This window comes from Pseudomonas sp. BJP69 (assembly GCF_007633355.1).
GTDB classification, from domain to species: Bacteria; Pseudomonadota; Gammaproteobacteria; order Pseudomonadales; family Pseudomonadaceae; genus Aquipseudomonas; species Aquipseudomonas juntendi.
This window is the reverse complement of sequence record NZ_CP041933.1, coordinates 4,103,103-4,160,638: the sequence shown is the minus strand read 5'-3', so window position 1 is coordinate 4,160,638 and position 57,536 is coordinate 4,103,103. Positions and strand designations below refer to the sequence as shown.

Here is a 57,536-nt window from a genome sequence, read left to right as displayed (position 1 = left end):
ATCCGGTGGTTCTGTATGGAAGGGCCATCGCTCAACGGATAAAAGGTACTCCGGGGATAACAGGCTGATACCGCCCAAGAGTTCATATCGACGGCGGTGTTTGGCACCTCGATGTCGGCTCATCACATCCTGGGGCTGAAGCCGGTCCCAAGGGTATGGCTGTTCGCCATTTAAAGTGGTACGCGAGCTGGGTTTAGAACGTCGTGAGACAGTTCGGTCCCTATCTGCCGTGGACGTTTGAGATTTGAGAGGGGCTGCTCCTAGTACGAGAGGACCGGAGTGGACGAACCTCTGGTGTTCCGGTTGTCACGCCAGTGGCATTGCCGGGTAGCTATGTTCGGAAGAGATAACCGCTGAAAGCATCTAAGCGGGAAACTTGCCTCAAGATGAGATCTCACTGGGATCTTGAATCCCCTAAAGGGCCGTCGAAGACTACGACGTTGATAGGTTGGGTGTGTAAGCGCTGTGAGGCGTTGAGCTAACCAATACTAATTGCCCGTGAGGCTTGACCATATAACACCCAAGCAATTTGCTAGCGCAGATTGCGGTGGTGAAGATGACATGAACCGAAAGTTCGCAAGGCATCACAAACATCACATATCCGGATTCGCTGGGCTGTCCATCTGGACATTCTGGCTACAGAATTTCTTGACGACCATAGAGCATTGGAACCACCTGATCCCATCCCGAACTCAGTAGTGAAACGATGCATCGCCGATGGTAGTGTGGGGTTTCCCCATGTGAGAGTAGGTCATCGTCAAGATTCATTTCGCAAAACCCCTATCTGCACATGCAGGTAGGGGTTTTGTCTTTCTCACGCCGTTGTCCCGGGCTGCGACAATATGACCGCCCTCACAACGTGACTTTCCCTCGGCTCCCCTTCGTCAAGGCTTAGGTCCGGGGCATCCCTGCCCCTCGACCTGGCGATGCCAGCGCACCGTGCTGCGCATTTCTGGACTTCCACCGTCCCATCAGTTGAGGTAGCAAGCAAGATGGCCAAGGCCGCCGATGTCGTTGTGCAATGCCTGGAAAACGAAGGTGTCGAGTATGTATTCGGCATTCCTGGTGAGGAAAACCTCGACCTGCTCGAATCCCTGCGCAAGTCGAAGATCAAACTGGTACTGACCCGTCACGAGCAGTCTGCAGGCTTCATGGCGGCTACCTACGGTCGTCTGACCGGCAAGACCGGCGTCAGCCTGTCGACCCTCGGCCCGGGTGCCACCAACCTGGTCACGGCCAGCGCCTATGCCTACCTCGGTGGCATGCCGATGATGATGATCACCGGCCAGAAGCCGATCAAGAAGTCCAAGCAGGGCCGCTTCCAGATCATCGACGTGTGCGGCATGATGGACCCCATCACCAAGTACACCCACCAGTTCGCTTCGGCCGACAACATCCCTTCGCGCATGCGTGAAGCCTTTCGCCTGGCTGAAGAAGAAAAGCCGGGTGCCGTGCACCTGGAACTGCCGGAAGACATCGCCGCCGAGCAGACCGACGCGCTGCCGATCCCGCGCAGCCTGCACCGCCGCCCGCTGGCCGAGCACGTGGCCATCGAAGCTGCGATTGAAAAGCTGCACAAAGCCCGCAGTCCGATTTTGGTTATCGGCGCCGGTGCCAACCGCAAGATGACCGCCAAGGTCCTCAAGCAACTGATCGACAAGACCGGCATCCCGTTCATCACTACCCAGCTGGGTAAAGGTGTGGTCGACGAGCGCCACCCACGCTTCCTGGGTAACGCCGCGCTGTCGTCCGGCGATTTCGTGCACCGTGCGATCGAAGCGGCGGACCTGATCGTCAACATCGGCCACGATGTGATCGAGAAGCCGCCGTTCTTCATGGTGCGTGGCGGCACCGAAGTCATCCATATCAACTTCCGCTCCGCCGAAGTCGATGCCGTGTACTTCCCGCAGGTTGAAGTGATCGGCGACATCGCCAACGCCGTGTGGCAGATCGCTGAAGGCCTGGGCGACACTTCGCACTGGGACTTCACCCGCCTCATGGCGATTCGTGAAGCCAACGAAGCCCAGATCGCCGAAGGCGCCGACGACGACCGCTTCCCGGTCTACCCACAGCGCCTGGTGGCCGACATTCGTCGCGTGCTGCCGTCCGAAGGCATCGTGGCCCTGGACAACGGCATCTACAAGATCTGGTTCGCCCGTAACTACAAGGCGCACAAGCCGAACACCGTGCTGCTGGACAACGCCCTGGCGACCATGGGCGCCGGCTTGCCATCGGCCATGGCTGCACACCTGGTCTACCCGGATCGCCCGGTGATTTCGGTGTGCGGTGACGGCGGCTTCATGATGAACAGCCAGGAACTGGAAACCGCTGTGCGCCTGGGCATGCACATCACCGTGGTGATCCTGCGTGACGATGGCTACGGCATGATCCGCTGGAAGCAGGCCAACATGGGCTTCACCGATTTCGGCCTGGACTACGGCAACCCGGACTTCGTCAAGTATGCCGAAGCCTACGGCGCCAATGGCCACCGTGTGGAAAGCGCCGACGGCCTGCTGCCGCTGCTGGAGCACTGCATCAAGACCCCAGGCGTGCACGTGATCGACTGCCCGGTCGACTACAGCGAAAACGACCGCATCCTCAACAGCGAGCTGCGTGAGCGCGCGCTGGCGGTGTAAACAGATCCACAAGCCCTTCATAGGGCCAGCAGGCGCTGGGAGCTTATGCTCCCGCGTCAGCTGGCTGTGGGCAATCACTCCTTCCCGCTCTTTATCCTAGGGCGTTTCCCACTCAATTCTCTCCAAGATCCTTCAACTGCTTGAGAATCGCCCGACTGTCCCTCCAAAACCCAACCCCGCTCTACTGGCGACCTTCCAAAACAACCACAAAAGGAAGTCGCCATGTCCGAACATTGCCCCCCCGTCAGCCCTGTCCGCATCGCTGTCATCCAGTACGACCCACAAGTCGGGCTAGAGTACTGCGATGGCAACCTGAGCAGAGGCCTGGCACTGGCTCAGCGTGCGGTGCGTGAAGGTGCCAATCTGATCGTGCTGCCCGAGCTGGCCAACACCGGGTACACCTTTCACTCCCGTGCCGAGGCCTATGCCCATGCCGAAACGTTGCAGGCGGGCCGCAGCCTGAAAGCCTGGGCTGATTTCGCCAGGGAATATCAGGTGTACCTGGCAGCAGGATTCGCCGAGCGTGAGGGCCTGAAGCTCTACGACAGCGCCGTATTGTTTGGCCCCGACGGCCTGCTTGGCCACTATCGCAAGGCCCACCTGTGGAACCAGGAAAAGCTCTGGTTCACCCCTGGCGACCTCGGCTTCCCTGTATTCGAGACGCCAATCGGCCGTATCGGCCTGCTGATCTGCTGGGACATCTGGTTCCCTGAAGTGCCACGGCTCATGGCAGCGCAAGGGGCAGACATCATATGCAGCTTGAACAATTGGGTGTGGACACCGCCTCCACTGTTTGATGAAACAGGGCGTTGCATGGCGTCGTATCTGACCATGACAGCCGCACATGTGAACAATGTCTACATCGCCGCCGCAAACCGTATCGGCAGTGAGCGAGGAGGGCGCTTTCTCGGTTGTTCGTTGATTGCCGGAACCAACGGTTGGCCCATTGGTGCTGTGGCCAGTGCGGAGGAGGAAAGCATTGTCTACGCCGATGTCGACCTCAGCAGCGCGCGTTCAGCGCCGATCTGGAACAGCCTCAACGACCTGCAGCGTGATCGCCGTACCGACCTCTACGATGCTGCGCTTGGCTACCGCCTGCATGCGCCTATGCCACGCTGAGGATCCGCACATGAAGCCATTACTGCTGCCCAATCGGCAGCACGCCCCCGTGCTGATCTTCACCTGCCTGGCAATGCTGCTGGCAGCCAGTCTTGCGTTAGGCCCGTGGCCAGACTACGGGCAACTGGCGGCGACACTGGACCAACCGCTGAGTCGTTTGCGCTGGATAGTGGGCGATATCAGCGAGGTCGCATTCTACAAGCATGAGCTGCCTGCGCTGGGCTTGCTGCTAGGCGCCAGCCTGGCACATTGGGCCCATCTTCGCGGGTACCGCTGGCAGGGTTTTGCCATCTGCTATGGAAGCGGACTGTGGCCATGGGTGTTCACCAGCTCGCTGATGGGCCTTTTACTTAGCCATGCCTTGTGGGGATGGACCTTGGCCAGTGGTACCTGGCAACCAACGTTCGTGGCCTTCGTGTCGTTGCCGGCAGCCATGGTGCTGTTGTATGGGGCGGGCTGGCGTGTGGCGATAGCAGGCGCATTGCTGGGGGCATTACTGGTAACCCCGGCGAGTCTGCTGCTGGTCAACTACCTGTGCTACCCCCTGCAGTTGCCTGTGGTTATCGGCAACGTGGGTGGAATGGCCGTGGCAAGTGCCGCCGCTTTCCTGCTGTGCAAGCGCTACCCGTCCTGGGTCCGTCAAAGCCACGAACCCGACGTTGTGAAGCCTGTGGCCAGCCAGCCATCCTACGGTGTGATCTGGACTTTGCGGCGTGTACTGGCCGATTTCAGTGAAGCCCCCTTCTTTGGCAATGAGCTGGCCAGTCTGGGTCTCCTACTGGGTTTGTTACTGGCTTACCTGTTGGCCCCGGCAGCACCTGCATACGGTTCAATGTTGGCGTTGCACATACTGGCCGGACAGGTCTTGGCATCCTTGGTCGGGGTCGTATTCTGGCGCGGCCAGTGGCAAGCCCAGGGGTGGTATCCGACTTATATTCCGATTGTCTCGATCGTGCCGGCCGCCGTGCTGACGCATGGCGGTAGTTGGCAAGTCATTGTGGCCAGTGCAGTGCTGGGGGCCCTGGTGGCTCCGCCGCTGGCAGTGGCGATCACGCAGCGGTTGCCGGGTTATGTGCATGGCTACATCGGCAACGTGGTGTCGATGGCGATCAGCACGTTGGGAATCGTACCGCTGATCGGGTTACTGGTGGGGGGAGAAGGATGATTGAGCATTCGGACCTGCCCAAGCTGTCGATCGCCAGTTTGGGCGGGACGGTCAGCATGCAGGCTACAGCGGGTGAGTGTGGCGTAACGCCCACCCTGGATTGTGAGCAGCAACTGCTTCAGGTACCGCAGTTGCGCGAAATGGCGCAGTTGACTGTAACGTCATTGAGCCTGGTCCCCAGTGCATCGCTCAGCTTCAACGCGTTGCTGGAAGTGCTGGCCTGGGCTCGCTGCGAAGTCGAGGGCGGTGCCCGGGCCGTGATACTGACCCAAGGCACCGACAGCCTTGAGGAAACGGCCTATTTCCTTGACCTGCTCTGGCCTTTCGATGCGCCTTTGGTGATGACCGGTGCAATGCGCTCGCCCAGCCAGCCGGGCAACGATGGCCCGGCCAACCTTCTGGCTGCGGCCCAGGTTGCATTGGCACGAGGCAGCGGTGGGCGTGGTGTGCTGGTGGTGATGAATGGTCAGATCCATCGTGCGACAAAGGTTCGCAAGACAGCCAGCCTGGCGATAGCGGCATTCGACTCGCCTGGTTTCGGTCCTGTGGGGGAAGTTGTAGAAGGTGTTGCAACCTACCGCCATCCCCCAGACAGGCGGGAGGTACTCCCGCTACCGGGGCGTACCGACCAGCGCGTCATCCTGCTGGAGGCGTGCCTGGACGCCGACACTGTATTGCTGCAGGCTCTGCCCGCATTGCGCTACGACGGGCTGGTCATCGCCGGGTTCGGCGCCGGCCATGTTTCCGGCAATTGGTCTGATGTTCTGGAGCACATGACGCCAACCCTGCCAGTCATTGTCGCCACTCGTACAGGTGAGGGGGCTACAGCCCGCGCAACATACGGTTTTTCCGGCTCCGAGATCGACTTGCAGAAAAAAGGTGTGCACATGGCCGGGCACCTCTGCCCGCGCAAGTGCCGCATCTTGCTGTGGCTGCTGATTGGCGCCGACCGGCAGCATGAGTTGCCGGGTTGGCTGCCCACCTGAAAATTTGCCCGTGCAGTGCCTTGCACGGGCAACCCTTCAAGCATTGCTGTGCTAGGGTGCACACACTTTTGCTAGCAAGGATTCCCTGCCCGATGCTCCCGCCACTCAGCGAAAAAGAACTGCACCGCCTCGAAGACCTGCTGATCACCTACGGCAACGACTACTCGGTACTCAACCTGGCCGAGCTCAATGGCTTTTTCACCGCGCTGGCTAGCTCGCCGACCACGGTCACCCCCGAGCACTGGCTGCCGGCAGTGGCGGGTGGCAAGGTGCCCAAGTTCAAGAAACCGGCCCATGAAGAAGCCTATGTGGCATTGATGCTGCGGTATGCCGACCAAGTCGCCGGACAGTTGGGCGATCACATCGATCAGTTCGAGCCGCTGTTCGAGGAAACAGAAGACGAGCAGGGCACCGTGGTCGTGATGGAAGAATGGTGCTTCGGCTACATGCGCGCTACCCAGGTCGCCAACTGGGAAGCTTTGCCGCCAGAGCAGGACCAGTTACTCAAAGCCATCTCTTTGCATGGGCTGGAGGATAACTTCGAGCTGCTGGACCAGATGAGCGAAGCGGAGATACAGGCCTGTGTGCCGAAGGTGATCGAAGCCGCGCGTGGTTTGTTCCGCTACTTCAACAAGCCGCACTGAGGCACACGGGCTCGGTTGCTGCGGTACTTGCTGGGGCCGCACTGCGGATCCGTCGGCAAGTACCCGAAAAACGCAGACTATTTTTTGTCATGGGGCGGTTTATTATTCCATCTGGCGAAATTATGGTTTCCCCCGCGCACTGATTCTGCTGCCAGCCGAATCAGTGCAGCATGTGCTCCATCAGCCCAATCCGGTGCTGACCAGGAGCCAAGCCCATGTCGAACCCGATCAAGCTCTACAACTTCCCCAAGTCCGGCCACGCCCACCGCATCGAGCTGATGCTTTCGCTGCTCAACCTGCCTACCGAGCTGGTGTTCGTGGACCTGGCCAAAGGTGCGCACAAGCAGCCGGACTTCCTGGCCCTCAACCCGTTCGGCCAGGTACCGGTCATCGATGACAACGGCACGGTGATCGCAGACTCCAACGCAATCCTCGTTTACCTCGCCAAAAAATATGACAACGGAACCTGGCTACCCGAAGCGCCAGCCGCTGCCGCCCGTGTACAACGCTGGCTGTCGGTCGCTGCAGGCCCGCTGGCCTTTGGCCCGGCCGCTGCACGCCTGGTGACCGTGTTCGGCGCTTCGTTCAACACTGACGAAGTGATTACCCGGGCGCACACCCTGCTCAAGGTGATTGATGCCGAACTGGCCAAGTCGCCGTTCCTGGCAGGCGACACGCCGACCATCGCCGACGTCGCCAACTACTCCTACATCGCCCACGCACCGGAGGGCAACGTGTCGCTGGAGCCGTACGCCAACGTACGTAGCTGGCTGGCGCGGATCGAGGCATTGCCGGGCTTCGTACCGATGCCCCGCACCGTCATCGGGCTGCAGACCAGCGTCTGATGCCCCTGCGAGGAACGCCACCATGCAACAGTCCCCCGATCACCGCCCCTCGCCTTGGCATGCGGGCGAGAAAACCCTGCAGGAAAAGGTCGGTGTAGCAGAGCGCATGGAGGCGTTCGGGCAAAAGGTCATTCGTGACTACATGCCCGACCAGCACCGCACGTTCTACCATCAGTTGCCGTTCATGGTAGCGGCCAGCGTAGACGCTCAGGGGCGGCCCTGGGCGACGCTGCTGGAAGGGCCGGAAGGTTTCGTCAGTTCGCCCGACCCACGCCAGTTGACGATTGACGCCAGGCTAGCGGCCGATGACCCGGCGACCCCGGGGTTGGTCGCCGGGCAGGCAATCGGCCTGCTGGGCATCGAACTGCACACCCGCCGGCGCAACCGCCTCAACGGGCAGATTCGCCAGGCGGTTGCAGGGCAATTGCAGGTGGCGGTAGAGCAGTCGTTCGGCAACTGCCCGCAATACATCCAGTTGCGCGGTTACGCGCGCGTCGCCGAACCGGCTCAGGGGCGCATCGATGCGACATCCTTGGATGCCACGACCGTCAGTATGATCCAGTCTGCCGACACCTTCTTCGTCGCCAGCTATGTCGAGCATGACAACGGCCAGCGTTCGGTGGATGTGTCCCACCGTGGCGGTCGGCCAGGATTCGTCAGGGTCCAAGGCAATACGCTGACCATTCCCGACTACGCCGGTAACCTGCACTTCAACACCTTGGGCAACTTGTTGGTCAACCCGAGGGCAGGTTTGCTGTTCATCGACTTCAGTAGCGGCAACGTGCTGCAGGTGGGCGGGCGTGCCGAGGTGCTGCTGGAAAGCCCGGCCATCCAGGCGTTCGAAGGTGCAGAGCGGCTGTGGACGCTGGAGGTCGACCAGGTGGTGTGGCGGCCGGCTGCGGTTTCCCTGCGCTGGGCGTTCAAGGAGTACGCCCCCACCAGCCTGATGACCGGCACCTGGGCCGAGGCCGATGCGCGTTTGCAGCGACGTCAGCAGCAGCGCCAATGGCAAGCCTGGCGGGTGCTGCGGGTAGAGCAGGAGAGCCGCGATATCCGTTCGTTCTACCTCCAGCCGCCCAGCGATAGTGCTGTGGTGTTTGCACCCGGGCAACATGTTCCGGTGCAGGTCAAGCGCGACGGTGAGGCGCCGCTTATCCGCACCTACAGCTTGTCCAGCGCACCTTCCGACGGCTATTGGCGCATCAGCGTCAAAGCCCAGGGCCCGGTTTCCCGCCACTTGCATGAGCGCATCGCGCCAGGCGATGTGCTTGACGTTCGCCCACCCATGGGCAGTTTCACGCTCGACGTGCAGAGCACGCGGCCGTTGGTGCTGATTGGCGCTGGCGTAGGCATTACGCCGTTGCTGGCCATGCTGCGTGAGCAATTGAGCCAAGGGCAGGCTCGGGCCATCCACGTGTTCCAGGGTGCGCGTAGCCTGGCCGACCTGCCGTTCAGGCAGGAGCTGGCGAGTTTGCAGCAACGGGCCGAGGGCTTGCTGCACATTCATCGCGCCCTGAGCCAGCCGGAAAGCCATGCGCTGCTTGGGCGGGATTACGAGTTTGCCGGGCGCCTGGGCATCGGGCAGGTCAAGGCGACGCTGGCACTGGACGACTACGAGTTCTACCTGTGCGGACCGGGCAGTTTTACCCAGGACTTGTATGAAGGGTTGCGCGGCGTGCATGTGCCGGATGCGCGGATTCACGCAGAAGCGTTCGGGCCGTCGACGTTGCGCCGGCACACGGACGCCGACCAGCCCGCCTTGCAGCAGCCACCCGCTGCCAGCGAGCCAGTACCGGTGTACTTTGCGGCGTCGGCCAAGGAGGCGCGCTGGGCACCCGGCGGCGGTACCTTGCTGGAGCTGGCCGAGGCGCGCGGGCTGGCGCCGGAGTTCAGTTGCCGGGGTGGCTCGTGTGGTACCTGCAAGACCAGACTGGTGAGTGGCCAGGTGCATTACCCGAATCCACCGGCAGAGCTACCGGAGGCGGGGTCGGTGTTGATCTGTTGTGCCGTGCCGGCGCAGGTGCAGGAGGGCGTGCAGGCCCTGGTGCTGGACATCTGATACACCAGCCCCGCCTCTTCGCGGGCAGCAGAAAATATCCAGATGAACAATAATCCCGGCACCTCATGCCCCCAGGAGCTCGCATGGACCAGATCCACCTGATGAAGGTATTCGTCGCCGTAGGTGAGCTGGAAAGCTTCGCCGCTGCTGCCCGCCGCCTGGCCATCTCCCCGGCCGCCGTCACCCGTGCCGTCAGCGCCCTGGAGGAGCAGCTGGGGGTCAAGCTGCTACTGCGCACCACCCGCAGCGTGCGCCTGACCGAGGCAGGCGGTCGCTACCTGGAGGACACCCGGCATATCCTGGCCAGCATTCACGAGGCCAACGAAGCGGCGGCCGGCATCAATGCCACCCCCAAGGGCGACCTGGCGGTGACTGCACCGATCCTGTTCGGCAGGAAGTTCGTCATGCCCAGCATCGTTCGCTACCTGCAGCAGTATCCGCAAGTCGACGTGGCCGCCTACTTTCTCGACCGCGTGGTGAACCTGGTCGAGGAAGGCATGGATGTGGCCGTGCGCATCGGCCCGTTGCCCGACTCCGGTTTGAAGGCCCTGCGGGTCGGTCAGGTCCGGCGCATGTTGTGCGCTGCGCCCGGTTACCTGGCGCGTCACGGTGTGCCCAGGCACCCCTCGGATCTGGCCGGGCATGCGGTGATCGGTACCACCAACCTGTCCCCCCGAGCCGGCTGGCGCTTTGGCGTGACCGATGAGCCGACTTTGGTGCGCATGAAACCGCGGCTGACGGTGACCAGCAATGATGGGGCTATCGCTGCGGCCTGCGGTGGCCTGGGGATTGCCCGTTTATTGTCATACCAGGTGGCTGATGAACTGGCGAGCGGGCAGTTGCAGGTGATTCTGGCCGAGTATGAGGAAGCACCCTGGCCGATTCACATACTGCACCGCGAGAGCAAGTACGGGTCGGCCAAGGTCAGAACCTTCATCGACATGCTGGCGCAGGCGCTGCGGGACCAGCAACTGGAGTGAGCATGTAGCGCCCACAATGCGTTACAACGCTTGGTACTGCATGCTGAACCCCAGGCTCATCGTGTCACCCTGTTGCAACAGCCTCAGCCCCGGCCGGCCGGGCAGGTGATGGGCGTTGACCGGGTGGCTGACCGGCTCGAAGCAGAAGAAGCCTTGCCCCGGCGGGCAGAACAGCAAGAAGTGCTCCGCCCCGCTGGCGCGACAGGCCAGCCGGTAGCCTGCCCCTGGCTGTTCGATCACACAGTGCCCCGGCCAGCCACTGAAGGCGTGGTCGACCAGCGTCTCGGGCAGGTGGCCCAGTGCTTCGAACCGCCACGGCTCGGGCACCGTGGCCTGATACGACGGCAAGCGCCCAGCCTCGGCCAGCCACACCTGGCGCGCGGGCGCAGACAGCCTGGTATCCGGGTAGCGCGGAAAATAAGGGTGCAGGCCTAACCCATACCAGTTGGCCGAATCATCCCGGTGCGTCACATGCAGGTCCAGGGTCAGGCAGCCTTCATGCAGGTGTATATCCAGCGTGGCCTGGTAGGCGAAGGGTACGGCACTGTCCAGCGTCAGCCGTGCGCGCCGGTCGCTGTGATGCGCCACGTGCCAGGCCTGCTGCCAGGCGCTGCCATGAATGGGATACGGGTCGTGCTCGGTATTCTGCGCCAATGCCTGCCAGCCATGCGGCCGGGCATAACCACCCTCGGCAACCCGATTGGACCAAGGCGCCAGTGGGTAGCAAGCCAGCCGCCTGGGCGTGGCGCTGGCCAAGGCAGCCGCGTCGGTATGGCGCAGCAGCGCCTGCCCCGTTGCCTTGACCTGCCAGTTGACCAGGCTGGCACCCAGTTCCGGCGCCAGGCTCAGGCGGGTCAGGCGGTCCTGCAGGTGCAGTGTGGTCACAGCCATGCAATGTTCCTCTGGAGCAGAGCGATCAGTTGGCCCGCCGGTAAGTCAGCAGCACGATGCCACATACCACTACGGCGCCGCCGAGCAATTGCAGCGGGCCCAGTTGCTGGTCGAGCAGGGCCCAACCCAGCAGTAAAGTGGCGATGGGTTCGACGTTCATCACCGGGGCGTTTTGCGCCATGTTCAGCCTGGGTACGCAGACGAACAGCAAGCTGAACGCCAGCCCATACAGCAGTACCAGGCTGGCCAGCGCCACCCAGCCACTGCTGCTGCCCGGCAGCGACAAACCGGCCGGCATCACCCCGCTGGCGCCCGCGAGCAGCATGCTGGAGAACACGATCAGCAGGGTCAGCAGGCTGCGCACTGGGCCCTGCACGCTAGGCAGCTTGTGGTCGGTGATCCACAACGCGCAAGCGAAGGCACAAGCGGCGCCGAAGGCCAGGCTGACCCCCAGCGCCCAGTGCGGGTTGCCCGCACCGCTGTCGGCCAGGCGTGCCGGCACATCCAGCGCCAGCACCAGGCCGCATAGGATCAAGCCCATGAACAGCACGGTGCGGCCAGTGGGGCGCGCACCGCCCAGCGCCCAGGTCAGCAGCGCCAGCAGCATCGGGAAGGTATTGCCCACCAGCAAGGCCAGGGCCACCGGGATGCGCGCCACCGCCGAATACAGGCACAGGCTCTGGGTGGCGATCAGCAGGCCAAGCAGCAGTTGCCAGCGGCGGGTGCCAGCGGGCAGCGCCAGCGCCTGGCGTTGCCACAGCAGCACGCCGGCCAGCACCAGGAAGGTGATGCCGGAACGGCAGAGTATGGCCAGCAGCACACCGGTGCCGTCATCGAAGGCGATGCGTGCGGCGATATGGTTACCGGCGAATGAGCAGGCAAGCAGAGCCAGCAGGGCGATGGCCAGCTGGCGCGGAAACAGCGGGGGAGCAGAGGAGGGGACAGCCATGTGCAGGATCCGTTTGCAGGTAGATTTTCCAGCCCTATCGCAGTCGTTGTAGGAGCGGCCTTGTGTCGCGATGGGCCGCAAGGCGGCCCCAGCAATATTCGCAACAACGCCGAAAACCTGGGGCCGCTTTGCGGCCCATCGCGACACAAGGCCGCTCCTACAGGCTGAGGTGCGGTTACAGCACCACGCTAGGCAGCCACAGCGAAATGGCCGGAATGTAGGTCACCGCCATCAGCACCAGGAACAGTGCCAGGTAGAACGGCAGCAGCGCCTTGACCGTCGATTCGATACTCACCTTGCCCACCGCCGAGCCGACGAACAACACGGCGCCCACCGGCGGTGTGATCAGGCCGATCCCCAGGTTCACCAGCATGATCATGCCGAAATGCACCGGGTCCACGCCGATGCCGGTGATCACCGGCAACAGGATCGGCGTAAGGATCAGGATCAGCGGCGCCATGTCCATCACCGTGCCCAGCAGCAGCAACATGAAGTTGATGCACATCAGGATCACATAGCGGTTGTCCGACAGGGTGAGGAACGCCGTGGTGATCTTCGACGGGATCTGCATCAGCGTCATCACGTAGCCAAAGCTGGCCGCGAAACCGATCAATATCATCACGATCGAGATGGTGCGCACCGTGCGGTGCATCAGCTTGGGCAGGTCGCGCCACTTGTAGTCACGGTAGATGAACATGGTCACGAAGAATGACCAGACGACCGACACGGCTGCCGACTCGGTCGCAGTGAACACGCCCGACAGGATACCGCCCAGGATGATCACCATGGCCATCAGGCCCCACAGTGCCTCACCGGCAATCTTCAGCGCCTGGCGCAGCGGGATGACCTCACCCTTGGGGTAGTTGCGCTTCTTGGCGAACAGCAGGCACAGGCCCATCATCACCGCGCTCAGCAGCAACCCCGGCATTACCCCGGCCATGAACAGCGAGGCGATCGAGACCGTGCCGCCCGCCGCCAGCGAGTACAACACCGAGTTGTGGCTGGGCGGGGTCAGCAGCGCCTGTACCGAGCCGCTCACCGTCACGGCGGTAGAGAACTCGCGCGGGTAGCCTTTGCGCTCCATCTCCGGGATCAGCACCGAGCCCACCGAAGCGGTGTCTGCCACCGACGAGCCTGAAATTGCACCAAAGAACGTCGAGGCCATGATGTTGACCAGCGAAAGGCCGCCGCGCACGAAGCCCACCAGCACCCCGGCAAAAGCCACCAGCCGCCGTGACATGCCGCCTTCGGCCATGATGGCCCCGGCCAGCACGAAGAACGGAATGGCCAGCAGCGAGAATTTGTTAACCCCGCTGGCCACCTGGATCATCATCGCCTGCAGCGGTATGTCGATCCACCAGGCGCCGATCAGCGCCGAAAGGCCCAAGGCATAGGCCACGGGCATGCCCAGCAGGATGAGCGCGATAAAACTGCCCAACAGAATGAACGCATCCATTTACGCCGCTCCTTCGTTTTCTTCCAGTTGGTCGAAGCGCACCACCTTGCGGTGGCTCTGGTCGCCCAGCAGGAGTTTTTCCAGCACAAACACCAAGGTCAGCACGCCACCGACCGGGATCGGCGCATAGGTCATGCCCACCCGCACACTGGGCAGTGAGGCCAGAAACTGGTTCCAGGTGGTGATGCACAGCTGGGTGCCGTACCCGGTCATGAACAGGCACACCAGGACCATCAGCACCTGCACCAGCAGGGCCACCAGCCGGCGCTGCAGCGGCGGCAGGCGGTCGGTGATCATCGCCACCGCCATGTGCGCCCCGGCGCGGTAGCTGGCGGCGGCGCCAACGAAGGTGAACACCACCATCAGCAAGATGGCCACCGGCTCTGGCCAGCTGGCCCCGGTGCCGAGTACATAGCGGGCGAAGATGCCCCAGGGGATGATCAGCGACATGCTCAGGATCGACAGGCCGGCGACCCAGATACAGGCGCGGTACAACGTGTCGTTGGCACGCAGAAAGAGGTTTTTCATGGGCATCACCAAAGCGGCAGGGCGGCTGACGCGGCCCTGCCGAGGTCGGTAGGAAAGGTCGCGCTTACTGCACCGCGTCGATACGTTTCATCAGGTCGGCGTATTGCGCGCCGTATTTTTCCCGCACCGGTGCGGTCGCGTCGTAGAAGGGTTTCTTGTCGACGGTGATGAACTCGACACCGGCGGCCTTGAGCTTCTCTTCGCTGCTGGCCGTTTTCGCATCCCACAGCACCCGCTCTTCCATCTGCGCCTCACGCGCTACCTTTTTCACCAGCGCTTGCTGTTCGGGGGTGAGCTTGTTCCAGGTGGTCTTGGACATCACCACCGGCTCGGGCAGGATCAGGTGGTTGGTCAGGGTGAAGTACTTGGCACTCTGGTAGTGGTTATGTTCGAGCAGGGTCGGCGGGTTGTTTTCGGCGCCGTCGATTACGCCGGTCTGCAGCGCGCTGAAGATCTCCCCGGTGTCCATGGCGATGCCGTTGCCGCCCATGGCGTTCATCATGTCGATGAACAGCGGGTTGCCCTGCACGCGAATCTTCATGCCCTTCAGGTCTTCCAGGCTGCGCACCGGCTTTTTCGTGTAGAGGCTGCGCGAGCCGCCATCCATCCAGGCCAGGGCCACCAGGTTGAAGTCGGAGTTGGTGATCTTGTCGAGGATTTCCTGGCCGATCTCGCCATCGATGACCTTGCGCATGTGGTCGTGGTCGCGGAACACGAACGGCATGTTGAACACGTTCACATCCGGCACCACCGGGCCGACGATCCCCAGGCTGACGCGGGTCATCTGCACGGCGCCGATCTGCGCCTGTTCGATCACTTCCTTCTCCGAGCCCAGCACACCGCCGGCAAACATCTTGAAGGTGATGTCGCCATTGCTGGCCTGTTCCAGTTTCTTGCCCATGTTCTGCTCGGCCACCACCGTGGGGTAGCCGGCGGGGTGAATTTCCGCGAACTTGATGTCCAGCGCCGAAACGGGCATGGCCACGCTGCAGGCGAAGGGGAGTACGGCAAGAAGCAGCTTGCGTTTGAACGTCATGATGAAACTCCGTGGTTTTTATTATCTGGTTTCGGGCGTGCAAAGGGTGTGGTGCGCGTCGCGGGGCTCAGCCCCGCCAGGCTGGCTCCTCCAGGCCCCTGGTGCCTGGGTTGAGGGCAAATACCCCGCCGGCCAGCGGCTGGTCGCCAAGGTCGAGCCCCGCCGGGCGGATCGAGGTGACGTACAGGGTGTCGAAGTTGGCGCCACCGAAGGCGCACATAGCCGGCTTCTTCACCGGTACGCTGAGCGAGCGGTCCAGGCGCCCGTCAGGGGTGAAACGGTGGATCTGCCCGGCGTCATTGCCGCATATCCAATAGCAGCCATCCTGGTCGATGGCGGCACCGTCGGGGCGGCCGGGGTAATTGCGCATATCCACGAACAGCCGCGGGTTGTGGGGGGGGCCCGTGTCGGTGTCGTAGTCGAAGGCCCAGATCTTCTGCACGCTGGGGTGCGAATCGGACAGGTACATGCGCGTGCCGTCGGGGCTGAAAGCCAGGCCGTTGGGCACGATCATGCCCGCTTGCTGCAGGTGCAAATGGCCCTCGCGGTCATGCCGGTACAGTGCCCCTACGTGGGCGCCTTGCTGCATGTCCAGCAGCATGCTGCCGGCCCAGAAACGCCCTTGGCGGTCGCAGCGGCCATCGTTGAAGCGCATGCCCGGCTGCGCATGCGCCACCTCGCTGAGCACACGGCTGGCCAGGCTGCCGTCGGCCTTGGTTTGAATCTGGAAGATGCCGCTTTCCATGCCGGCCACCCAGCCGTCGCCACTGCGGGCGATACAGGCCAGCATCTGGTCGCCCTGCCAGACCTGGTGCGTGTTACCCACCGGCTGCCAGCGGTGCAACTGGCGCGCGGGTATGTCGACCCAGTACAAGGCCTGCTCGCCAGGGTGCCACACGGGGCTTTCCCCGGTGCCGTTGCGGGCGTCGACGATCAGTTCACAGTGCATGGCCGTGCCTCCTGGCGCGTGCGGTCAGTTGAACGGTCCGGCCACGGCAAATGCGCCGCCCTGATAGACCATGCTCGGATCATCGGCGGCAGGCGCCGGCTCGGCTTCCACCGCTGCGCGGAAGGGCTCCGAGCTGTCCTTGGGCACGTAGCCCAGATGTGCGGCATGGCGGTTGTCCCACCATACGGTGCGGTTGGCAGAGGCACCGTAGACAATGGTGTGGCCGACGTTCGGCGTGAACAGGCCGCGCTCAATCAACTGCACCAGATCGTCGTAACTTAGCCACGTGCAGAGCATGCGCGGGTTCTGTGGCCGGGGGAACGAAGAGCCGATGCGGATGCTGACGGTTTCGATGCCGTAACGATCGAAATAGAAGCTGGCGACATCTTCGCCATAGCACTTGGACAGCCCGTAGTAGCTGTCGGGGCGGCGCGGGGCATGCGCGTCGATGCGCTCGTTCTGGCGGTAGAAGCCGATGGTATGGTTGGAGCTGGCGAAGACCACCCGTTGCACCCCATGCTTGCGTGCCGCCTCGTAGACATGGAACACGCCGCAGATATTGGGGCCGAGAATCTCTTCGAACGAATGCTCGGTAGACACCCCGCCGAAGTGCACGATGGCATCGACGCCTTCGACCAGGGCATGCACGGCTGCCTTGTCGGCCAGGTCGCAGGTGACCACTTCTTCGTGTGGGCCAGCGGCTGGGGCCATGGGGTTGATGTCGGAAAGGCGCAGGACCTCGGCGCAGCCTTGCAGGCGTTCGCGAAGGACCTTGCCCAGGCCGCCTGCGGCTCCGGTGAGCAGCAGGCGTTTGAGGGGGGTAGTGGTCATGACCGGCTCTTATTGTTAATTGTTGTAGGTTGTCGTATGACTTCTGTGATTATTGGCGGTGCGATTCAGTGTTGTCAATGACAACGCAATGTCAGTCTGGTGTTATGCGCGTGCTGTAGGAGCGGCCTCGTGTCGCGAAATGAGCGGCGTAAAGCCTTACAGCAATGACAACGGGTAGTTGAAAATCAACCGGTTCTCATCGAACTCGTTATTGCTGTAGTCCCGCCGAATCGACGAATTGCGCCATTTCACACTCAAATCCTTGAACGCTCCGCTCTGGATCACATACGCCAGTTCAGTCTCACGCACCCATTCCTTGCCATCCGTCACCACCCCGCTGTGCACGTCGCGGCCGCTGATGTAGCGGTTCATCAAGGTCAGCCCCGGCACGCCGACGGTGACGAAGTTGAAGTCATGGCGCACCTGCCATGAGCGTTCGTTGGCGTTGTCGAAGCTGGCGTTGTAGCTGTCATTGGCCAGGGTTCCGCCACTGGTGCCATTGACCCGCATCCAGGTATCGCCATCGACCTTCTGCAGCCCGACCCAGAAGGTGCTGCCGCCGTATTTGGCGGAGAACATCCCCGAGTACGTCTTGTTGTCCAGCTCGCCAGCGCGTCTGGAACCGTCGTCATCGCCCTGGAAATAACCCAGGTTGGCGCCCAGGGTCCAGTCGCCGAGCGGCTGGCTGTGGCTCAGCTGCAGGTATTGCTGCTGGTACACGTCCTTGAGCACCGCATTCCACAGCCCCACCAGGGTGCGCTCCTGGTTGAACCTGTACTCGCCCCCGACGAAGTTGAAGCGGTCCGACACCGCGCCGCCGTAGCTCATGTCCTCCATGCTGGCGTCGTTGCGCGGGCTGTTGGCGCGGAACTGGCCGCCGTACACGGTCAGCCCGGCAATCTCGTTGGACGTGACCTGCCCGCCACGCAATGTTTGCGGCAGTGAACGCCCGTCGTCCGCGCGCAGAATAGGCAGTACCGGCATCCATTCGCCGATCTTCAGTTCGGTTTTCGAAATGCGCGCCTTGCCCGCCACGGCAAGCCGGCCAAAGTCATCCGCCGGCCGCCCATCGTCGTGGCGTGGCAGCAGCCCGGTGCCATAGGTGCCGCCCCCGCCATCGAGCTTCACCGACCACAGCCCCAGCACGTCCACGCCAAAACCCACCGGGCCCTCGGTGAAACCGGAACGGGCATCGAGGATCACGCTCTGGGTCCATTCTTCGGCTTTGCCTTGCGGGTTGGCGGGGTTGGTGAAGTTGCGGTTGATATAGAAGTTGCGCAGGCCCAGCACGGCTTTGCTGTCTTCGATGAAACCTTGGGCAAGGCTGGTGCCCGGCAGGCAGCTGAGCAGGCTGGCGCCAAGCAGCGCACAGGGGAGGGTGGTGTGGCAGATTTTCGACATGGGTTGCTTCCGCTGATGTTGTTTTTGTTATGTGTTGTCGTACAACTGCGGCTTTTTTAACAAGTGAAAAACCCGCTGTCAACGGCGTTGGCCGCCAGCATTTAGCCACTTTCAACGGTGAGCGCTCAAGCGCAGGCTCTAGTTCGGGCTCGCAATAACAATTGGTCATACTACGACTGCCCGCGAATTGTTGCATTTGTCGCAACGCACTGCCTCGGGTGCGTCAGTTTGTCGCAGAATTATTTAGTAATACTATTCTTCGTTGCTGAATGTCTTATCGATTCAGACCCATGGAAACGGAGATTTCACCGATGAGCACCACCCGTGCTTCACACCCCTCACGCTTGCTGCCCAGATTGCTAGGCGTGGTTTTTTTGCTGATGGGCATGGCCTTGCTGGCCGGCGGCATCAAACTGGCAACCCTTGGCGGTTCGCTGTATTACCTGCTGGCCGGCATTGGCTTGGCGATTACTGCAGCCTTGTTGCTGGCTGGCCGACGTGAGGCATTGAGCGTTTATGGCGTCGTGCTGTTGCTGAGTTCGCTCTGGTCGTTGGTCGAGGTGGGCCTGGACTGGTGGCAACTGGTCCCCCGGCTGGCCCTCTGGTTCGTCCTTGGCCTGGTGTTGTTATTGCCTTGGCTACGCAGGCCATTGACGCAGGGCCAGCCTTATCCCCTCGGTACAGGGGTATTGAGTGTGGGCGTGGCGGCCGCGGGCCTGATGGCGCTGGCCAGCCAGTTCACCCAGCCCGACACCGTGGTCGGCCGCCTGGACCGTGACACGGCAGGCACCACCAGCACGGCACCGGCAATGCCTGACGGTGACTGGCAGTCCTACGGGCGTACCGAGTTTGGCGACCGTTACTCGCCACTCAAGCAGATCACCCCGCAGAATGTGGGCAAGCTCAAGCTGGCCTGGACCTACCGCACCGGTGATATCCCCGGGCCAAACGACCCGGGCGAGACCACGGCGGAAAACACCCCGCTGAAAGTCAGCGGCAAGCTCTACGTATGCACCCCGCATAGCCAGGTGATTGCCCTGGACCCCGACAGCGGCAAGGAGATCTGGCGTTTCGATCCCAAGCTCAGCACGCAGAATGCGGCCAACTTCAAAGGCTGGGCGCACATGACCTGCCGCGGCGTGGCCTATTACGACACGGCCAGCTCGCAAGCGAGCCCCGCGCAAGGGCAGGCCTGCGCCAAGCGCATTTACGTACCCACCGCCGACACCCGCCTGATCGCGCTGGATGCCGATACCGGCCAACAGTGCGCCGGCTTTGGCGACAACGGCCAGATCGACCTTACCCGCAACATCGGCAGCTTCGCCCCCGGTGGCTATTACTCCACTTCGCCACCCACCGTGGCCGGCGGCCTGGTGATACTTGGCGGTCATGTCACCGATAACGTTTCCACCGACGAGCCGTCCGGCGTCGTCCGCGCCTACGATGCGATCACCGGCCAGCTGGTGTGGAACTGGGACAGCGGCAACCCCGACGCCACCGCGCCGATCAGTGACGGCCAGTTCTACACCCGCAACTCTCCAAACGTGTGGTCGGTGATCAGCGCCGATGAGAAGCTCGGCCTGCTGTACCTGCCCATGGGCAACCAGATGCCCGACCAGTGGGGCGGCAACCGCACGCCAGAGGCGGAGAAATTCAGTGCCGGCCTGGTGGCCCTGGACATCGCCACTGGCAAGGTGCGCTGGAACTACCAGTTCACCCATCACGACTTGTGGGACATGGATGTCGGTGGCCAGCCGAGCCTGGTCGACATCAAGACCGCCGAAGGCATCAAGCCTGCGGTAATGGCATCGACCAAGCAGGGCAGCATCTACGTGCTGGACCGCAGCAACGGTCAGCCGCTGGTGCCCATCCACGAAACCCCGGTACCGCAAGGCGCCGTGGAAGGTGATCACACCGCACCGACCCAGCCGATGTCCGAGCTCAATTTCATGCCGCCCACCCTGCGTGAGCGAGACATGTGGGGCGTAACGCCGTTCGACCAGATGCTGTGCCGCATCGACTTCCGTTCGCTGCGCTATGACGGCATCTACACCCCGCCATCGCTGCAGGGCTCGCTGGTCTACCCAGGCAACTTCGGTGTGTTCGACTGGGGTGGCATTTCGGTCGACCCGGTGCGCCAGATCGCCTTCGTCAACCCCAGCTACATGGCCTTCAAGTCGCAGTTGGTGCCTGCCTCGAAAATCGCCGGGCAGCCGGCGCGCAAGAGTGAAACCGAGGGCATCCAGGCCAACAAGGGCGCGCCTTATGGCGTGATCATGGGCGCTTTCCTGTCGCCGCTGGGGCTGCCTTGCCAGGCACCGGCCTGGGGCTATGTGGCCGCAGTGGACCTGACCACTCACAAGGTGATCTGGAAGCACAAGAACGGCACCGTACGTGACAGCTCGCCCATTCCGATCCCACTGACCATGGGCGTGCCGAGCCTGGGCGGAAGCTTCACCACCGCCAGCGGCCTGGCGTTCCTCAGCGGCACCCTCGACCAGTACCTGCGTGCTTATGACGTGCGCGATGGCAAGGTGCTTTGGGAAGGGCGCCTGCCGGCAGGTGCGCAGACCACGCCTATGACCTACACCGGCAAGGATGGTCGCCAGTACGTGCTGGTGATGGCCGGTGGGCATGGCTCGTTGGGTACCCGGCAAGGGGACTATGTGATGGCGTTTGCCCTGCCGGAGTAAGCGGCGGCAGGTTCAAGGCCTGTGAGATCGAGCACCGCGCGGCCGGCGCTTGGTTTCACGGGCTTTTTTGATGGCGGGCATGTCGCGACCCAGTGACCTCCCACAAGACGAAGTCTACATCCCTATATATGGGATTATGTTTTACATATTGGAATTTTCCTTCGCCCAAGTTTATAGTCGCCTCACTCACTGCCAAAAACAGAACAGGTGAAGCGATGCAGGCGCAATTGATCGCGCTCGACTGGGGAACCACCTCCCTTCGTGCTTACAAACTCGCCGCGCAAGGCCGGGTGCTGGATGTGCGCACCCTGCCCAGCGGCATCATGCACTTGCCAAAAGCCCCGCGCCTGATCAACGGCCAACTTTGCAATGACGGTTTCGAACTGGCATTCGACGAGGCCTGTGGCGATTGGCTCGACGCCCAGCCCGGGCTGCCCGTGATTGCCTGTGGCATGGTCGGCAGCGCCCAGGGCTGGCGCGAGGCCGCGTACCGCGAAACCCCGGCCAACGTCGCCAGCCTCGGTGGCGCGCTGCAAACTGTCGGCAGCCTTCGCGGCGTCGAGGTGCATATCGTGCCCGGCGTGATCCAGCACGCGCGCCTGCCCAATGTCATGCGGGGTGAAGAGACGCAGGTGCTGGGCGCACTGCTTGGGGTGAATACCGATGACCTGCTCATCGGCCTGCCCGGCAGTCATTCGAAATGGGTAGAGGTTGTCGATGGCTGCATCGTCCACTTCGATACCTTCATGACCGGCGAGATTTTCGCCGTGCTCAGCGCGCACAGCATCCTTGGCCGTACCCAGCAGCGCGGCGCCGCGTTCGATGCGCCAGCCTTCGACTTCGGTGTGCAGGCCGCCTGCTCCGCCGAGGGGGAGATAGGCCCGCTGTCCACCCTGTTCAGCGCCCGTACCCTGGGCCTGACCGGTGAGCTGAGCGCCAGCGCCCAGCCCGATTACTTGTCGGGTCTCCTGATCGGCCATGAACTTTCAGCCCTGGCCAAACTGCAGCGCCAGCGGCGCCACAGTGTGCACCTGCCGGAAATCCTGCTGATCGGCAACGGCCCGCTGTGCGCGCGTTACAGCCGGGCCCTGCAGGCATGCGGCTTCACCCATGTGAGTGTCGCCGAGCAGGCCACCGAGCGCGGTCTTTGGCAACTGGCGCTTGCCGCCGGCCTGGTTCATTCATCCTGAAGGGAGCTCGACATGCTCGAACAAGCATTGGCACACAACGGCCTGATTGCGATTCTGCGCGGTTTGCAACTGCATGAAGCGGCTGCGGTTGGCGAAGTGCTCTACAGCGCCGGCTTTCGCATCATCGAAGTACCGCTCAATTCGCCTGACCCGTTCGCCAGTATCCGCCTGCTGCGTCGCACCCTGCCTGCCGATTGCCTGATCGGTGCAGGTACCGTGCTGACGCCGGCCCAGGTCGCGCAGGTGAAAGAGGCGGGCGGCCAGCTGATCGTCATGCCCCACAGCGACCCAGCTGTACTGCGTGCTGCCAAGGCGGCAGGCCTGTACCTGGCACCGGGCGTCGCCACACCGACCGAAGCCTTTGCCGCCCTGGCGCAAGGGGCCGACGTGCTCAAGCTGTTCCCGGCCGAGCAACTGGGCCCGGCGGTGGTCAAGGCCTGGCTGGCCGTGCTGCCCGCCGGCACCGTGCTGGCGCCGGTCGGCGGCATCACCCCCAGCAACCTGCAGCAGTTCCATGCCGCTGGCGCCCGGGGCTTCGGCCTGGGCTCCGGCCTGTACAAGCCAGGCATGACCCCTGAACAGGTCGAGGCCGCTGCCAAGGCTTACGTGAGCGCCTGGCAGAGCCTGCGCTGAGCCGGCCCTGCACTGCATCCAACAAGAGAGACAAGCAGATGAAAATTACCAAGCTGACCACCTTCATCGTTCCGCCGCGCTGGTGCTTCCTCAAGGTCGAAACCGATCAGGGCGTCACCGGCTGGGGCGAGCCTGTTGTCGAGGGCCGGGCCCACACCGTGGCTGCCGCGGTCGAGGAACTGTCCGATTACCTGATCGGCAAGGACCCGCGCAACATCGAGGATATCTGGACCGTGCTCTACCGCGGCGGCTTCTACCGTGGTGGTGCCATCCACATGAGCGCCCTGGCGGGTATCGACCAGGCGTTGTGGGACATCAAGGGCAAGGCGCTGGGTGTGTCGGTCAGCGACCTGCTCGGCGGCCAGGTGCGCGACAAGATCCGCGTGTATTCGTGGATCGGCGGTGATCGACCCGCTGACACCGCGCAAGCGGCAAAAGAGGCCGTGGCACGTGGTTTCACCGCCGTGAAGATGAACGGCACCGAGGAACTGCAGTTCCTCGACACCTTCGACAAGGTCGACCAGGCGTTGGCCAACGTCGCTGCCGTGCGCGATGCGGTAGGGCCGAACGTGGGCATTGGCGTGGACTTCCATGGCCGCGTGCACAAGCCCATGGCCAAGGTGCTGATGAAGGAACTCGACCCTTACAAGCTGATGTTCATCGAAGAACCGGTGCTCAGTGAAAACTACGAGGCGTTGAAAGAACTGGCGCCGCTGACCAGCACGCCGATTGCCCTGGGTGAGCGGCTGTTCTCGCGCTGGGACTTCAAGCGCGTGCTCAGCGAAGGCTACGTCGACATCATCCAGCCCGATGCGTCGCATGCCGGCGGCATCACCGAAACCCGCAAGATCGCCAACATGGCCGAGGCCTACGACGTCGCCCTGGCGCTGCACTGCCCGCTGGGCCCGATCGCCCTGGCGGCCTGCCTGCAGCTCGACGCTGCCTGCTACAACGCTTTCATCCAGGAGCAGAGCCTGGGCATTCATTACAACGAGAGCAACGACCTGCTCGACTATGTGCGCGACCCCGGCGTGTTCGACTACCAGCAGGGCATGGTCAAGATCCCCAACGGCCCTGGCCTGGGCATCGAGATCAACGAGGAGTACGTGATCGAGCGCGCCGCTGTCGGCCACCGCTGGCGCAACCCGGTGTGGCGCCACGCCGATGGCAGCTTTGCCGAGTGGTGACTGCCTGGCCCCAACTGCGTTGAAACGACCTCAATAACCATAACAAGAGGCACTGCTCATGCACCCGCATACCCTTACCCGGCAGGCGACCCTGTCGGCGCCCAGCCGCAAGCGCTTTTTCATCATGGTGCTGCTGTTCATCACGGTGGTGATCAACTACCTGGACCGCAGCAATCTGTCGATTGCAGCACCGGCCTTGACCAGCGAGTTGGGCATCGACCCGATTCACGTCGGCCTGGTGTTCTCGGCGTTCGGCTGGACCTACGCTGCCATGCAAATCCCAGGCGGCTGGCTGGTCGACCGCGTACCGCCGCGCATTCTGTATACCGTGGCGCTGGTGCTGTGGTCGCTGGCCACGGTGATGCTCGGTTTCGCCGCCAGCTTCATCGCGCTGTTCGTGCTGCGCATGGCGGTCGGCGCCTTGGAGGCGCCGGCCTACCCGATCAACAGCCGCGTGGTCACCACGTGGTTCCCCGAGCGGGAGCGGGCCACGGCCATTGGCTTCTACACCTCCGGGCAGTTCGTCGGCCTGGCATTCCTGACCCCGGTGCTGGCCTGGCTGCAGCATGCGTTCGGCTGGCACATGGTGTTCGTCGCCACGGGTGCGGTGGGCATTCTCTGGGGCGTGATCTGGTACGCGGTGTATCGCGAACCGCGCGATTTCAAGGGTGCCAATGAGGCCGAGATCGAACTGATCCGCGAAGGTGGCGGGTTGGTGGATATCCAGCAGGAGCAGGCCAAGACCAAGGCCAGGTTCAGCTGGGCCGACCTGGGCATCGTGCTGACACAGCGCAAGCTCTGGGGCATTTACCTCGGCCAGTTCTGCCTGAATTCGACACTGTGGTTCTTCCTCACCTGGTTCCCCACCTACCTGGTGAAGTACCGCGGCATGGACTTCATCAAGTCCGGCATGTTGGCCTCGCTGCCGTTTCTCGCCGCCTTTGTCGGGGTGCTGTGCTCGGGCTTTTTCTCCGACTGGCTGATCCGCCGTGGGGCCAGCGTGGGCCTTGCGCGCAGGCTGCCGATCATCAGCGGCCTGTTGATTTCCACCGCCATCATTGGCGCCAACTTCGTCGACTCCACCCCGCTGGTGATTGCCTTCCTGGCGCTGGCGTTCTTCGGTAACGGCCTGGCCTCGATCACCTGGTCGCTGGTTTCGACCCTGGCCCCCGCGCGCCTGCTCGGGCTGACCGGCGGGGTGTTCAACTTCATCGGCAACTTGTCGGCGATCGTCACACCCATCGTGATCGGCTTCCTTGCCAGCGGCGCTTCGTTCGCCCCGGCGATCACTTACATCGCCGCGCTGGCCCTGCTTGGCGCGCTGTCGTACATCCTGCTGGTCGGCAAGGTCGAGCGCATCGAGTTGTAGCCGCGCCCTGCGGGTGAACATAATGTCGCCCGCCCATTCGCACTTCGATAAAGGCCGCACATGCAGGAAGACCCTACCAAAACCGCCCCTACCGGCACCCAGACCCTGCTGCGCGGCCTGGCCGTTGTGCAGGCCGTGGCCGCAGGCGCGCGCGACCTCAAGGACATCGCCCAGCACATCGGCACCACCCGCAGCACCACCCACCGCCTGGTCAGTTGCCTGGTTGACGAGCGCTACCTGCGCGTGGTGCCCCAGGTCGGTTACCTGCTTGGACCCAAGCTGATCGAACTCGGCTTCCAGGCCCGAGAAGAGCTGCCGCTGGTGACCCTTGCCGGGCCGTACCTCGACGAGCTGTCGGCGTTGACCGGCGACACCATCCACCTGGCAATCCGCGAAGGCGATGAGGTGCTGTACCTGCACAAGACCCCGGGGCGCAACGGCCCGGAGATGCGCTCCCGGGTCGGCCACCGCATGCCGCTGGCGCGCACGGGTATCGGCAAGGCGCTGATGCTCGACGACACCCCGGCCGAGTGGCAGAGGTTGTATGAAACCAGCCTGCCGACAGGTGGCAAAAACGCGTTCTGGCCGCACCACGCCGAGCAGACCTGGGCGCAGTTCGAGCAGCGCATGGTCGAGTATGTGAAGGGGGGGTATGCCTTCGACCTGGAGGACAACGAGCCGTCGATCCGCTGCGTGGCTGCGCCGGTACGCGATGCCAGCCGGCGGATCGTGGCGGGAATCAGTGTGGCCAGCACAGTGCCCTATATGCCCGAGGAGAAGATGCGCGAGCTGGTACCGGTGGTCAAAGGCGTGACCGCGCGGCTTTCGGCAGAGCTTGGGCTAAAGCACTAGCCTGAACCGTGTTGGCACTGAACTACGCGCAACAATTGGTGTCTGAGCGCCAACAATGACATGACGTCCATTTCCCCAAGCAAGGAGGCTTCACCATGCAACCCACCCCAGTCACGTCCGCCGGCAAGCTGCTCGGCAGTTTTGGTTATGGCAAGGCGCTGATCGTCAGCTTGATCACCCTCGGCATCATCTGTGTGGGCCTCGCGGCTTTTGTCGGCTACCTCAGCACCATCGTCTCGACGGACGTTAGCGGCCCGGTCGAACTGCAAACACGACGTGGCACCACGCTGCATTTCAGCGGCCCGATACAGATCTTCTACTTCACCATTGGTTTGCTGCTGGCCCTTGGGTTGAGCATGTTCGGCCTGGCCCTTTGGCAGAAGAAGCTGCGCGGCGCCCGTTATGAGGTGTATGAAAAAGGGATCTGCCAGGTGATCGGCAGCGAGCGCGATTACTTGCCGTTCAGCGAGATGGAAGACCTGTACCTGTTCGCCTCTGGTCAGACAGCTGCTGCCGGCCTGGTCAACAACCTGGCGTACCGCCGCAACGACAGCGAAGCGTTCCGGCGCGTCAATGCCCACCTCAAGGGCCTGTACAAGTTCATTGACCTGGTGCGCGAGCTGCACCTGAACGAACGCCTGCCCCAAGCCATGGCCACCCTTTCGCAGGGCGGTACAGTGCAATTCAACTACATCGGCACTGGCCAGGTGTGGGGCAAGCGTGTCAGCGGCAACTTCCTCAATGTCACGACCAAACCTCTCCGGGTCACCCGTGATGCCCTGGAAGTCGAAGGCATCAAGGTGCCCATGACCAGCCTGCGCAGCATCGATCTCAGTGCCTGGAGCGAACTGGTGGTGATCAAGGACGAAAGCGGCAGGACCGTGCTGTCCACCGCGGGGAGCGGCATCATGAGCTTCGACCTGTTCCTCAATACCCTGCATAACCTGCTTGAAGCAAAGCAGGCCTCTGCCACCGCCTGACGCCCTGCCAGGATCCCTCTCAGGAGCGGCCTTGCCGGGCGCCGGACCGGTCGAAAAGGGGCGCAGCGCGCCCCCAGCCCGCCGTTGATAATTTCCGTATTTCCATTATCAAGTCGGTTTTTGATTAATGATTGTTTTTTTGGGAGCTACGGACGCTGAGCCCAGCTGGTGAGTCTTCGGCGACTTTTGCAAAGGATTGGTTTTTTCCTGAATCAATCGATACTCAAACCGATCTCGTCCACGACCACTCAGACTGGCAAGTCCAGTCCCGGCACATGGCAACTGAGTGTGCCGTACCCCTCCTGTCGGCGTGGGCGAGGTCTCTTGTCACTCTGCCTTATCTCGGCAGAATCAAGTGCGCAGCTTATCAGCGCCTATGGCAACCAATGCCTGCTCCAGTTCTGCCGGCTGCAAGTACCGCCGATAATGGGCCGCCAATTCAGCTTCCCATCCAGCCACCTCATCAATGATGGATTCCGCCTGAGCGTGAGACAGGCCATAGTGGCCTACCTGGCTGAGCAGATTGCGCCGCGACAGTTCCTTTCCGAAACTCCCGATGCCCATGGCCAGGCTGGAGGGCGCAGCCCCTTCGGTCGTTGGCAGCACGTCATACATGGGTGACAGCCGCCAACTGCCATTCAAGAAAAGCACAGCTACATTCTTGGGGTGGTCATCATCATTGCCGACCAGAATGTTGAAGCAGATGCGTTTGAAAAGCTCCTGAAGGTCACTGTGAGGCACGCCGCGCCGGCTCATTTCGTCTGCCAGCAAGCCATAGTGCCATTCCTGTGCCCAGCTCATCTGGTTGTTCCAGTCACTGTCGAGTAACGTCAAACCGCTCAACATGGGGACGCGGTAGAAATGTCCGTCGCCAGCTGGCGACCGGTCGAAGCGTTCGACCAGCAATGTGTTGACCCGCCCCCGATGCAACTGCACCTGCGCTACGTTCATGCCCTTGCTCGCTGCGAATGTCATGCATGCATGTTCGAGTGCCGGCACATCGTAGGTATCGTAGCGGTCGCGCGGCTTGGCCAGCAGCAGCCTGTTTTCATTCATCAGCGTGCATTTGGGACGAGCCCCGCCCAGTGACGAGCGCTGCTGCAAGGTTGCTTTGGTGGCTTTATCGGTGTTGTGCGGGAATCCACCCTGCACGCCATCCGCAAATTGTATGAAGGCGTCCAGCTGGGTGATCTTACCCAGGCCGGCCTGGCCGATACCTGTAGGAGGTTTACGGCCGGCGCCAGCCATGAGGTTGCCCGTGCGGTCGTGGTTTGGTGATCTCAAAATGAAGCCAATGGCATCTTGCTGGTCACCATGCTCTCGCGCAACCAAGCGCTCGCCCCAGCCATCAGGGGCCGCGTCCCGGATAAACCCAGGGATACCCCGGTTCTTGGTAATGCGTTCATAAGGTTGCGTTCGAAGCGGGTAGCGCGACGCATCAGGTACCCAACCACCTGCTTCGACATGTGCCGGGTTATAGACGAACTCGCCTACGTTGTTCTCTACGCTCAACCGCCCGATGGTGCGCACTTCCAGCGAGCCTGGCATCTGCATGTAAAGGTAGATGACAGTCATCAGAAATCATCCCCGGTCACGCTCTTGAGGCGTACCCTGTGCTCGGTTGCGAAGGAAGCGGGTGCGGACATCGGCACGTCCTGGAATACCTCGTCCAGCAAGCCCAGGTGCCACAGCGCGATCATGTAGCTGCGCATCTCTACGGTAGGCGTACCTGATTCGATCTTGGCAAGGGTAGTAATGGACAATCCGGATTGGGCTGCCAAGTCTTTTTGGCGAATTTTACGTTCAAGACGCCTTGTTTTCGCCAGAAGCCCTATCTTCATTAGCCTGTCGGCACATGCCAAAGGAAAAACATTCATTTTAAGACCTGCTAAGACAGTGCTTATACGGTTTAAAAACCACTATAGCAGCTCTTATGATTCGAAGAGCGTCCGATTTCGAGGTGGTGAATGAGTAGAGGCTCGCTGATGGCGCGCGGCGTAATCAACCCCCACAGTGTCGGCACATCCATGCCTTGGGCGATACGCAAAACCTGTGGGAGCGGGCGTGCCCGCGAACACCGGCATAGCCGGTGCCATGCAGGCCCGTCATTCCTGGAGTTCTGAAAGACGGACAGCAGTTGCTCAATAGCTGAGATAAATGCATTGTAATGACGAATGTCTTTACAGGGAGGGTCGTCCCATAGCGTCCATCAATATCCGCGTCGATGACGAGCTTAAAGCCCGCGCCTATCAGGAGCTCGAACGGCTTGGCGTAACGCCGTCCGAACTCATGCGTCAGGCCCTGCAGTATGTGGCCGACCGAGGCAAGCTACCTTTTCGACCCGTCCTGATGACTGAGGAAGACGAAGACCTGATTGCGATTGTGAGAGAGCGACTTGCCGCTCCGCAGCGCGTGAGGGTCCAGCTGGATGACCTATAGCCACTTCGATTCATGCGCGTTAGAAGAATGGGAGAAACTGGGTGTCAGGGTTCGCGTAGCACTACTACATTCGCAAAATCTGTAGGAGCGGCGGTGCGGCGATCCGGCTTGTCCCGCGAAGCGGTGCCTGGCACCGGCTTCGCCGGTGTTCGCGGGCAAGCCCGCTCCCACAGGATCCCCGTTTGCTGAAGGCTTTCGTGATACCTGTAGGAGCTAGTCTTGCCATCGATGATTACATTGCAGGATTAGTCAGACTTTGGCGATACGCAATTCCTGTGCGAGCGGGCGTGCCCGCGAAGCAAGCGACGCGGTGTCTGGCACCGCGTCGCCGGTGTTCGCGGGTAAACCCGCTCCCACAAGATCCCCGTTTGCTAAAGGCTTTCGTGATACCTGTAGGAGCTGGTCTTGCCATCGATCATTGCATTGCAGGATAAGTCAGACTTTGGCGATACGCAGTTCCTGTGGGAGCGGGCTTGTCCCGCGAAGCAGGCGACGCGGTGTCTGGCACCGGCTTCGCCGGTGTTCGCGGGCAAGCCCGCTCCCACAGTTCCGTCACAGGTCAGCTACACCCCATGCAACCTGAGAGCCCGCTGAGCACATTCCTTCCAGTTGATCCTGCGTTTCAGCAGCGGCGTTACCTCATCACTTTCAGCCGCCATCACCACCGGCATATCCCGCATCCTCACCCACGGCTCACTCTGCCAATACAGCAACGTCGCCGTCCGCCCTCCAGGCCAGCACATGCGCCCAAGCCGCGGCGTATCTGCTTCCCCATCCACCTGCCCATCCCGCAGCAGCGCCACCACCTCATGGGTCAGCCACCAACGCAGATGGCGGTTCTCCGGAACATGATGATGCGCCAGCAAGGTATAGGCCCCGGACTCGCTGACCAGCGTGGTTTCCTGGTACTGCCCATAGCGCAGCAGCCGCACGGTGCGGTACTGGTCCGGGTCGAGTTTGCGGATGCAGTGTTCGTCGAAAAAGCGAGCGCTTAGCCGGCCGAGTTCGTGGGCGCAGAACCACGCTTGGGATTCGAGCCAGAGAGCGTGGAGTGGGCGGTTGTGGCGGGTGAAGAGGGTGGGGGTATGGAGGTTAGTCATGGCTGGCCTCCGCAGTCTTGGAAGAGTTGAGCAGTTGAGACGTACGTACAGAGAGTACGGCATTGCAAGGCTTGCTAGGCATTTCCTTTACCTCTACGTGATTTCAGCTTTCTTAGGGCTGGGTGTCGGGAGCTAAGAAATCCCACGTAGCGGACCGGACGTATTCCCCTTGCGGGTCTTGTATTAGTCCGCTCCCGACATAACACGTTTTCTGCGCGCAGGATTAGACCACAGGCACAAAAAAGCCGCATCTGTCGGGGCGGATTGACCGCTACGTGAGGCGTTTCTTAGGCGCCGTATGTAGAATAGGTCAAAAACTGCGCTGCGGCCATTGATCCTGATGTAGGATTATTCTGAAATTTGAGATGTATTTGGATTATTCGCTAGGATAGGTTTTGTATGAGTTGGAAATTTTCAGAATGTGCAGGATTTTTTGGTTTACTGCTCTCATGATGCCAGGCTGCAGTGGTGCTCGATCTATTCTATTTAGTGCATGTTCGATCTTAGGCTAAGGAAAGTTGCTTGATCTGAGTGGTTGGTCCCCTGGGTGTATTTGAAGTTGGCTATGAGGAATGATAGTGACTATTTAAATATGGAGTCAATGCGGGGAGGGCGCTGGCAGAACTATTGCATGGGAAATGTATAAAGTTTCTGCCGCGCTACTAATAATGATGGGTTGATCTAGTGTTGTAAATATTCGGATATATTGACTGCGTTAATGATTATGTTTCTCACGCAGTCTTCAGTCTGGTGGATTGCTGATTCGTAAGCCTCGTAATCTATAAGTGTTATCCCTCGTCGCTGCGCTCCATGTGCGATAGCATTTCTGACGTTTACGACTCTTGATAGTAACGACTCATAGGCATTAATAGAGTCAATGTTAAGTCCGGACTTATAGAGGATTTTTTTAAGCACGTGCGGTCTGAGGTTTGATTCCGCATCTGTTATTTTGTCAGGGTCAAGCCTGACTACGGCCTCGTTGAAATCTGTCAAGCTGTCAATAAATTCCGCTCGTCGACAGAGACGGTGTAGGGCCGTATCATCTGGAAGTATCTGTTTAAATATTTTTCCTTTCCTATCTAGCTGGTCGTATGCATCAAATACAGACTGCAACGAAGATGCGCGGATGGGGCTGGTCACATGCTTTCGTTTTAGATTTAAGCTATTAATGCCATCTATATATATAGCGAACGCGCTTTTGCAAAACCCTTCGTAGTTAGAGTATAGGAGAAGGAGAAGAGATTTGTTGAAGCTCTCCTTGTGCTCTTCGCTATCTGAGTTATTATAGAGGGCATTTTTGATTTGAGTGTATTCAGCACGCCTCCAAGCGCTTTCGATTTCAAGCTGAGATGCAATATCTTCAACCTCAAGCTTACGCATCACTCATGCCTTTCAGTATGCTATTCCAAACGAAGTCAATTCTTTCCTTTAGCTGCTTCTTGTAATTTTTTCCTCCCCCAGTAGTAAGCTTTTTGAAGTCCTTGTCTTCTTTTATGTTGTTAAAAACTTGTTTAAGCTTTTGATGGTCAAGTGAGCTTTGGTCGAGAGTGCTTAGTGCTTTCTCCAATCCTAGCGAAACTGCTTCAAAGTGAAGCGATTGGAATCGATCAATCCAATTGCCATTCTCGTTTTTTGGCGAGAAAGCGTAATTTCCCAGGGTCTCTTTTAGAATGGCAAAGACAGTTTTGAACTGAAGTTCTTCTTGCTGGTAATCAAACGACAGCGGCTTTTCAGGGTCTGAGACAGACTCCATGTATTCAGTAAGGAAGTCGCCGATGTCATGTGAATAGTTCTCGATGTCATTCTTGAATGCAAAATAACGGAGAACTAGCTCTTGATCATATTTTTCATTTTTCTTCTCAGTAGATATTGAATCTATGCAGGCCTGATAGGAGTCTAAACTACTGAGTTTTATAATGAAATCGTTGAAAATTGGGGATAGCAATCTGATTGTGCAGTTTCGAAGCTCTTGGTCAGATAAATTCTCACCGCCAGTGTTTAGACGTTTAAACATGTAGTAACGTAAACGCTGGTCGCTTTCCTTGCGAATAACTTCAAGGCGAATAAAATTACGTTTTAATTTTATTTTCAATGAGGAAGGCAGGTCCTCATATGAAAAGCCATTGAGCTCTGCAACTACATCGCAGTCGATCAACTTAAAGTGCCCTGGATTGGCTTCTTCGTTGTTCAAGGCTCCGCGAAAATGTAAATAGCTCGATATGCGCTGGAGCCCATCTATCAATTCGTAAACATTGTCTTCACGTTCGATAACAAAAATTGGAGGGATCGGTAGTTCAAGTAGCAATGACTCGATAAATCGAGATTGATTGCCTTCGCTCCATCTAAAAAGTCGTTGATACTCAGGAGAGATTATCAATTCTCCATTTTCATACATGTCTAAGATTTCGTTAAATGAAACGTCAAGAGATCTAGTTCTGACGTGAGCTATCTTTTCGTCTACAGAAAGGATTAGCTTGCTTCCATCTACTTTCATTTGTCTTTCCTTAAAGTTATCACGCTTTCTGTAGCTTTTTTATTTGCTTTGTATTTTTTTGATTTGCTATTGATTGTTGCTTTATTTCTGGTTGAAATAAAGTCTGTTTTACAATCAAGGCTCCATCCGTTGAATATAAACATTTCGCTAGCGATGATTGGCAAGTCTATGTGAATCTCTTTGTAGTATGAGTCTTGAATTACCATGTGGCATCTTCCTTGAGCTTTTGTAACTCGCGTTATCTCACATATCGACCTGAAAAGCGAGTCAAAATAGCGAATGAAATTTTTTGTATAGTATCCGCTAGAAGCCTTACTCGGATGTTTTCGGATACTATCAAGTGTATCAAGACACGTTTTCCCCCAAGCCGAATTGCTAGTGATACCATCTACTACAGTTGTGGCTCCCATTAATGCTTCGCGAAGTTCACTAAATTTATGCTGGCTGCACGAAAGCACGCTTAGTTCAATTGAGGTTGCGATGGCATAGTCAATGCGGGTGCAATAAGGAGGGGAGGTTATGGTGAGATTGATGCTGCTATCTGCGAGTGGAAGTTTACAGGAATCGCCTGTTACAATAACTGACTTGCTGCTTGAGTTGTGCTCAGGAAATTTATGAGAGGCTAGCGAGCTTCGTATGCTATTGAACTCAAGTTGTATTTGTTGAGCGCTTGGTCTAATACGGTTTTTGAGCTCGGGTTTTTTGATCCAGGTGGGGTTGCTAGTGTGGTATTTTTTTAATAGATTTTTTGTGGTGTTAAAAAGCACTATATAACCAAGGGCTCTTCCCTCAGGTGTAGAGATACTTTTTATCCCCTCTTCAATACCCCTGATATGTTTGGCGCTCGATGGCATAAACCAAGTTAAAAGAGGGTCGTCTGATCTCACATTGGAAGGTAAGGCTGGTGTTGTTAAAATCTGTTCTATACTGCTGTTACAGGCTGCGCGGGCCTGTGCAAATACAGCCATTGCAGGATTTCTATCTACCCCAATCGACTTAACACCCAGTTGGTTGCAGGCATGAGTAGTTGTGCCGCTACCGTTCCATGGGTCTAGAACAATTAAAGCATCTTGATTTAGCTGCTCTTGCTCTTTTTGTATTGCGCTGATCACAAAGTCATCAGAAAAGCCTGCGTAGTACTTGAACAGGCTTTTTGCATGTTTTGTTTGAAGTTTAGGATTAGTAGTTGACATAAAAATAAAGGCGAGTTTCACTCGCCTTGTTTGACCTCATCCTCAATCCCAGCTCAACGCCCCACCAGTCTGATACTCGATCACTCGCGTCTCGAAGAAGTTCTTCTCCTTCTTCAAGTCCATGATCTCGCTCATCCATGGGAACGGGTTGGTAGTCCCTGGGTACTCTTCCTTCAGGCCAATCTGGGTCAGGCGACGGTTTGCGATGAACTTGAGATAGTCCTCCATCATCGCTGCGTTCATGCCCAGTACGCCGCGTGGCATGGTGTCGCGGGCGTATTCGATCTCCAGCTGGGTCCCTTGCAGGATCATCTGGGTCGCTTCTTCCTTCATCGCCGCATCCCACAGGTGCGGGTTCTCGATCTTGATCTGGTTGATCACGTCGATACCGAAGTTCAGGTGCATCGACTCGTCACGCAGGATGTACTGGAACTGCTCGGCAACGCCGGTCATCTTGTTGCGGCGGCCCATGGACAGGATCTGGGTGAAGCCGCAGTAGAAGAAGATGCCTTCCAGTACGCAGTAGTAGGCGATCAGGTTGCGCAGCAGTTCTTTGTCGGTTTCGACGGTACCGGTGTTGAATTCCGGGTCGGAGATGGCGCGGGTGTACTTCAGGCCCCAGGCGGCTTTCTTCGCGACCGAAGGAATCTCGTGGTACATGTTGAAGATCTCGCCTTCATCCATGCCCAGCGACTCGATGCAGTACTGGTAGGCGTGGGTGTGAATCGCCTCTTCGAAGGCCTGGCGCAGGATGTACTGGCGGCACTCCGGGTTGGTGATCAGGCGGTACACGGCCAGGGCCAGGTTGTTGGCAACCAGGGAGTCGGCGGTGGAGAAGAAGCCGAGGTTGCGCATGACGATGCGGCGCTCGTCTTCGGTCAGGCCGTCCATGCTCTTCCACAGGGCGATGTCGGCGGTCATGTTGACCTCTTGCGGCATCCAGTGGTTGGCGCAGCCGTCGAGGTACTTCTGCCAGGCCCAGTCGTACTTGAACGGTACCAGCTGGTTGAGGTCGGCGCGGCAGTTGATCATGCGCTTTTCGTCAACGGCGACGCGGGCCGAGGAGCCTTCCAGCTCGGCCAGGCCTTCGGCGATGTCGAGGGCGTCGAGGGCGGCCTTGGCACGCTTCACCGCGTCGGAGTCGGCGGCGGTGGCGGCACGGGCTTCCAGGGCGGCGGCACCGCCGGCGCTGTCGAGCTTGTCGATACCTGGCTGGCTGGCTTGAGTGCTACTTGGGCCTTTAGTGGTGACTTCGTTTTCGTCCTTGTCGAATTCGTCCCAGCTCAGCATGGTGTTTTGGCTCCGCTTGTGGGTCGCATGGGGGCGACCGTAAAAATTTAAGATGAAGTGATATTGCTAGAGACCACGTAGAAATCGCCTCGGCTCACGAGGAGTCTCTACAAGGTTTCGAATTCTGGTTTGAATGGCCATGAGCTTAGTGATCAGCAATCACAGGCATCGTTGACGCACCGGCCTTGAAAGGCATCCGGAGACAGGGGCCGACCATCGAAAGCGGTCAGGGTTTTGAGCCGCTTTTTGAGGGGCAGTATTGTACAGGAAATCAGCGATTCGGGGGCTTTCATGTCGTGTCTCCGATCTCTTTTGGGGACATGAGATCCGGTAACCTTCGATGAGTATGTCAAGACACCAGAACGGCGAAATTCGCCTATATGGTGTTGTGTCTTGCTCCGAAGCACACGATATAGATTTGAGGGGGATGGGACAAGGGCGAATTTGAAGCTGTGCTTGTCCTGAGTCAAGGGGATGGACCTTAACGCCGCATGGAGCGGAGCTGCAGCGGTCAGGCGTCAGCAAAATGATTGACGAATGGCAATGGAGCAAAGGGGATTTGAGTCAATGAAGCGAGAGGGTACGCAGAGACGAAAGTCAGCTATCGCGCCGGTCCTTTTCAATGTAGGCACAGCACCCACCAGAGTCGCCGCTGAAATTGCTGGAGGCGCTGCGCGCCTCTTTCGCGACACAAGGCCGCTCCTACAGTAATCGTATCAACTTTGGGGTATATGAAATGCTCGCGCAACATCTCAGCCACGTGGGGTCTGGTGTAGTTGCAGGAGTCGGTCGCAGGAGAGGGCGCGCCAGGGCATTTGCCTCAAGCAAATCCGTAAAGCGCTATTTGAGGAAGAGTGAAGAAACAAGCTTTGGCAGTCCAAAAGCAGAAACCGGGAGGATTGCCCTCCCGGCTTTTCTGCATTTACTTCGATTTCTTCACGGTTTCAACCACGTGGGTCTTGGGGTTCTGGCGAGCCTTTTCGACCGTGGTGAAGCGCCCGTTATCCGCATCGCGACCGATTTTCTGGCCGCCGGATGATGTCTTTTTAGACATAGCGTGATTCTCCAATTAGATGAGCATCACTTGACACTAGTCCTGACAGGCACGAAAATCCGCGCTCACTTTAGATCTGTAGGATCTAGCCTCCCTTTGAACGATGCTCTTCGTTCCTGGGAGATTGAAACCCGGTGCAGTTCCCGCTGCATCGGGTTTTTTATTGCCTTTTGAAAGCTTTTATATCCGTTCGAGGCAGGGAAAAGCTGGGTGAGCCTTTCTCCTGCCTCAGCCACGCCTTACTGGCAGGCTTCGCAGTCTGGCTCGTCGATCGCGCAGGCCTTCGGCACTGGCGCTGGGCCTGCTGCCTGAACCGGGGCGCTGTCGCCACCGCTGGAAACGGCGTTGAGCTTGCCGGTGTTGATGGTCGACTTCTCGGTGCTGGTCGCGGCCAGGGCACGGAGGTAGTAGGTGGTTTTCAGGCCACGGTACCAGGCCATGCGGTAGGTCACGTCCAGCTTCTTGCCCGAGGCGCCGGCAATGTACAGGTTCAGCGATTGCGCCTGGTCGATCCACTTCTGACGACGCGAGGCCGCATCGACAATCCACTTGGTTTCGACTTCGAACGCGGTGGCGTACAGGTCTTTGAGCTCTTGCGGAATACGCTCGATCTGCTGCACCGAACCATCGTAGTACTTCAGGTCGTTGATCATGACCGAGTCCCACAGGCCGCGGGCTTTCAGGTCGCGCACCAGGTACGGGTTGATCACGGTGAATTCGCCCGACAGGTTGGATTTCACGTACAGGTTCTGATAAGTCGGCTCGATCGACTGCGACACGCCGGTGATGTTGGCAATGGTTGCAGTTGGCGCGATGGCCATGATGTTCGAGTTACGGATACCTTTCTTGACGCGCTCGCGCACCGGGGCCCAGTCCAGCGACTCTTCCAGGTTGACGTCGATGTACTTGGCACCACGCGCCTCGATCAGGATCTGTTGCGAATCCAGTGGCAGGATGCCCTTGGACCACAGCGAGCCCTGGAAGGTCTCGTAGGCGCCACGCTCGTCGGCCAGGTCGCACGAAGCCTGGATGGCGAAGTAGCTGACCGCCTCCATCGACTTGTCGGCGAACTCGACGGCCGCGTCGGAGCCGTACGGGATGTGCTGCAGGTACAGCGCATCCTGGAAGCCCATGATGCCCAGGCCGACCGGGCGGTGCTTGAAGTTCGAGTTACGCGCTTGCGGCACCGAGTAGTAGTTGATGTCGATCACGTTGTCGAGCATGCGCACGGCGGTGTTCACGGTGCGTTGCAGCTTGGCGGTGTCCAGCTTGCCATCATTGATGTGGTTCGGCAGGTTGATCGAGCCCAGGTTGCAGACCGCGATCTCGTCCTTGTTGGTGTTCAGGGTGATCTCGGTGCACAGGTTCGAGCTGTGGACCACGCCCACGTGCTGCTGCGGCGAACGCAGGTTGCACGGGTCCTTGAAGGTCAGCCATGGGTGGCCGGTCTCGAACAGCATCGACAGCATCTTGCGCCACAGGTCTTTGGCCTGGATGGTCTTGAACACCTTGATCTTGTTGTACTCGGTCAGGGCTTCGTAGTACTCGTAGCGCTCTTCGAAGGCCTTGCCGGTCAGGTCGTGCAGGTCGGGCACTTCCGATGGCGAGAACAGGGTCCACTTGCCGTCATCGAAGACACGCTTCATGAACAGGTCAGGGATCCAGTTGGCGGTGTTCATGTCGTGGGTACGGCGGCGGTCATCACCGGTGTTCTTGCGCAGCTCGATGAACTCTTCGATGTCCAGGTGCCAGGTTTCCAGGTAGGCACACACGGCGCCTTTGCGCTTGCCACCCTGGTTCACGGCAACGGCCGTGTCGTTGACCACTTTCAGGAACGGCACCACGCCCTGGGACTTGCCATTGGTGCCCTTGATGTACGAGCCCAGTGCACGGACCGGGGTCCAGTCGTTGCCCAGGCCACCGGCGAATTTCGACAGCATGGCGTTGTCGTGGATCGCGTGGTAGATGCCCGACAGGTCGTCTGGCACGGTGGTCAGGTAGCAGCTGGACAGCTGCGGGCGCAGGGTACCGGCGTTGAACAGGGTCGGGGTCGAGGCCATGTAGTCGAACGACGACAACAGGTTGTAGAACTCGATCGCACGGGCTTCCTTGTCTTTCTCTTCCAGCGCCAGGCCCATGGCCACACGCATGAAGAACACCTGTGGCAGCTCGAAGCGCACGCCATCCTTGTGGATGAAGTAGCGGTCGTACAGGGTTTGCAGGCCCAGGTAGGTAAACTGCTGGTCGCGCTCGTGGTCGATGGCCTTGCCCAGACGCTCCAGGTCGTAGCCTTTCAGGGCAGGGTCCAGCAGCTCGAATTCGACGCCTTTCTCGACATAGGCCGGCAGCGCCTTGGCGTACAGGTCGGCCATTTCATGGTGGGTGGCGCTTTCGGCGACGTTCAGGAAGCCCAGGCCTTCGGCGCGCAGGGTGTCCATCAGCAGGCGGGCAGTGACGAACGAGTAGTTCGGCTCGCGCTCTACCAGGGTACGGGCAGTCATCACCAGGGCGGTGTTGACGTCCTTGATGGCCACGCCGTCGTAGAGGTTCTTCAGGGTTTCGCGCTGGATCAGGTCGCCATCGACTTCGGCCAGGCCTTCGCAGGCTTCGCTGATGATGGTGTTCAGGCGGGCCATGTCCAGTGGTGCCAGGCTGCCGTCGGCCAGGGTAATGCGGATGCTCGGGTGTGGCTCGACCACGGCGTCGTTGTTGGCGCGGGTCGCACGCTCCTTGGCACGCTGGTCGCGGTAGATCACGTAGTCGCGGGCGACTTTCTGCTCGCCGGCGCGCATCAGGGCCAGCTCGACCTGGTCCTGGATTTCTTCGATGTGGATGGTGCCACCCGATGGCATGCGACGCTTGAACGTGGCGGTAACCTGCTCGGTCAGGCGCGCGACGGTGTCGTGGATGCGCGACGAGGCGGCGGCGGTGCCGCCTTCAACTGCGAGGAACGCCTTGGTGATGGCAACGGTGATCTTGTCGTCGGTGTACGGGACGACAGTGCCGTTACGCTTGATCACGCGCAGTTGGCCAGGGGCGGTAGCAGCCAGATCCTGCTGGGAATCGGCGGCCTGCGGCACCTTGGCCTGCGGGTTCTCGCGAGTTGTGTCGGTTTGCATGGGTGGGTGTCTCCACAGTTTCTATATTGTACAGGCGCCTTTTGAGCGCCCACCGTTCCGTCCACTTGCTCGATAACCTCACGGGGATGCGCACTGCATGCGCACCCGCCCGCGCGGGCGTACCGACTTCGGGACAGACTCAGGAATAAGGGGCAATGGCTTGCCGCTCCCTGGCCGAAGTCAAAGGTTCTGGGCTGGGCCCAAAAACTGTTGCTGATGAGTGCCAGGCTGGCCTGCAACACCCATGCCCGAACAAGGCCCTGGGTGGGCTTGCCTCGGTCGCCTCCGCAGGAGCGGTTTGGCTGCTGAAATCACTTGAAGTTCCACCCCGAAGATCGTTTGATCTAGCGGGTTGACTTTTGTGTGTGATTTTGCACGAACCCCTATATCTAGTGGTTCGCTGCGATCGGGATACAAGATAATGCGGTATTGGGGTGTTTGCAAGGCGAGCGTCTGTGGATAACGTGTGGGTACTTTGTGGGTGAAAGGTGAGTATTCGCTGTAGGCCTTGTGCCAAGTGGTTTGCAGTATTTTTCGGCCGTTCGCCGCCCCGTCGCAGTTTTTGCGGGCGCGCACCCTACCACAAAAAACGCTCGAGCCAAGGGGGGCAGGTGCGTGGCTGTAGCGGGTTGCTGCCTGTCAGATCGAGCACCGCGCGGGCCACGCTCGATTTCATGGACAGCAAAGATCTACAGTCATACGCTCAAAGGCCAAGATTGCGATCCAGAGAATAAAAAGGCCAAAGCCATGGACCAGACCCAACCCCGCATTCTGATCGTCGAGGACGACCCGCGCCTGGCCGAGCTGACCGCCGAGTACCTGCAGGCCAACGGCTTCGAGGTCGCGGTCGAGGGCGATGGCGCGCGTGCCGTGCGTCGGATCGTCGACAGCCAACCTGATCTGGTCATTCTCGACCTGATGCTGCCGGGCGAGGACGGCTTGAGCATCTGCCGCCGGGCGCGCAACCAGTACCCTGGGCCGATCCTGATGCTCACCGCACGCAGCGACGAACTCGACCAGATCCACGGGTTGGACCTGGGCGCCGACGACTATGTCTGCAAACCGGTGCGCCCGCGCCTGCTGTTGGCGCGTATCCAGGCCTTGCTGCGCCGTAGCGAAGCCCTGGACAGCAAGCGCCAGGACCTGGCGTTCGGTGCCCTGCACATCGACAACCGGCTGCGCGAGGCGCGCCTCGGTGAGCAACTGATCGAACTGACCGGCGCCGAATTCGACTTGCTCTGGCTGCTGGCCAGCAATGCCGGGCGGGTGCTTAGCCGCGAACAGATCTTCACTGCGCTGCGTGGTGTTGGCTACGACGGCCAGGACCGTTCCATCGACATCCGCATTTCCAGGATCCGCCCCAAGATCGGCGATGACCCGCTGCAGCCGCGGCTGATCAAGACCCTGCGCAGCAAGGGCTACCTGTTCGTCGGCGAGGCACCATGAACAATTCGATTTTCCTGCGCATCTATGGCGGCATGCTGGCGGTGCTGGTACTGGTGGCGCTGCTGGGCGTGCTCAGCCTGCACCTGGTCAACGAGGTGCGCGCCGCCCAGCACCGTGAGAGCCTGGCGCAAGGCACCTTCAGCCTGATGGCGGACAACCTGGCGGTGCAGAACGCAACCGAACGCAAGCGCTCGCTGTTGATCTGGGAGCGCCTGCTCGGCGTGCCACTGGCGCTGCAGCCGATGAGCGCCCGCCGGCTTGATGGCACCCAGCGTGCGCGCCTGGCCCGTGGCCTGGTGGTGGTGGAAAAAACCGGCCCGCATGCGGCACAGGTGCTGCGCAAGGTTGGCCAGGAAGACCTGATGCTGGTGGCGCAGATCAACCAGATCAGCGAGCAGCTGGCACGCGCGACACTTTATCTGCTGGCCGATGAGCTGGTGCGCTACCCGGTCACCGAACAACAGCAGCGCCTGGCCCGGTTGACGCAGGAAAAAGGCTTCGGCTTCGGCGTTGCATTGCAACGGATCGAGCGCGTCAGCCTGGACGATGACCAGAGGCACAGGGTCGAGGAGGGCGACACGGTGATGGCGCTGGGCAAGGATGGCGATTCGATCCGGGTGTTCGCCGGGTTGACCGGCTCGCCCTGGGTGCTGGAGATCGGCCCGCTGTACCAGCTCAACCCGTATCCGCCGCAGTTGCTGGTCCTGATCGCGTTTCTGGGCCTGTGCCTGATCGGTCTGGTGGTCTACTTGCTGGTCCGCCAGCTGGAGCGCCGCGTGTCGGGCCTGGAAGTTGCCGCCACACGCATCGCCCAAGGCAGCCTGGACACACGCGTACCGGCTGGCGACACCGACTCGGTAGGGCGCCTGGCCGCAGCATTCAATGGCATGGCCGAGCACTTGCAGCGTTCGCTGACCATGCAGCGTGAGCTGGTGCGCGCGGTATCCCACGAGTTGCGCACGCCGGTGGCGCGCCTGCGCTTTGGCCTGGAGATGATCGAAAGTGCCAGCACCGAGCAGGCGCGCGCCAAGCACCTGGCTGGCATGGACGGCGACATCCAGGACCTCGACAAGCTGGTCGACGAAATGCTCACTTACGCGCGCCTGGAGCAAGGCGCGCCGGCCTTGCAGTTCCAGCGGATCGACATCGATGCCTTGCTCGACCGGGTGATCGACGAGCTGGCGCCGCTGTGTGCCGATGTGCGCGTCGAGCGGGGTGAGTGCCAGGGGGCCGATGCCGACGGCGCCTGGGTCGAGGCGGAGCCGCGCTACCTGCACCGGGCGCTGCAGAACCTGGTCGGCAATGCCATGCGCCACGCCGAGTCGCAGGTACGCCTGAGCTACCAGCTGGGGCAGCAACGCTGCCGCATCGATGTGGAAGACGATGGCCCAGGCATCCCGGAGGGGGTATGGGACCGCATTTTCACGCCGTTCACCCGCCTGGACGACAGCCGCACCCGCGCCTCGGGCGGGCATGGCCTGGGCCTTTCGATTGTACGGCGGATCATCTACTGGCATGCCGGGCGAGCCACGGTAGGGCGCAGTGCGGCGTTGGGGGGCGCCTGCTTCAGCCTGAACTGGCCGCGCCAGCAGGCACCGCTGTAGGCGTCAGACGCTCACCAGGCTAAGCAGATGGCCGTTTTGCAGGCTGAACTGGCCGTGCAGCTCTGCCCCGCGTTGCCACTGTGGCGACAGGTCGGTGAGCAGGCGCAGGCGCGCCAGCCCCTCGCCAGACCAGTCGAGCACTTCGGCGTGCTCGAAGTAGAAACGCTGGCGGGTCAGGGGGTAGAGGGTCTTGAACAGGCTTTCCTTCAGCGAGAAGGTCAGGGTGACCGTCAGCCCAAGCTGAGCGCGGTCCAGGCGCTCCAGCTCGGCCGGGGTGAGAATTTCGCCCATCAAGCGCTCGGCGCGTTCGTCATCGAGCAGGGCTTCCTGATCCAGGCCCAGGCCCTGGCAGCTGTGGGCGGCAGCGACCACCGCGGCGGCCCAGCCTTGGCCATGGGTGATCGAGCCATGAATGCCGGCGGGCCAGATGGGCGAGCGGTCGTCATGGGTGCCAGGCACATAATAGCGACCGTCCAGGCGCTGCAGCGCGGCCCGTGCGCAGGCACGGCCGGCCAGGTACTCGGCCTGGCGCTTGGGCACCGAGCGCAGCAGGCTGGCGCTTGGCACTACCCCCGCGCGCTGGAAGTCGTCGGCCCCTAGCTGGGCGGGGTCGAAGGCGCAACTGACCAGCACCGCACCGGGTAATGGGCGGGGCAGGGGCCAGTGGTACTGAAGTGGGGCGCAGCAGGCGGGGAGCGTGTTCATGGCGGCTATTGTGCCAGCCGCGGCGACGGTGTGGGAGATGCAATAGCCGAGGCTGCCGTGCAGCCCATCGCCGGCAAGCCTGCAGGCCCGAAGATCTATGCAGTGCCTGTGGAAGCTGGCTTGCCGACAATGGGCCGCAAAGCGGGCCGTACAATCGCTATTTGAATACCTTCTTGAAAAACGCCTGCATATCCGCCCAGGAGCTTTCATCCGCGGCCTTGTTATAACCAATGTCCGGCCCGCCATGCTCGCCATGGCTCAAGCGGTCTGCATCCGGGTTGGTGAAGCCGTGCTTGGCCCCTTCGATGCTGACGAACTGATAGTTCACCTTGGCCGCCTCCATCTCGGCCTTGAAGTCCTTGACCTGTTGCGGTGTGACCATGCTATCGGCCGCGCCGTGCTCGACCAGGATATCCGCGCGTACCACGCCCGGTTTGGCCGGGGTAGCGGTAGCCAGTGCGCCGTGGAAGCTCACTACGCCGTCGAGTTTCTCCCCACGGCGTGCAGCATCCAGCACCACCTTGCCGCCGAAGCAGTAGCCGACCGCACCCAGCTCGTGCTTGTTGGTGTTCGGTTGCAGTTTCAGCAGCTCAAGGCCCGCATCGAAGCGCCTGGCTGCAGCGGCAGGGTCTTTCAGTGCGGCCGCCATGAACGCCTGGGCATCCTGCGGGTGCTCGGTGTGCTTGCCATCGCCATACATGTCGATGGCCAGGGCGTTATAGCCCAGCGCTGCCAGGTCACGGGCGCGGCGCTTGGCATAATCGTTCAGCCCCCACCATTCATGCACCACGACAATGCCGGGGCGCTTGCCCTCGACGGCGTCGTCGTATGCGTAGTAGCCGACCAGCCGGTTGCCGTCGGCGTCCTGGTAAGGAATTTCGCGGGTTTGTACCGCCGCTTGGGCAAGGGCAGCGCTGCACATCAGGGTCAGAGCCAGCAGGACACGCATGGGTACTACTCCTTGTTCGGCAATCGGGTCGTTCAGCCGAGGTTCAGTCAGGGTTCAGTCGCGGTTCAGGGTGCCCTGCTTACTCTAGCTTCCAGACCGAAACAACGCACCCAACTGGAGTAACCTGCCATGAAAACCTTCAATACCCTGCTTGCCGCCATGGCCGTCTGCGCCGCTGGCGTCACCACCGCTCAGGCTGCCGATGACAACTTCGCCAGCCTCACCTACGGCCAGACCAGCGACAAGGTTCGCAAGTCCGGCCTGTTGCAGCGCAACACCGACAACCTCAACACCGACGGCATCATCGGCAAGGATGACACCTGGGGTGTGCGTGTGGGCAAGATCAACGACCAAGGCCGTTACTACATGACCTATGACAACGTCTCGGGCGACCACAGCGGCCTGAAACTGCGTCAGGAAAACCTGCTGGGCAGTTATGACCTGTTCCTGCCGGTGGGCGATACCACCAAACTGTTTGGCGGTGGCAGCCTGGGCATGACCAAGCTCACCCAGGACTCGCCAGGCGCCCGCCGCGATACCGACTACGGTTATGCCTACGGGCTGCAGGCCGGTGTGATCCAGGACATCACCGACAAGGCTTCGGTCGAGCTGGGCTACCGCTATCTGCGCACCAATGCGGCAACCGAGGTCGGCGCGCATGGCGGGCCGAAGGATGGCACCCTGCGCCTGAGCAGCAGTGCGCAGACTTACCTGGCGGCCTCCTACAAGTTCTGACGGCCTGCCGGGTTATCCTGTACCGGCCTCTTCGCGGCTAAAGCCGCTGCCACAGGGATCGCACAGTCCAGCAAACCTGTGTGCTCCCTGTGAGAGCGGCTTTAGCCGCGAAGAGGCCGGTACAGGCAATAGATGAAAAGGAGCTGCATATGAAACTGCTGGTGGTTGAGGACGAAGCCCTGCTTCGCCATCACCTCTACACCCGCCTGGGCGAAAGCGGCCACGTAGTCGAGGCGGTCGCCGATGCCGAGGAGGCGCTGTACCAGGCCGGGCAGTACCACTTCGACCTGGCCATCATCGACCTGGGCTTGCCCGGTATCAGTGGCCTGGAGCTGATCACGCGCCTGCGCAGCCAGGACAAGACCTTCCCCATCCTCATCCTCACGGCCCGTGGCAACTGGCAGGACAAGGTCGAAGGCCTGGCCGCAGGCGCCGACGACTACCTGGTCAAACCCTTCCAGTTCGAAGAGCTCGAAGCCCGCCTGAATGCGCTGCTGCGCCGCTCCAGCGGCTTCACCCAGTCGACCATCGCTGCCGGCCCGCTGGTGCTCGACCTCAACCGCAAGCAGGCCAGCCTCGATGCGCAGCCGTTGGCGCTCACGGCTTATGAGTACCGCATCCTCGAATACCTCATGCGCCATCATCAGCAAGTGGTGGCCAAGGACCGCCTGATGGAGCAACTGTACCCAGGCGATGAGGAGCGTGACCCCAATGTCATCGAAGTGCTGATCGGCCGCCTGCGCCGCAAGCTGGAAGGCGAGCAGGGGTTCAAACCCATCGATACCGTACGTGGCCTGGGCTACCTGTTCACCGAGCGCTGCCGATGATTCGTTCCCTGCGCGTGCGCCTGATGCTGGCCGCCGCCGTGCTGGCGCTGCTGTTCATGCTGGGGTTGCTGCCCGCGTTGCAGAAGGCGTTCAGCCTGGCCCTGCAGGAGTCGATCGAGCAGCGCCTGGCCTCGGACGTAACCACGCTGATATCGGCCGCGCGCATCGAAGGCGGCCAGTTGCAGATGCCTGAACTGCTGCCGGACGAGCGTTACAACCTGCCGTACACCGGCCTGCTCGGGTATATCTTCGACCGCGATGGCCAGCTGGTCTGGCAGTCCCGCGCCACCGCCGACCGGCACATCAACTACCGGCCGCGCTATGACGGGCGCGGCAACGAATTTGCCCGCATCCACCAGGCCGACGGTGAAGAGTTCTTTGTCTACGACGTCGAGATCAAGCTGCTGGGTGGCCAGAGCGCAGCCTACAGCATTGTCGCCCTGCAGCCGGTGAGCGAGTACAAGGCCACCCTCGACGGCCTGCGCGAAAAGCTCTACCTGGGCTTCGGCGCCGCCTTGCTGGCGCTGCTGGTGTTGCTGTGGGCCGGCTTGACCTGGGGCTTGCGCTCGCTGCGCCGGCTCAGCCACGAACTGGATGAGGTGGAAGCAGGGGCGCGCGATGGCCTGAGCGGCGAGCACCCCCGCGAGCTGCTGCGCCTGACCCGCTCGCTCAACCGTTTGCTGCGCAGTGAACGCGAGCAGCGTACGCGCTACCGGGATTCGCTGGACGACCTGGCACACAGCCTGAAAACCCCGCTGGCGGTGTTGCAGGGGGTGGGCGAAAGCCTGCAGCAGCGCAGTGGCGAACGCGTACAGGCGCGGGTGCTGCAAAGCCAGATCGAACGCATGAGCCAGCAGATCGACTACCAGCTGCAGCGCGCCAGCCTGCGCAAGAGTGGCCTGGTGCGCCACAGTGTGCCGCTACGGCCTGTGCTCGACAGCCTGTGCAGCACGTTGGCCAAGGTATACCGGGACAAACGCGTGGAGGTGCAACGGGTGTTACCCGGGGCGGCCCAGGTGCCGATGGAGCAGGGCGCCTTGCTGGAGATGCTCGGCAACCTGCTGGAAAACGCCTATCGGCTGAGCCTTGGCCAAGTGCGCGTAAGCCTTGAGCAAGTGCCAGGGCGCCTGACCTTGTGCATCGAAGACGACGGGCCGGGCGTACCGGTCGACCAGCGCGAACGCATCCTCGAGCGCGGTGAGCGGCTGGACAGTCAGCACCCGGGGCAGGGCATCGGCCTGGCGGTGGTCAAGGATATCGTCGACAGCTATGACGCCGTGCTCAGCCTGGGGGACTCCCCACTGGGTGGGGCCGCGTTCAGGATTACCTTCAACCTCGATTGATTCACGGCCCGGGTGGGCGGATTCCCGCCAATATGCCTGTACAAAACCCGCCACCGGGCGGAAATCCGCCAGCTTTCCTCACTTTTATCGCCCCGTCGTTGGGCATTAATCCTTGCTAAACAAGGTATTCGCACCCTTGCTGGGCACTTTGGCACCACCCTTGCTATTGATCTACGCAGAGGCCTGCCCAGGCAGCTCGAACACAACGACAAATCCCTCCAGGTGCAGGAGGGTTAGCGATTCAGGTGCCCCATCACCCTGGGAAGGGTGAGCCGGCACACTTGAGGAAAATTAGCCATGACGACACGTCAGCCGCTGTACAAATCCCTGTATGTCCAGGTGTTGGTCGCCATCACCATCGGCATCCTGCTCGGCCACTTCTACCCGGAAACGGGCGTCGCGCTCAAACCCTTCGGTGACGGTTTCGTCAAACTGATCAAGATGGTCATCGCCCCGATCATCTTCTGTACCGTGGTCAGCGGCATCGCCGGCATGCAGAGCATGAAGTCGGTCGGCAAGACTGGCGGCTACGCGCTGCTGTACTTTGAAATCGTCTCCACCATCGCCTTGATCATTGGCCTCATCGTCGTCAACGTGGTCAAGCCAGGCGCTGGCATGCACATCGACGTCAGCACCCTGAACGCCAGCAGTGTGGCTGCCTATGCCGCCGCCGGTGCGCAGCAGACCACGGTCGGCTTCCTGCTCAACGTCATCCCCAACACGGTGGTCGGTGCATTCGCCAACGGCGATATCCTGCAAGTGCTGATGTTCTCGGTCCTGTTCGGCTTCGCCCTGCACCGCCTGGGCAGCTACGGCAAGCCGCTGCTGGACATGATCGACCGCTTCGCCCATGTCATGTTCAACATCATCAACATGATCATGAAGCTGGCACCGCTTGGCGCCTTCGGTGCCATGGCCTTCACCATCGGCCAGTACGGCGTGGGTTCGCTGGTGCAACTGGGCTACCTGATGGCCTGCTTCTACATCACCTGCCTGTTGTTCGTGCTGGTGGTGCTGGGCGGTATCTGCCGCGCCCACGGCTTCAGCGTGCTGAAACTGATCCGCTACATCCGTGAAGAGCTGCTGATCGTGCTGGGCACCTCCTCGTCGGAATCGGCCCTGCCGCGCATGCTGGCCAAGATGGAACGCCTGGGTGCCAAGAAGTCCGTGGTTGGCCTGGTGATCCCGACCGGGTACTCGTTCAACCTCGACGGCACCTCGATCTACCTGACCATGGCAGCGGTATTCATTGCCCAGGCCACCGACACCACCATGGACATCACCCACCAGATCACCTTGCTGTTGGTGCTGCTGGTGGCTTCCAAGGGTGCTGCCGGCGTCACCGGGTCGGGCTTCATCGTGCTGGCTGCCACCCTGTCGGCGGTGGGCCACCTGCCGGTTGCCGGCCTGGCGCTGATCCTCGGTATCGACCGCTTCATGTCCGAAGCCCGCGCCCTGACCAACCTGGTCGGCAACGCCGTTGCCACCGTGGTCGTGGCCAAGTGGGTCAAGGAAATGGACAACGACAAGCTGGCCTCGGAGCTGGCGTCCGGCGGTGCACCGCTGGTTGATACCCGCCCAACCGACGACCTGGGTGTGGCTGAAGGCCCGGCTCGTTGATAGCGGCTTGAAATGCAAAAAGGCGACCTCGGGTCGCCTTTTTCGTGCCTGCACGGTCCTTGTAGGAGCGGGCTTGCGTCGCGAAAGGGCTGCGTAGCAGCCCCGGCAAGCTTGCAGGATGGCTAAAGCCCCGGGGCCGCTACGCGCCCCATCGCGACGCAAGGCCGCTCCTACAATGGACAGCGAACAAGCCTGAATCGGGGTCAGGCCAGTAGCACCTCCAACACCCGTTCCGGTGCAGGCACCTGGTAGGCCGGGCGTGGGTCCTGGGCCAGGCACTATTCGATCAGCGCCAGGCGACCTAGGGTCGCCTTTTTCATGCCTGCGCGGTCCTTGTAGGAGCGGCCTTGCGTCGCGAAAGGGCTGCGTAGCAGCCCCGGCAAGCTTGCAGGATGGCTAAAGCCCCGGGGCCGCTACGCGCCCCATCGCGACGCAAGGCCGCTCCTACAATGGGCAGCGAACAAGCCTGAATCGGGGTCAGGCCAGCACCACCTCCAACACCCGGATCACCTCCGGCTGCGGGTAATGCCAGCGCACCTGCACATCCCAGAACCTCACCCCGTACACCCGTTCCGGTGCAGGTACCTGGTAGGCCGGGCGTGGGTCCTGGGCCAGGCATTGTTCGATCAGCGCCACCAGCGGCTCACCCAGCCGCAATGCATGCTCGCGGGCCTGCGCCAATGCGCTGTCGGCCCAGTGCACGGCAATGGCTGCAGGCGCGGCGCTGGCCATCTGGTTGCTGGCGCATGCAATGCTGTCGGCGTAAGGCACGTAGGGCTTGATGTCCAGCACCGGCGTGCCGTCCAACAGGTCGATCCCGGACAGCAGCAGCCGCCCCGGTTCAACCCCCTCCAGGCGCACCACCGACTGGCCGATGCCATTGGGCCGATGGGTGGCGCGGGTCGCGAACACGCCCATGCTCTTGTTGCCACCCAGGCGCGGTGGCCGCACCTTCAGGCGTGGCTTGTCTTCCAGTGCCTGGTGGAACAGGAACAGCAGCCAGACATGGCTGACCTGCTCCAGGCCTTCGACTGCCTCACCCTGGTCGAACGGCGGCAGCAGCTCCAGCACCCCGCGGGCGGCGGGAGCCAGCTGCGGTTGGCGCGGAATGGCAAACTTTTCCTTGAAGCATGAACGGACGATACCGACCGGGGCAACGGTGTGCTGCATGGTCACTCAGCCGCGCACGCGCAAAGTCAGGCCCTTGAGGAAGTTGCGCAGCAACTGGTCGCCGCACGGCCGGTAGTTGTCGTGGCCAGCTTTGCGGAACAGTGCACTCAATTCCGGCTTGCTGACCGGGAAGTTCACGGACTTGAGGATCGCGTGCAAGTCGTCCTCCTTGAGTTCGAAAGCCACCCGCAGCTTCTTGAGGATCAGGTTGTTGGTCACCGGCAGCTCGATCGGTTGCGCCGGGCGGCTGTCATCCTTGCCGCGACGGTAGAACACCAGGCCGTCGAGGAAGTGCGCCATCACCCGCTCAGGGCAACGCACAAAGCCTTCTTCGTCTTCTTTCTTCAGGTAGGTGGCGAGCACCAGCGGGTGCACTTCGAGGCCGGAGAGGCCGATGATCTCGGCCATCTTGGCGTCGTTCACCTTGAGCATGTAGCGCAGGCTGCGCAGGACGTCGTTGTGGTTCATTGCTGCTGAATCCTGTTCAGGTGCCGCGCGTTCCAGCGCGGCCTATTACTTAGAAACGTTCGGTACTGGCCACATAGCGCCATTGGCCCAGCGGCAACTTGCCCATCGACACGCCACCCAGGCGAATGCGCCGCATGCCGACCAGCTCCAAGCGCAGGTAAGCGCACAATTCGGCGATTTGCCCGGGCTGCGGGTTTTTCAGGGCCATGCGCAGGTGGATCTCGTTCTGCCAGCTGGCCTTGGCCTTGGGTAGCTCACGGTCATTGCGCGTAGCACCGCGGGCCAGGCGCTCCAGTGCCTGGGGCGTGGTCTGGCCGCGCACTTCAACGATGAATTCCTGCTCCAGGCGGCGCAGGTCGGCTTCGATCTTGCGGGTCACCCGCCAGTCCTGGGTGAACACTTGCAGGCCACTGGCGCCGCGCTCCAGTGGGGCGACGCAAGCCTGCCGGGCAAAGTGCCCGTGCAGCGCACGCACGCCCTCGCGGTGGGCTTCGCTGAGGCTGCCCATGTTGATGCTGGCGCGGGCGCTTTCGCTGTCCATGTCGGCAGGCTGGTTCAGCAGCAGGGTCACCGGCTCCAGGGTCTCGGCGCGGGCGCCAGGCAACAGCTCGACGCGCTGTTGCCCGACCTTGAACTGCGGCTGCTCGACCACCACGCCATCGACCGTGACCCAGCCTCCTTCAATGTACAGCTCGGCCTCGCGGCGAGAGCAGCCAAGCTGCTCGATGAGGCGTTTGGACAGGCGGACGGGTTCGGACATGGCGCAATTCGCAGAGGCAGGGAAAGGTGACCATTGTACCTGCCCCTACGCGGTTGATGATGGGAATCTGTGTCACTTGCGCCATTTCGGCGACCTGCTGCGGCATATTCAGTCGCCGCTGAACTGGCCTGTGCCCCGCAGGCGCATATGCAGCAGGGGGTAGGGTTGGCCAAGGCCGTCGGTAGGGGAGCGGCCGACCACCTCGAAACCTTCATGCAGGTAGAAGCCCAGGGCTTGCAGGTTCTGCTCGTTGACGTCCAGGGTTTCGGCATTGAGTTCGTTGATGGCGTAGCGCAGCAAGCGCCTGCCTACGCCCTGGCCACGGTAGGCCGGGGCAACGAAGAGCATATCCACCCGGCTGCTGGCGACCCCGGCGAACCCGCAGATACGCTGGCGGTCCTTGCAGCAGACCAGCATCACGGCGTCGAGGTAGCGGTACAGCACATGCTCACGCAGCAGCCGGACATAGGCATCGGGTAGAAAATCGTGGGTCGCGCGCACCGAGTCTTCCCAGACCTGGGCCAGTTCGGGGTAGTCGCTAAGGTGCGGGGTTTGCAGGGACAATGGCTGGCGCATCGGGGTACGTTCCTCTGGGGCTGAGGAAACGATAGATGCTAAAAGCGCAACAGGCCCAAGGATTGCCGGTGCGCCTGCGCGGCCCATCATCGGCCAGGCAGCTCCCTGGTAAAGGAGCTGCTGGCCGGCGATGGTGCGCAGCGTACTGCGTGGGTGTCAGACCGGCTCGGCCCACATGTCGTATTCGTCGGCGTCTACCACCCGGCAACGAACCTTGTCGCCTGGCTTGAAGCCATGGTCGCCATCGATGAACACGCTGCCGTCGATTTCCGGGGCATCGAAGAAGCTGCGGCCTACCGAACCTTGCGCCTCGACTTCGTCGATCAGCACTTCGATTTCCTTGCCGATGCGCAGTTGCAGGCGGGCAGCGCTGATGGCCTGCTGGTGGGCCATGAAACGGTCCCAACGGTCCTGCTTGATGTCGTCCGGCACTTCATCCAGGCCCAGGTCGTTGGCCGGGGCGCCTTCCACGGGCGAGTACTGGAAGCAGCCCACGCGGTCGAGCTGGGCTTCGGTTAGCCAGTCCAGCAGGTACTGGAAGTCTTCTTCGGTTTCGCCGGGGAAGCCGACGATGAAGGTGGAACGGATCACCAGTTCGGGGCACTGTTCGCGCCACTGCTTGATGCGTGCCAGGGTACGGTCTTCGAAAGCCGGGCGCTTCATCGACTTGAGCACTTTCGGGCTGGCATGCTGGAACGGAATGTCCAGGTACGGCAGGATCTTGCCGGCCGCCATCAACGGGATCACATCGTCGACATTCGGGTAAGGGTACACGTAGTGCAGGCGCACCCAGGCACCCAGGCTGCTCAGTGCTTCGCACAGTTCAAGCATGCGCGTCTTGACCGGGCGGCCGTTCCAGAAGTCGGTCTTGTACTTGACGTCAACGCCATAGGCGCTGGTGTCCTGGGAAATCACCAGGATCTCCTTGACCCCGGCCTTCACCAGGCGCTCGGCCTCGCTCAGCACTTCGCCCACCGGGCGGCTGACCAGCTTGCCGCGCATCGACGGGATGATGCAGAAGCTGCAGCTGTGGTTGCAGCCTTCGGAAATTTTCAGGTAGGCGTAGTGGCGCGGGGTCAACTTGACCCCTTGTGGCGGTACCAGGTCGATCAGCGGGTTGTGGTCCTGGCGGGGTGGCACCACTTCGTGCACGGCGTTGACCACCTGCTCGTACTGTTGCGGGCCTGTGACCGACAGCACGCTTGGGTGCACGTCACGGATGTTGCCTTCTTCAACGCCCATGCAGCCGGTCACGATGACCTTGCCGTTTTCCTTGATCGCTTCGCCGATAACTTCCAGCGATTCGGCCTTGGCACTGTCGATGAAGCCGCAGGTGTTGACCACCACCACGTCGGCATCCTCGTAGGTGGGCACGACTTCATAGCCTTCCATGCGCAGCTGGGTCAGGATGCGCTCGGAATCGACCAGGGCTTTGGGGCAACCCAGGCTTACGAAACCTACCTTGGGGGTGGCGGGCGTGGTGGACATGACTAACCTCGGTATTGAATGCAGGTCGCCCGGCCGGAATCGGGGGCGATCTTGACGGGCGCTTTTGGCGCCTCTGATCAAAAAGTGCGCAATTCTAGCGAGCGCAGGGACGCTTGACCAGCAGAAATACGACGAACGCTGCGCTATGCTTCGCGCCGTTGCGCCAAGCTGCAGTGAGTGCTTGGTCGCAGAGTGAATACTGAAAGGCCGTAATGGCCGTCTGCGGGAGTGGTCGATGGTTCAGGCAAGCAGTCACGCTGAGGGCGGGCACGAGGGTAAGCAGGGTGCGACGCGGTCGCTGGGCCTGCTCGTGGCAGCGGTCGGGGTGGTTTATGGCGATATCGGCACCAGCCCGCTGTATACCCTGAAGGAAGTCTTTACCGGTGGTTATGGGGTGCCGGTCAACCATGACGGCGTACTGGGGATCCTGTCGCTGATCCTCTGGTCGCTGCTGTGGGTGGTGTCGTTCAAGTACGTGATGTTCATCCTGCGCGCCGACAACCAGGGCGAGGGCGGCACCATGACCCTGACTGCGCTGGCGCGGCGGGCTACGGCGGCCTACCCGCGGCTGCGCACACTGATGGTGATCTGTGGCCTGATCGGCGCTTCGCTGTTCTATGGTGACAGCATGATCACCCCGGCGGTGTCGGTGCTGTCAGCGGTAGAGGGCATGGGCCTGGCGTTCGACGGTATCGACCACTGGGTGGTGCCGATTTCGCTGGTGGTGCTGGTGGCCCTGTTCCTGGTGCAGAAGCACGGTACCGAGAAGATCGGCAAGCTGTTCGGCCCGATCATGGTCACCTGGTTCGTGGTGCTCGGTGCACTGGGCGTGCACGGCATTTCGCAAAGCCCGGAAGTGCTCAAGGCCTTCAACCCCGGCTGGGCGGTCAACTTCTTCGTGGTGCACCCGGGGATGGGCGTGGCCATTCTGGGGGCGGTGGTGCTGGCGCTGACCGGTGCCGAGGCATTGTATGCCGACATGGGCCATTTTGGCCGCAAGCCTATCGCCCGTGCCTGGTTCATCCTGGTGCTGCCGGCGCTGGTGCTCAACTATTTTGGCCAGGGCGCGCTCCTGCTGCAGGATCCGGATGCGGCCCGTAACCCGTTCTACCTGCTGGCACCGGGCTGGGCGTTGTTGCCGTTGGTCGGCCTGGCCACCCTGGCCACGGTGATCGCCTCGCAGGCAGTGATTTCCGGGGCCTTCTCCTTGACCCGCCAGGCCATCCAGCTGGGTTATATCCCGCGCATGCAGATCCAGCACACCTCCAGCGACGAGCAAGGGCAGATCTATATCGGTGCGGTGAACTGGACCCTGATGGTGGGTGTGGTACTGCTGGTGATCGGTTTCGAGTCCTCCGGGGCGCTGGCGGCAGCCTACGGTGTTGCGGTAACCGGGACCATGCTGATGACCACGATCCTGGTGTCGGCGGTGATGCTGCTGCTGTGGAAGTGGCCGCCGCTGCTGGCGGTGCCGATTCTGGTCGGTTTCCTGCTGGTCGACGGGCTGTTCTTTGCCGCCAACGTGCCGAAAATTGTCCAGGGTGGCGCTTTCCCGGTGCTGGCCGGGGGCGTGCTGTACCTGCTGATGAGCACCTGGAAGCGTGGCAAGCAGATCCTGGTCGAGCGCATCGACGAAGGGGCATTGCCGCTGCCGTTGTTCATCAGCAGTATCCGCATTCAGCCACCGCACCGGGTCGAAGGCACGGCGGTGTTCCTGACCGCGCGTTCCGATGCCGTGCCGCATGCGCTACTGCACAACATGCTGCACAACCAGGTGCTGCATAGCCAGGTGGTGTTGTTGACGGTGGTCAGCGAGGACCGGCCGCGGGTGCCGGAGCACGAGCGCTTCGAAGTGGAAGCCTATGGTGACGGCTTCTTCCGCGTGCTGCTGCATTTTGGCTTCATGGACGAGCCGGACGTACCGGCGGCGTTGAAACTGTGCCATCTGGATGGCCTGGACTTCACCCCAATGCGCACCACGTACTTCCTCAGCCGTGAGACGGTGATCGCCTCACGGCTCGAGGGGATGTCGCGCTGGCGTGGCAACCTGTTCGCCTTCCTGCTGAAGAATGCCAACGGCAACCTGCGCTTCTTCAACCTGCCGCTGAACCGGGTGATCGAACTGGGGACCCAGGTCGAGATCTGATTGGCAAGGGGCTGCTTTGCAGCCCATCGCTGGCAAGCCAGGCTCCCACAAGTACTGCGCTGATATTCAACATGGCGCGGTCCCTGTGGGAGATTCTATGGTTCCTGGCAAGGGTAGCCGGAGCATCTTCAGCGCCTGTGAGATCGAGCGCCGCCCGCGCGGCGCAATCGCCAGCTGCGCTCGCTCCTACGTTTGTTTCGGGCCAGTAACGCCTGTGACAGGCGCGCGCGGCCGCCTTGTTTGTACGGCGCGATATTGAGGCATGCACCAAGGCGTTCGCGCGCAAATCCCACAGGAATAATTGGCCCGAAACAAACGTAGGAGCGAGCGCAGCTGGCGATTGCGCCGCGCGGGCGGCGCTCGCTCTAACAGGCGCTGCCATACCTTGTGGCAAACACCTGTCAGCCCTAAGGCGATCCCTGTGGGAGCCTGGCTTGCCAGCGATGGGCCGCAAAGCGGCGCCGATTTTTGTCAGTTCTGCTCAGCCACGCTTGCCTTGCCCTGGCGCGTCTCGATCTCACCAATCAAGCGCTTGGCCAGCGCCGGGTAGTTCTCGTCGAAGTGGTGGCCGCCGGGCAGTTTCATGCGCTCGCCAACAGCCGTGCCATCGGTGCAGCCGCTTTCGTCAGCTTCCTCGACGCCATACACACACACCACCTTGGAGGCAGGCAGCTTGGCCATTTCCGGCCCGGTTGGCGCTTCCTGGCCCTCCTTGCCCAGCCAGCCCTCCACTTCGATCTCGAAACTGCCGCTGCGGGCAAAGGCCAGCAGCATCACGGCGTCGATACGCTGCTGGTCTTCGGCCGGCAGGCGGTTGTAGATCGCCGGCAGTACGTCGGCCCCGAATGAATAGCCTGCAAGCACGAAGCGCTTGGTGCCCCATTTCTGGCGATAGTGCTGCATCAGTTCGGACAGGTCGGCAGCGCTTTGCTCGGGGGTTTTGTGCTGCCAGTAATAGCGCAGTGTGTCGATGCCCACCACCGGGTAGCCCAGCTTGGCCATTTCGCCGGCGACGTCGCGGTCCAGGTCGCGCCAGCCGCCGTCGCCGGAAAGGAACAGGGTGACGGTATCGGTGGTTTGCCCGGCCGGCACCTCGACTACCGGGACTGGCAGCGCGTTGCCATCGCGGCCGAGCAAGGCCTGGGTCAGTTGCGCCTTGAGCACCTGCGGCAGGTGGATGTCGTAATCGCTGATGCTGGTTTCGGCATTGGCCTGGTCACGCACGAAGGCGGCGCTGGCGTCGTCCGGGTTGTCGTTCCAGGCCACGCTCCAGTGGCCATGCACCGCCGATTTGGGCAACGGCGCCTGGCAGCCGGGCTGCTCAAGGGCAAAGCCTACGGAAATGGCGCGGGCCTTGTCATCGCTCTGCCCGGCCAGCCAGCGCCAGGCCTGGGCGGCACCAGGTCCGATACCGGCGACCACGTCGGGTTTTGCCGGCAATTGCTTCAGGGCCTGGTCCAGCGCCTGTTGCTGCTTGCTGCAATCGTTCGGTGGCAGGATCACCTGCACCAGCTGCGCTTCGCCAGCCTGGGCCAGGTCCAGCAGTTGCTTGTCGCTCAGCGCCTGGTCCTGAGGCACGCCGATGGCCACGCTGACTTTGGGGTGCACGCCTGGCGTCACCCGGGTAATGG

At 61.2% G+C, this 57,536-nt stretch carries 48 protein-coding genes and 2 rRNA genes (2 of these 50 cut by a window edge); 25 read left to right on the top strand and 25 right to left on the bottom strand.

Going from position 1 to position 57,536, the window contains the following annotated elements; translation table 11 throughout:
• The 10 genes from FPB55_RS19445 to FPB55_RS19400 all read left to right on the top strand — a co-directional run.
• A 23S ribosomal RNA gene (locus tag FPB55_RS19445) occupies positions 1-513 on the top strand; it begins 2,380 nt to the left of the window's first position.
• 134 nt (positions 514-647) lie between these two features.
• Positions 648-763 (top strand): 5S ribosomal RNA (gene rrf, locus FPB55_RS19440).
• Between the two features lie 229 nt (positions 764-992).
• On the top strand, positions 993-2,636 hold the full coding sequence (locus tag FPB55_RS19435) for an acetolactate synthase large subunit (RefSeq protein ID WP_144189107.1): 1,644 nt from the start codon (positions 993-995) through the stop codon (positions 2,634-2,636).
• 222 nt (positions 2,637-2,858) lie between these two features.
• Entirely contained in the window at positions 2,859-3,755 is an 897-nt protein-coding gene (locus tag FPB55_RS19430; protein ID WP_115294620.1) for a nitrilase family protein, read from the top strand.
• A gap of 10 nt (positions 3,756-3,765) precedes the next feature.
• Entirely contained in the window at positions 3,766-4,920 is a 1,155-nt protein-coding gene (locus FPB55_RS19425) for a hypothetical protein (RefSeq protein WP_125855641.1), read from the top strand.
• Complete coding sequence (locus FPB55_RS19420; RefSeq protein ID WP_144189105.1) at positions 4,917-5,906, top strand: asparaginase; 990 nt, start codon at positions 4,917-4,919, stop codon at positions 5,904-5,906. Before FPB55_RS19425 ends, FPB55_RS19420 begins: the two co-directional genes overlap by 4 nt.
• Positions 5,907-5,998: 92 nt before the next feature.
• Entirely contained in the window at positions 5,999-6,550 is a 552-nt protein-coding gene (locus FPB55_RS19415; protein ID WP_054905987.1) for a UPF0149 family protein, read from the top strand.
• Positions 6,551-6,765: 215 nt separating this feature from the next.
• Positions 6,766-7,395 (top strand): glutathione S-transferase, encoded by a 630-nt coding sequence (locus FPB55_RS19410; protein WP_029885569.1) that lies wholly within the window; start codon positions 6,766-6,768, stop codon positions 7,393-7,395.
• A 22-nt stretch (positions 7,396-7,417) separates the two neighbouring features.
• Entirely contained in the window at positions 7,418-9,454 is a 2,037-nt protein-coding gene (locus FPB55_RS19405; protein WP_144189103.1) for a pyridoxamine 5'-phosphate oxidase family protein, read from the top strand.
• Positions 9,455-9,537: 83 nt separating this feature from the next.
• Entirely contained in the window at positions 9,538-10,434 is an 897-nt protein-coding gene (locus FPB55_RS19400) for a LysR family transcriptional regulator (RefSeq protein ID WP_144189101.1), read from the top strand.
• A gap of 21 nt (positions 10,435-10,455) precedes the next feature.
• Here FPB55_RS19400 and FPB55_RS19395 read toward each other — a convergent pair whose 3' ends face one another.
• The 8 genes from FPB55_RS19395 to FPB55_RS19360 form a co-directional block, all read right to left on the bottom strand.
• Positions 10,456-11,325 carry an aldose 1-epimerase gene (locus tag FPB55_RS19395; protein ID WP_144189099.1) on the bottom strand — a complete coding sequence of 290 codons (870 nt, stop codon included), beginning with the start codon at positions 11,323-11,325 and terminating at the stop codon, positions 10,456-10,458.
• Between the two features lie 25 nt (positions 11,326-11,350).
• A complete protein-coding gene (locus tag FPB55_RS19390; RefSeq protein WP_144189097.1) occupies positions 11,351-12,274 on the bottom strand; it encodes a DMT family transporter in 924 nt (307 codons plus the stop codon).
• Positions 12,275-12,449: 175 nt separating this feature from the next.
• Positions 12,450-13,730 carry a TRAP transporter large permease gene (locus FPB55_RS19385; RefSeq protein WP_144189095.1) on the bottom strand — a complete coding sequence of 427 codons (1,281 nt, stop codon included), beginning with the start codon at positions 13,728-13,730 and terminating at the stop codon, positions 12,450-12,452.
• Complete coding sequence (locus FPB55_RS19380; protein ID WP_144189093.1) at positions 13,731-14,258, bottom strand: TRAP transporter small permease; 528 nt, start codon at positions 14,256-14,258, stop codon at positions 13,731-13,733. It lies immediately after the preceding gene.
• A 64-nt stretch (positions 14,259-14,322) separates the two neighbouring features.
• The gene (locus FPB55_RS19375; protein WP_009682577.1) at positions 14,323-15,294 is read right to left on the bottom strand and encodes a TRAP transporter substrate-binding protein; all 972 of its coding nucleotides are present in this window, start codon (positions 15,292-15,294) and stop codon (positions 14,323-14,325) included.
• A 67-nt stretch (positions 15,295-15,361) separates the two neighbouring features.
• Entirely contained in the window at positions 15,362-16,243 is an 882-nt protein-coding gene (locus FPB55_RS19370; RefSeq protein WP_144189092.1) for an SMP-30/gluconolactonase/LRE family protein, read from the bottom strand.
• A gap of 24 nt (positions 16,244-16,267) precedes the next feature.
• Positions 16,268-17,074: an NAD(P)-dependent oxidoreductase gene (locus FPB55_RS19365; protein ID WP_009682575.1), complete on the bottom strand. Its 807-nt coding sequence runs from the start codon at positions 17,072-17,074 to the stop codon at positions 16,268-16,270.
• A 156-nt stretch (positions 17,075-17,230) separates the two neighbouring features.
• Positions 17,231-18,475 (bottom strand): OprD family porin, encoded by a 1,245-nt coding sequence (locus tag FPB55_RS19360; RefSeq protein WP_144189090.1) that lies wholly within the window; start codon positions 18,473-18,475, stop codon positions 17,231-17,233.
• 311 nt (positions 18,476-18,786) lie between these two features.
• Here FPB55_RS19360 and FPB55_RS19355 point away from each other — a divergent pair, with 311 nt between their 5' ends.
• From FPB55_RS19355 to FPB55_RS19325, 7 genes are all read left to right on the top strand, one after another.
• On the top strand, positions 18,787-21,168 hold the full coding sequence (locus FPB55_RS19355) for a glucose/quinate/shikimate family membrane-bound PQQ-dependent dehydrogenase (RefSeq protein WP_144189088.1): 2,382 nt from the start codon (positions 18,787-18,789) through the stop codon (positions 21,166-21,168).
• A gap of 215 nt (positions 21,169-21,383) precedes the next feature.
• The gene (locus FPB55_RS19350) at positions 21,384-22,358 is read left to right on the top strand and encodes a 2-dehydro-3-deoxygalactonokinase (RefSeq protein WP_144189086.1); all 975 of its coding nucleotides are present in this window, start codon (positions 21,384-21,386) and stop codon (positions 22,356-22,358) included.
• A gap of 12 nt (positions 22,359-22,370) precedes the next feature.
• Positions 22,371-22,991, top strand: coding sequence for a 2-dehydro-3-deoxy-6-phosphogalactonate aldolase (locus FPB55_RS19345; RefSeq protein WP_144189084.1), 621 nt, complete (start codon positions 22,371-22,373; stop codon positions 22,989-22,991).
• 38 nt (positions 22,992-23,029) lie between these two features.
• Entirely contained in the window at positions 23,030-24,178 is a 1,149-nt protein-coding gene (dgoD, locus tag FPB55_RS19340) for a galactonate dehydratase (protein ID WP_110679749.1), read from the top strand.
• Positions 24,179-24,236: 58 nt separating this feature from the next.
• A complete protein-coding gene (locus FPB55_RS19335) occupies positions 24,237-25,547 on the top strand; it encodes an MFS transporter (RefSeq protein ID WP_144189082.1) in 1,311 nt (436 codons plus the stop codon).
• A gap of 60 nt (positions 25,548-25,607) precedes the next feature.
• Entirely contained in the window at positions 25,608-26,399 is a 792-nt protein-coding gene (locus tag FPB55_RS19330) for an IclR family transcriptional regulator (protein WP_144189080.1), read from the top strand.
• A gap of 95 nt (positions 26,400-26,494) precedes the next feature.
• On the top strand, positions 26,495-27,379 hold the full coding sequence (locus FPB55_RS19325; protein WP_144189078.1) for a hypothetical protein: 885 nt from the start codon (positions 26,495-26,497) through the stop codon (positions 27,377-27,379).
• A gap of 351 nt (positions 27,380-27,730) precedes the next feature.
• Here FPB55_RS19325 and FPB55_RS19320 read toward each other — a convergent pair whose 3' ends face one another.
• On the bottom strand, positions 27,731-28,954 hold the full coding sequence (locus FPB55_RS19320; RefSeq protein ID WP_144189076.1) for a type II toxin-antitoxin system HipA family toxin: 1,224 nt from the start codon (positions 28,952-28,954) through the stop codon (positions 27,731-27,733).
• Entirely contained in the window at positions 28,954-29,256 is a 303-nt protein-coding gene (locus tag FPB55_RS19315; protein WP_144189074.1) for a helix-turn-helix domain-containing protein, read from the bottom strand. Before FPB55_RS19315 ends, FPB55_RS19320 begins: the two co-directional genes overlap by 1 nt.
• Positions 29,257-29,578: 322 nt before the next feature.
• Between FPB55_RS19315 and FPB55_RS19310 the strand changes: the two genes are divergently transcribed.
• Positions 29,579-29,818, top strand: coding sequence for a type II toxin-antitoxin system RelB/DinJ family antitoxin (locus tag FPB55_RS19310; RefSeq protein ID WP_144189670.1), 240 nt, complete (start codon positions 29,579-29,581; stop codon positions 29,816-29,818).
• 563 nt (positions 29,819-30,381) lie between these two features.
• On the opposite strand, the gene FPB55_RS19300 is transcribed toward FPB55_RS19310, so the two are convergent.
• The 7 genes from FPB55_RS19300 to FPB55_RS19275 all read right to left on the bottom strand — a co-directional run bounded on the left by FPB55_RS19300 (position 30,382) and on the right by FPB55_RS19275 (position 40,068).
• On the bottom strand, positions 30,382-30,918 hold the full coding sequence (locus tag FPB55_RS19300; protein WP_144189072.1) for a Bro-N domain-containing protein: 537 nt from the start codon (positions 30,916-30,918) through the stop codon (positions 30,382-30,384).
• A 681-nt stretch (positions 30,919-31,599) separates the two neighbouring features.
• Positions 31,600-32,298 (bottom strand): MAE_28990/MAE_18760 family HEPN-like nuclease, encoded by a 699-nt coding sequence (locus FPB55_RS19295; RefSeq protein WP_144189070.1) that lies wholly within the window; start codon positions 32,296-32,298, stop codon positions 31,600-31,602.
• A complete protein-coding gene (locus FPB55_RS19290) occupies positions 32,291-33,412 on the bottom strand; it encodes a DUF262 domain-containing protein (protein ID WP_144189068.1) in 1,122 nt (373 codons plus the stop codon). The genes FPB55_RS19295 and FPB55_RS19290 overlap by 8 nt, the downstream gene beginning before the upstream one ends.
• Complete coding sequence (locus tag FPB55_RS19285) at positions 33,409-34,626, bottom strand: DNA methyltransferase (RefSeq protein WP_144189066.1); 1,218 nt, start codon at positions 34,624-34,626, stop codon at positions 33,409-33,411. Before FPB55_RS19285 ends, FPB55_RS19290 begins: the two co-directional genes overlap by 4 nt.
• 21 nt (positions 34,627-34,647) lie before the next feature.
• Positions 34,648-35,895, bottom strand: a complete 1,248-nt coding sequence (locus FPB55_RS19280) for a ribonucleotide-diphosphate reductase subunit beta (RefSeq protein WP_144189064.1) — start codon at positions 35,893-35,895, stop codon at positions 34,648-34,650.
• A 922-nt stretch (positions 35,896-36,817) separates the two neighbouring features.
• Positions 36,818-36,949 carry a hypothetical protein gene (locus FPB55_RS26870; RefSeq protein ID WP_275113700.1) on the bottom strand — a complete coding sequence of 44 codons (132 nt, stop codon included), beginning with the start codon at positions 36,947-36,949 and terminating at the stop codon, positions 36,818-36,820.
• Positions 36,950-37,188: 239 nt separating this feature from the next.
• On the bottom strand, positions 37,189-40,068 hold the full coding sequence (locus FPB55_RS19275) for a ribonucleoside-diphosphate reductase subunit alpha (RefSeq protein ID WP_029885548.1): 2,880 nt from the start codon (positions 40,066-40,068) through the stop codon (positions 37,189-37,191).
• 747 nt (positions 40,069-40,815) lie between these two features.
• Between FPB55_RS19275 and FPB55_RS19265 the strand changes: the two genes are divergently transcribed.
• Together FPB55_RS19265 and FPB55_RS19260 are read left to right on the top strand one after the other, a co-directional pair.
• Positions 40,816-41,514: a response regulator gene (locus tag FPB55_RS19265; protein ID WP_009682568.1), complete on the top strand. Its 699-nt coding sequence runs from the start codon at positions 40,816-40,818 to the stop codon at positions 41,512-41,514.
• On the top strand, positions 41,511-43,118 hold the full coding sequence (locus tag FPB55_RS19260) for an ATP-binding protein (protein ID WP_144189060.1): 1,608 nt from the start codon (positions 41,511-41,513) through the stop codon (positions 43,116-43,118). Before FPB55_RS19265 ends, FPB55_RS19260 begins: the two co-directional genes overlap by 4 nt.
• Before the next feature lie 3 nt (positions 43,119-43,121).
• Here the strand turns inward: FPB55_RS19260 and FPB55_RS19255 are convergent, their stop codons facing one another.
• Together FPB55_RS19255 and FPB55_RS19250 are read right to left on the bottom strand one after the other, a co-directional pair.
• The gene (locus tag FPB55_RS19255) at positions 43,122-43,823 is read right to left on the bottom strand and encodes a 4'-phosphopantetheinyl transferase superfamily protein (protein WP_144189058.1); all 702 of its coding nucleotides are present in this window, start codon (positions 43,821-43,823) and stop codon (positions 43,122-43,124) included.
• A 157-nt stretch (positions 43,824-43,980) separates the two neighbouring features.
• A complete protein-coding gene (locus FPB55_RS19250) occupies positions 43,981-44,772 on the bottom strand; it encodes a dienelactone hydrolase family protein (RefSeq protein ID WP_144189056.1) in 792 nt (263 codons plus the stop codon).
• A gap of 129 nt (positions 44,773-44,901) precedes the next feature.
• Here FPB55_RS19250 and FPB55_RS19245 point away from each other — a divergent pair, with 129 nt between their 5' ends.
• From FPB55_RS19245 to FPB55_RS19230, 4 genes are all read left to right on the top strand, one after another.
• A complete protein-coding gene (locus tag FPB55_RS19245) occupies positions 44,902-45,507 on the top strand; it encodes an outer membrane beta-barrel protein (protein WP_144189054.1) in 606 nt (201 codons plus the stop codon).
• A 149-nt stretch (positions 45,508-45,656) separates the two neighbouring features.
• Entirely contained in the window at positions 45,657-46,334 is a 678-nt protein-coding gene (locus FPB55_RS19240; protein ID WP_009682561.1) for a response regulator, read from the top strand.
• A complete protein-coding gene (locus tag FPB55_RS19235) occupies positions 46,331-47,677 on the top strand; it encodes an ATP-binding protein (RefSeq protein WP_144189052.1) in 1,347 nt (448 codons plus the stop codon). Before FPB55_RS19240 ends, FPB55_RS19235 begins: the two co-directional genes overlap by 4 nt.
• A gap of 297 nt (positions 47,678-47,974) precedes the next feature.
• Positions 47,975-49,297, top strand: a complete 1,323-nt coding sequence (locus FPB55_RS19230; protein WP_009682559.1) for a dicarboxylate/amino acid:cation symporter — start codon at positions 47,975-47,977, stop codon at positions 49,295-49,297.
• 477 nt (positions 49,298-49,774) lie between these two features.
• Here the strand turns inward: FPB55_RS19230 and tsaA are convergent, their stop codons facing one another.
• The 5 genes from tsaA to rimO all read right to left on the bottom strand — a co-directional run bounded on the left by tsaA (position 49,775) and on the right by rimO (position 53,759).
• Positions 49,775-50,467: a tRNA (N6-threonylcarbamoyladenosine(37)-N6)-methyltransferase TrmO gene (gene tsaA, locus FPB55_RS19225; RefSeq protein WP_144189050.1), complete on the bottom strand. Its 693-nt coding sequence runs from the start codon at positions 50,465-50,467 to the stop codon at positions 49,775-49,777.
• 6 nt (positions 50,468-50,473) lie between these two features.
• Positions 50,474-50,935, bottom strand: a complete 462-nt coding sequence (locus tag FPB55_RS19220; RefSeq protein WP_029887591.1) for a DUF1456 family protein — start codon at positions 50,933-50,935, stop codon at positions 50,474-50,476.
• Positions 50,936-50,984: 49 nt separating this feature from the next.
• Positions 50,985-51,695 carry an rRNA pseudouridine synthase gene (locus FPB55_RS19215; protein ID WP_144189048.1) on the bottom strand — a complete coding sequence of 237 codons (711 nt, stop codon included), beginning with the start codon at positions 51,693-51,695 and terminating at the stop codon, positions 50,985-50,987.
• Between the two features lie 108 nt (positions 51,696-51,803).
• Positions 51,804-52,271, bottom strand: a complete 468-nt coding sequence (locus FPB55_RS19210) for a GNAT family N-acetyltransferase (RefSeq protein WP_115294578.1) — start codon at positions 52,269-52,271, stop codon at positions 51,804-51,806.
• Positions 52,272-52,427: 156 nt separating this feature from the next.
• Positions 52,428-53,759, bottom strand: coding sequence for a 30S ribosomal protein S12 methylthiotransferase RimO (rimO, locus tag FPB55_RS19205; RefSeq protein ID WP_009682554.1), 1,332 nt, complete (start codon positions 53,757-53,759; stop codon positions 52,428-52,430).
• Between the two features lie 235 nt (positions 53,760-53,994).
• Between rimO and FPB55_RS19195 the strand changes: the two genes are divergently transcribed.
• Positions 53,995-55,905, top strand: a complete 1,911-nt coding sequence (locus tag FPB55_RS19195) for a potassium transporter Kup (protein ID WP_144189046.1) — start codon at positions 53,995-53,997, stop codon at positions 55,903-55,905.
• 471 nt (positions 55,906-56,376) lie between these two features.
• Here FPB55_RS19195 and FPB55_RS19190 read toward each other — a convergent pair whose 3' ends face one another.
• Positions 56,377-57,536, bottom strand: partial view of an AcvB/VirJ family lysyl-phosphatidylglycerol hydrolase gene (locus tag FPB55_RS19190; RefSeq protein ID WP_115294577.1) — the 3' portion only. 133 nt of this gene lie beyond the right edge of the window; 1,160 of the gene's 1,293 nt are visible here — the last part of the coding sequence; its start codon lies beyond the right edge, outside the window; it ends in the stop codon at positions 56,377-56,379.

What these genes read in the sequence shown, in the direction of transcription:
- FPB55_RS19235 (WP_144189052.1), top strand. Translation starts at nt 46,331, where the DNA reads ATGATTCGTTCCCTGCGCGTGCGCCTGATGCTGGCCGCCGCCGTGCTG.
- FPB55_RS19415 (WP_054905987.1), top strand. Translation starts at nt 5,999, where the DNA reads ATGCTCCCGCCACTCAGCGAAAAAGAACTGCACCGCCTCGAAGACCTG.
- dgoD (WP_110679749.1), top strand. Translation starts at nt 23,030, where the DNA reads ATGAAAATTACCAAGCTGACCACCTTCATCGTTCCGCCGCGCTGGTGC.
- FPB55_RS19385 (WP_144189095.1), bottom strand. Translation starts at nt 13,730, where the DNA reads ATGGATGCGTTCATTCTGTTGGGCAGTTTTATCGCGCTCATCCTGCTG.
- FPB55_RS19395 (WP_144189099.1), bottom strand. Translation starts at nt 11,325, where the DNA reads ATGGCTGTGACCACACTGCACCTGCAGGACCGCCTGACCCGCCTGAGC.
- FPB55_RS19260 (WP_144189060.1), top strand. Translation starts at nt 41,511, where the DNA reads ATGAACAATTCGATTTTCCTGCGCATCTATGGCGGCATGCTGGCGGTG.
- FPB55_RS19390 (WP_144189097.1), bottom strand. Translation starts at nt 12,274, where the DNA reads ATGGCTGTCCCCTCCTCTGCTCCCCCGCTGTTTCCGCGCCAGCTGGCC.
- FPB55_RS19350 (WP_144189086.1), top strand. Translation starts at nt 21,384, where the DNA reads ATGCAGGCGCAATTGATCGCGCTCGACTGGGGAACCACCTCCCTTCGT.
- FPB55_RS19315 (WP_144189074.1), bottom strand. Translation starts at nt 29,256, where the DNA reads ATGAATGTTTTTCCTTTGGCATGTGCCGACAGGCTAATGAAGATAGGG.
- tsaA (WP_144189050.1), bottom strand. Translation starts at nt 50,467, where the DNA reads ATGCAGCACACCGTTGCCCCGGTCGGTATCGTCCGTTCATGCTTCAAG.
- FPB55_RS19420 (WP_144189105.1), top strand. Translation starts at nt 4,917, where the DNA reads ATGATTGAGCATTCGGACCTGCCCAAGCTGTCGATCGCCAGTTTGGGC.
- FPB55_RS19195 (WP_144189046.1), top strand. Translation starts at nt 53,995, where the DNA reads ATGGTTCAGGCAAGCAGTCACGCTGAGGGCGGGCACGAGGGTAAGCAG.
- FPB55_RS19250 (WP_144189056.1), bottom strand. Translation starts at nt 44,772, where the DNA reads ATGCGTGTCCTGCTGGCTCTGACCCTGATGTGCAGCGCTGCCCTTGCC.
- FPB55_RS19325 (WP_144189078.1), top strand. Translation starts at nt 26,495, where the DNA reads ATGCAACCCACCCCAGTCACGTCCGCCGGCAAGCTGCTCGGCAGTTTT.
- FPB55_RS19230 (WP_009682559.1), top strand. Translation starts at nt 47,975, where the DNA reads ATGACGACACGTCAGCCGCTGTACAAATCCCTGTATGTCCAGGTGTTG.
- FPB55_RS19375 (WP_009682577.1), bottom strand. Translation starts at nt 15,294, where the DNA reads ATGACGTTCAAACGCAAGCTGCTTCTTGCCGTACTCCCCTTCGCCTGC.
- FPB55_RS19240 (WP_009682561.1), top strand. Translation starts at nt 45,657, where the DNA reads ATGAAACTGCTGGTGGTTGAGGACGAAGCCCTGCTTCGCCATCACCTC.
- FPB55_RS19360 (WP_144189090.1), bottom strand. Translation starts at nt 18,475, where the DNA reads ATGTCGAAAATCTGCCACACCACCCTCCCCTGTGCGCTGCTTGGCGCC.
- FPB55_RS19430 (WP_115294620.1), top strand. Translation starts at nt 2,859, where the DNA reads ATGTCCGAACATTGCCCCCCCGTCAGCCCTGTCCGCATCGCTGTCATC.
- FPB55_RS19410 (WP_029885569.1), top strand. Translation starts at nt 6,766, where the DNA reads ATGTCGAACCCGATCAAGCTCTACAACTTCCCCAAGTCCGGCCACGCC.
- FPB55_RS19380 (WP_144189093.1), bottom strand. Translation starts at nt 14,258, where the DNA reads ATGAAAAACCTCTTTCTGCGTGCCAACGACACGTTGTACCGCGCCTGT.
- FPB55_RS19330 (WP_144189080.1), top strand. Translation starts at nt 25,608, where the DNA reads ATGCAGGAAGACCCTACCAAAACCGCCCCTACCGGCACCCAGACCCTG.
- FPB55_RS26870 (WP_275113700.1), bottom strand. Translation starts at nt 36,949, where the DNA reads ATGTCTAAAAAGACATCATCCGGCGGCCAGAAAATCGGTCGCGATGCG.
- FPB55_RS19370 (WP_144189092.1), bottom strand. Translation starts at nt 16,243, where the DNA reads ATGCACTGTGAACTGATCGTCGACGCCCGCAACGGCACCGGGGAAAGC.
- FPB55_RS19435 (WP_144189107.1), top strand. Translation starts at nt 993, where the DNA reads ATGGCCAAGGCCGCCGATGTCGTTGTGCAATGCCTGGAAAACGAAGGT.
- FPB55_RS19210 (WP_115294578.1), bottom strand. Translation starts at nt 52,271, where the DNA reads ATGCGCCAGCCATTGTCCCTGCAAACCCCGCACCTTAGCGACTACCCC.
- FPB55_RS19290 (WP_144189068.1), bottom strand. Translation starts at nt 33,412, where the DNA reads ATGAAAGTAGATGGAAGCAAGCTAATCCTTTCTGTAGACGAAAAGATA.
- FPB55_RS19425 (WP_125855641.1), top strand. Translation starts at nt 3,766, where the DNA reads ATGAAGCCATTACTGCTGCCCAATCGGCAGCACGCCCCCGTGCTGATC.
- FPB55_RS19365 (WP_009682575.1), bottom strand. Translation starts at nt 17,074, where the DNA reads ATGACCACTACCCCCCTCAAACGCCTGCTGCTCACCGGAGCCGCAGGC.
- rimO (WP_009682554.1), bottom strand. Translation starts at nt 53,759, where the DNA reads ATGTCCACCACGCCCGCCACCCCCAAGGTAGGTTTCGTAAGCCTGGGT.
- FPB55_RS19255 (WP_144189058.1), bottom strand. Translation starts at nt 43,823, where the DNA reads ATGAACACGCTCCCCGCCTGCTGCGCCCCACTTCAGTACCACTGGCCC.
- FPB55_RS19345 (WP_144189084.1), top strand. Translation starts at nt 22,371, where the DNA reads ATGCTCGAACAAGCATTGGCACACAACGGCCTGATTGCGATTCTGCGC.
- FPB55_RS19265 (WP_009682568.1), top strand. Translation starts at nt 40,816, where the DNA reads ATGGACCAGACCCAACCCCGCATTCTGATCGTCGAGGACGACCCGCGC.
- FPB55_RS19300 (WP_144189072.1), bottom strand. Translation starts at nt 30,918, where the DNA reads ATGACTAACCTCCATACCCCCACCCTCTTCACCCGCCACAACCGCCCA.
- FPB55_RS19400 (WP_144189101.1), top strand. Translation starts at nt 9,538, where the DNA reads ATGGACCAGATCCACCTGATGAAGGTATTCGTCGCCGTAGGTGAGCTG.
- FPB55_RS19245 (WP_144189054.1), top strand. Translation starts at nt 44,902, where the DNA reads ATGAAAACCTTCAATACCCTGCTTGCCGCCATGGCCGTCTGCGCCGCT.
- FPB55_RS19215 (WP_144189048.1), bottom strand. Translation starts at nt 51,695, where the DNA reads ATGTCCGAACCCGTCCGCCTGTCCAAACGCCTCATCGAGCAGCTTGGC.
- FPB55_RS19320 (WP_144189076.1), bottom strand. Translation starts at nt 28,954, where the DNA reads ATGACTGTCATCTACCTTTACATGCAGATGCCAGGCTCGCTGGAAGTG.
- FPB55_RS19355 (WP_144189088.1), top strand. Translation starts at nt 18,787, where the DNA reads ATGAGCACCACCCGTGCTTCACACCCCTCACGCTTGCTGCCCAGATTG.
- FPB55_RS19275 (WP_029885548.1), bottom strand. Translation starts at nt 40,068, where the DNA reads ATGCAAACCGACACAACTCGCGAGAACCCGCAGGCCAAGGTGCCGCAG.
- FPB55_RS19295 (WP_144189070.1), bottom strand. Translation starts at nt 32,298, where the DNA reads ATGCGTAAGCTTGAGGTTGAAGATATTGCATCTCAGCTTGAAATCGAA.
- FPB55_RS19280 (WP_144189064.1), bottom strand. Translation starts at nt 35,895, where the DNA reads ATGCTGAGCTGGGACGAATTCGACAAGGACGAAAACGAAGTCACCACT.
- FPB55_RS19405 (WP_144189103.1), top strand. Translation starts at nt 7,418, where the DNA reads ATGCAACAGTCCCCCGATCACCGCCCCTCGCCTTGGCATGCGGGCGAG.
- FPB55_RS19220 (WP_029887591.1), bottom strand. Translation starts at nt 50,935, where the DNA reads ATGAACCACAACGACGTCCTGCGCAGCCTGCGCTACATGCTCAAGGTG.
- FPB55_RS19335 (WP_144189082.1), top strand. Translation starts at nt 24,237, where the DNA reads ATGCACCCGCATACCCTTACCCGGCAGGCGACCCTGTCGGCGCCCAGC.